The sequence below is a fragment of the Bacillus sp. FSL K6-1338 genome, assembly GCF_038006965.1.
Classification (GTDB): Bacteria; Bacillota; Bacilli; order Bacillales; family Bacillaceae_G; genus Bacillus_A; species Bacillus_A thuringiensis_S.
The window spans coordinates 115343-173013 of the sequence record NZ_JBBOWI010000003.1 but is presented as its reverse complement, the minus strand read 5'-3'; the positions used below and the strand labels follow the sequence as shown (position 1 = coordinate 173013).

The window sequence follows — 57671 nt, the reverse complement described above, 5'->3', positions numbered from 1 at the left end:
GAAAACTCTGTAACAGTAACATTTTACACATCAATTGGATAATTATTAAATTTTATTTTATAACTTCATTACCATATTACGAAACTTTTGATTAAATTCATCGTCCATGCTATTTTTAACATTTGAGAACAAGATAACAAATATACGTTTATCCCAATTGAAATTATTATAAGTATTCCATCCGGACAATACACCGTGATTATGATAATAGTCTGGATGAACATAAAAACTAAAACCGTATTTATGGGTTGGTGTTGCTGTAAACATTTCGGATAAACTATTTTTAGCAAACAACTTTTCTGTCATGATTGCTTCATCTAATTTTTTCATATCATCTACAGTAGTATACATGTCTCCACAACCATAAAGCCATTTCATTTGTGACCGCTGTGCCGGTAGAAGTGAACCCTTATCTTTTATATACCCCTCTGCCAAAAATATTTCCTCAGGCATTTTTTCTCCTATTCCTGATTCTTTCATATTTGCTGGATTAAAAATATGTTCTTTTATATATTGAGCTAGTGGTTGTTTTGAAATTTTTTCAACTATATATCCTAAAACCATGTAATTGTAATCTGAATATTTCCAATCTGTTCCAGGAGGGAATGCAAGTTTTTGTGATCCAATCCAATTTATTAACTTTAGACGTGAAGTTGCATTAACATGTCCTTGTCCTTGTTCAGGTAATCCAGATGTATGTGTTAATAAATGTCTTAATGTAATCTGCTTCTCTGCTGGAAATGTAGAAATATATTTATTAACATTTTCGTCTATATTTAATTTCCCTTGTTCTTGTAACTGCATAATAGACACAGCTACAACTGTTTTGGTGATGGAACCAATACGATATTTTGTTTTTGGTGTCGTTAGTACGTTATCTTGTATGTTGGCATAGCCATAAGCCTTTCTTAAAATTACATGATCTTTAATGGTTACAAGGACAGAACCATTAAACGCGTTATCGTTTAAATATTGATCTAACCTTTGAGTTAATACTTCATATTTACTTGGTTGATTTGCTTCTTTTTTTATTTGAATTGTATCTTTAAAATAAGGAGATACTTTTTTAGTGTCTAAAAATAAGTGGAATATATTTGTAAATATATACAAACTTATAAAAAACTGAAGTAAAATAATTAATCTATGATTAAAATATGTTTTTAACATATAAATCTCCTTCAAATACTTTAATAAATAGTTTACGCTTTAAAATGTACGGAGTACACTAAATCTTTTTTGAAGATAATATTATTTAATTTTATAGGTACTAGCACTAATAAATTCTTTGTTTATTAGTTTTTTGTTCTTATTTTTCACTTCGCGATATGTGTTTATCTTTAATGAAGCATTTGTTTGTTCCGTTGTTTTTGTATACACATGTACAATGTTATCACTTGTTTTTCCGAATAGTTTAACAATTAATTGATTATCTTTTATAATCGTTTTGATATATATAGGCGTATCAGTATTGTTTTTGAACTTAAAATCAGGACCGTTGTCAGCGACTGTTGCATCTAATCCTACCGGGACATACTTTACTTGGTGACTATGATTTACTCTATATACAATATCTAAATTTGCTAATAAAACAGCGTTGTATAAAGTGCTTGAAACTTGGCATACTCCTCCCCCTGCAGCTTGTATTATCTTATCATGTAGAATGACTGGTGCATCTTTATAGCCATGAGCTTGATCGGTTATTCCCACAGTTGCATTAAAGCTAAATTTTTTATTTGAAGGTATTACCACACCATTTAATTTCGCAGCAGCTTTTTCGATATTTGCTCGTACATTTTCATCCCGGCCCAACAAATCTGTTTTATATTCAGACACAGGGGTTTTCATATTTATTTTTTTTAAATCTTGCATGGTAATATCGGAATGAATATTTATATACTTTACAGACACTTTATTTGTTTCTTTGTTAATAACAGCGTCTAGTATATCTTTTTTTAGCATAGCAATGTTCACTTTTTTCCCTGGCGTTTCATCAACATAAGATATTTCAGAATTAGAGTCTTTTACCTTTAAAAATGCATTAGTAGGTTCTACTTGAAACTTAGTGAATTCGTTCTCGATGAAGTGTTTAAATTTATTATCATCAATTTCAGGCTCTAATCTATAATTGAGTTTTCGAAAACCTATTGCAGCTGTTAATTGTTTCAACCAGCCAGTCCATTTATTTCCACTTTGTTGGTCAAAAATCTTATTAATGACAAGAGTAGGTTCATACTTAATTCCCATTTCCTGATAAGTAAAAGTTCTTTTGGTTTTTCCTAATAAAAATGTTAAATCTTTTTGCATTAAATAATTGATTTGTTCTTGATTCGTACTTTCTAATTGCTTTCTATTTAATCCTCCTACATCTACTGATTCAATGTAAGTGTTTGGTAAAACAACTTCTTCTAAACGATGATTTACAGAAGAAATATAATAAATTATTTTAAAACTAATGAGCGTCACTAATAGTATTGTAAAAACAAAAATTAAACACTTTGTCCTTTTTATTTTTTTTTTGATAATTAAATTGAAATTTTTTTTCGACATATAAATCACTATCCTTAAAAATGTTTCTTAAATAAGTAGCTTTAAAATCGATTTCTATGCAATTCTATTTAAATTAAGATGCAATGTAAAATACAAACAAATGATGAAAACCATCATTTTTAATGATGGTTTTCATGACTAGAAAATATATTCAATAAAATATTTTGGCTATTTCTTTGTGTCACATGTATCAAAAAAATTCATGCAGTTTTCTTTGTTATTTATATACTTGAAGTTCTTTAATAAAATTTCTCATAGCAGGCCCTGGATTTATATTTTTATTTCTAATAAATATGGTTGTGATTTGCCGAAACTCCTCTGGAATTTCATGACAATAAATGTTAGGGAGACTAGAGAATAAACCCACAGCTGTGATTGGTAAAAGTGTAACTCCTAAGCCCAGTGATACACTATGCAAAATCATTTCTAGCATATTAAATTCCATAAATTTATTATTAATAAACCCTTCGTATTCGAGCCACTTTTCTAACATCGCTCTATAACCGCAACCTTTTCCAAACACCAAAAATGTTTCTTGATTCAAATCTTGTAATTTAAATGTAGGTTGATTTGTAACTAATGTAAGTGTCTTACTAGTAACTTCATATTGTTCAAATGATAGCTCTTTTATAGGGCCAGTGACAAAAGCACCATCTAATTTGTAATTAAGTACATCTAGCATTAGTCGATTACTTACATCGGTTTTTAGTGAAATATCTACATTTGGATACTTTGCATAATACCCAGCTAATAACATAGGTAATGGATGCACGGTATCTACTGTTCCAATATTTAAAAAGCCAACAGAAGACTCATCCTTAAACAGATTATTTAATTCCTCAAATTCTTTAAGGATTTTGTCAACTTTTTCAAGGAATTTTTGTCCATCTCCTGTTAACGATATACCCCTAGCATGTCTATGAAATAAGACTGTATTTAGCTCTTGTTCTAATTGTTTTATGTGTGCAGTTACATTGGATTGCACATAATTTAAACTTTTCGCAGCGGCAGTAATATTTTTAATTCTAGCTACACTTTGAAAAATTTTTAAATCCCTAAATTCCAAATTTATCTCCACCTTATATATGTTTTTACTGTATTTGAGGTTATCTATATATTTATCTTCAGTTCCTTAACATAAATGAATGCATTTTAAATGTAGAAATGTTAAACGTTTATTTTTAGTGGAATTACGAGAACGATAGGCCATTATGTTTTTATATAGGCTGTTTAATAAAACAATATGTCAATTGCTATATATGATAAGACTTATAAATGAACTTTAAAGCACTAAAGTATCTTTTATGGTGTTACATATCTCTGTCCTTTATGTACTTGTAATTATCTTCACCTCTGAAATATTTTGGTTTTATCGTTGATGATGTCTGTCCTATACGACTCACCTATTGTAATGATTAAGAGGTATTAATGTACAAGATTATTTTGTCCGAACAATAGACAATCTTGGCACATATTTAGTATGTAATTATTTAATAATAAGCGTACAAAATTATTTTTTACGAGGAATAAACTTATGGAAAAAAACTCATTCTCAAGTAAAGAATCTAATCGAAAAAATTGTAAGAATATAGAAATAATTACTTCTTTAGATGAAAATATTGAGTTTATAAAAAAGTCTTTGGGGAATGCTCCGGATCTTGTAATAAGAAGAATTCAGAAAGAAAATTATCAAACAGTAGCTTTGGTATATCTATCAGAGTTGACTGATAAAAAAGACATTACTGATAGTATTCTTAAACCATTGTTAAAAGAAGAATTCACACCTGAAATTGAGCTAATCATACCCATTGGGAATATTTCAAAAGTGCAATTTCTTGATCAAATTCAAGAAAGTTTATTAGAAGGAAATGCTATTCTTCTTGTAAACGAGTATATTGAAGCATATAAATTTGAAATTAAAGGTGGACCTAATCGAGAGCCATCTGATTCCAAAAATGAAATATCTATAAAAGGTACACATCAAGGATTTGTAGAAGCTGCTGGGAAAAACATTGCTATAGTACGAAATTATTTGCCAACTGCTAAATTAACTGTAACATCTACAGAAATTGGTGAAGAAGGAAAAACAAAAATTCATTTACTTTTTTTAATGGAAAAGGCTGATTTCCAAATAACAGAAGAGATTCGAGGTAGATTAGAAAATATTAAGGTTGATTCTATAGTTAATACTGGTGAATTAATTAAACATATTGAAGATAATCCGTATTCACCTTTCCCACAACTTTTACTGACTGAAAGACCTGATACGGCCGTATCTTACTTATTGGAAGGGAAATTTGTAATAGTAGTTGATCATTCACCTAATGTATTAATCGGGCCAACAAATTTCCTAAGTTTTTTTAGAAATATAGATGATTCTAGTACACGATGGATGATTAATTTTATTCTTCAAATATTACGTATAGTTGCATTTTTTCTAGCACTCATTTTACCAGCTACCTATATTGCATTAATCTCATTTAATTATAGTTTAATTCCTGTTCCATTATTTTTATCTATAGCAGAATCTAGGGAAAATGTTCCATTCTCAGCTATTGTGGAGGCCATGATTATGGAGATCACTTTAGAAATGATGAGAGAAGCAGCCTTACGCTTACCAGCCCCTATTGGACAAACAATGGGGATTGTTGGAGGTATTATTATAGGTCAGGCTGCTGTGCAAGCAGGAATTGTGAGTAATATCATGATTATTATCGTTTCTGTAACAGCCATCGCATCGTTTACTGTTCCGAATTATGATATGAGTTTAGCTGTACGATATTTACGGTTTCCAATGATGCTATTAGCTACATGGTTCGGATTTGTAGGTATTGTTATTGGCCTTATGATATTACTAGCACATATATTAAGCATTTGTTCTATGGGTACCCCATATGGAGTCTCATTTTTTCCATTGCAAATTTGTAAATTAAAAAATTTCATTCTTAAATATAAAAATGAAACCAAAGGTGACATATGATATCTAAAATTAATAATGCTAATATACTTTCTTTAAACCAATTTATATTTATTATTCATGGTGCTCAGGTTGGAACAGGAATTCTCTTCCTTCCTAGTACATTGGCAGAAAAAACAGGAACTGATGGATGGTTAGTCCTCCCTTTTTGCTTTGTGTTTTCTACAATCGCTAGTATAGCTTGGGTGCAAGTGGCTAAAAGATATCAAATATTTTTTACGAAAAAACCGAATAATAAAATGATTGAATATATAAAGAAAGCTCTCATCATAGTTTATATTTGTTATTTTTCTTTTTATGCATGGGTTATTTTATTAAATGGTATGCTTTATATTAAGGGGAATTTACTTCCCAAAACACCTGATTATCTCTTAATTATATTATTTTTAATTCCCACGTATCTTGTTGTAGCTGAAAATGTTTATGTATTAGGCCGTTACTGTGAAATTGTATTTTACCTTACGATTTGGATTGTATTATTATTTTTAATACCTCTAAAAGAAGGTAACTTATTGAATATGCTTCCTATTTTTAAAAATGAAATTAGTGTCATTTTGAATGCTTTTCCTCAGGCTATCTTTCCATTTACAGGTTTTGAAATGGTAGTCTGTATGTATCCTTATTTAAAAAGAAAACAGGCCGCAACTAAAGGGGTATTAATTGCTAATAGCATTACCTTGATATTTTATACTTTTATGACAATATCCTGCTATATATTTTTCAGTCCTGATGAAATAACCTCTTATAATCAACCGGTTCTAAGTATACTTAAAATCATTGAGGTTAGTTTTTTAGAAAGATTTGATTTAATTATTATTACTTTATATCTATTTGTAGTTTTTACAGCATGGACTCCATATATTTATGCCAGTTTATTATGTATAAGTAATTTAACTAAACAAGAAAAAAAGAATATACATATTTTTATTTTTTTTATGTGTTATATTTTGAGTGTTTTCCTAATACATCCATCATGGAGTCAGGTGCAAAGTTGGAAGAGCTTAATCTCACATGTAGGATTAGGAACAGCTTACATATTCCCTATATTAATATTACTGGTAGCAAAATTAAGGAGGTGATACATAATGATTAAAAAAATATTATACCTTCTTATTTGTATAGTAATGCTCTCCGGTTGTTATGACCAAGTATATGTTGAAGATGTCGCTGCGACATTAATAGTAGGAATTGATATAGATCAAAAAAATCATTTGAAAGTATATGTAGTAAATTCTTTAATTAATAAAGATCGGAAGCGAAGCGAGGAAAACCATCTTGCAACAGATATCACAGTTCGAAAGGCAAGAGATCAATTTGATACTGTAGATCCAGGTATTATTTCTGGAAGTAAAATTCAGATTGTTCTTTTAGGGAAAAAACTTCTCCAAAAAAAGAATTGGTTTGAATACTTAGAACCTTTTTATCGTGATCCTCAAAATACTATGACTGCCAAAATCATTGGTGTAGATGGGAAAGTTTCTGATATTATTTATTCTCATTCTCCTCAAAAAAACTTTCTTTCAGATTATTTAGTCAAATTAATCAAAACAGGGAATGACAGAAATGTTACTGTTAAAACTACATTTAAAGAACTGTATAGACAAGTTAAGGATAAAGGGATAACTCCTAGTATTTCTAGCATTAAAAGGTTAAATAACCAAAAAATAAAAATTACAGGAACAATGCTTTTAGACTATCAAAATTTGTTTAAAGAAAGCTTAAGTCCAAATGAAAATAAATTATTAACCTTATTACAAGGGAAAATAAAGGGGGATTATCCATTTACAATAAAAAATCCACTCAAGCAAGTAAACAAACAATGGATTAGTATTTCGGCACAGAGAATAAACGTTGATACAAAAGTAGTATATACGAACCGTTTTAAATTTAAAATACAAATTAATATGGGGACAGAAATTATAGAGAAATACCCTAGCTCCTACACATCTATAACTAGTAGGGAATTAGAAAAAGCTATTTCTCAGCAACTTACAAAAGAATTAACAAAGCTTATCCAAAAAGTTAAACAAGCAAACATAGATCCTATTGGATTCGGATTATATGCTCGTGCATTTCAATATAAAAATTGGGTACCTTATGAGCAAAAATGGGGAAAAGAATTATCTAAAGCAAACATAGATATAAAAGTAAATGTAAAAGTACGGGATGTAGGTAGTATTAAATAGTTTTTATAAATCCAAATAAGTTATAGGAGGTTTAGTGTGTTGAAATTCAACTGTAAGCTTATGGTCACCATAATAATCACATTAATATTTGTACAACAAGTACAAGCATCCATTTCAAATCCAAGATACCTTGTTATTAAACGTTTTGAAAATAAGTTATATTATGTAAAACATAAATTATTAATTAAAGAATTTTTAATTAGTACGGATCAGAGTCAGAAACTGATTCCCGTGGGTAGGTATACTGTAGTGAATACAGCTCAAGAACACTCTTCATATAAAAATGTTAAGGAAAAAACATTAAATCAACCATTAATTAAGTTGAAAAGTACCAAAACAAATGATGTTAATTATGGAATATGTGAAACAAATCTAGAAAAGAATATAACAAACCCCAAAAATATAGCCTGTATATATATGAAAAATATAGATATACAGTGGTTACATACTCAGGTGGGAGAAGGAACAATGGTTATCATTCAATAATTTTATAAAATTTATTAAGCATTAAGAGCATGTTTAATAAAATGAACAATCCGTTCATAAAAACGCTAATTACTTAATCTTGAAAGGTGTAAATTAATACCCTAATAAAAAATATCTTAAACAGTTACATGAATTACACCAGCATCAACGTGTCGTATTTAATTCATATAACTGTTTCATCATTTTTTGTGTGCTTTCGAAGTCACACATCTCCCATCTGACTAAGCTGGTGGGTATTAGTTGCACATTCTCCTACTGTCCCAATAAAGTCATTAGATATTTTAAATCAATTTGAATGTAACTAACTATTTCTGATTGTTTTCAAGTTTTATCTTCATCCCTTTCGGACTTCTTAACTACAAAAAAAGAGAGACTTATGTCTCTCTTTCTAAAACATTTTTATACTTTTTCCTAAACAATTTCATATTTATAGCTTGTTATAGTATACAAATACTCTTTTTAATGAAGATAATCAAAGAACTACATGAATAGAAAAGTTAATCAAGAGTGTTCTTATCTTGTAGTTTTTGATTTTTCCTTTCGACAAAGTAAGAAATCAATATCAGCTATTTCTTAGTTTAAAGTCAATTCATTGTATAAATATCCCATTTAAAATACCTAAAATAATTAAGATTAGATATTTGTGACTGGATTGCATATTAAGGAAAAGATATTGAATACTATCTATTCCACCTACAATTATAAAACCTGGTAATATTATATCTACTAAAAAATCAAAGTCTGAATTGTTAATCCAATTTGGCGTAAGTATACAAATACAGATAAAGACAATATCTGTGGCAATAGAATAAACAGAGCTTGTCATACTTTTTTTTTGCTCAATATCATTATTGTAGGTTACAATTGTATTTTTAAAATATTTCAAACCAGATATCAAAATACTTAGACTAAGTAAAACGTTAATTCCAGTAAGTATATATTTCATTTCTAACACCTATTTACATGCAGCCCAAACACCTGTAGCACCAGTTAATTCTCCAGCTAGACCTACTAGAGCTTGTCCGCCTACACGCATTCTTTCTTCCCAAGTAGATGCTTGTACAAGAAGTTTTGCAGCTTCTCCAAACCCACCTAAAGCATTAATATATTTTTTAATTTTAATTAATTTAGAAACAGCAATTAAATTTCCGCCTACAAAAGCAGCTAAAGCTCCAGAACATTTACCTATTTTCACCCAATCAGGGTCGGCAATCACTGGGAATACGGTGTTTTTATCAAATTCAACAACCTGAATCAACTTATTTCCATCAACTTTATAATGTGTAGCAACCGGTTTTCCATTTGCATCTTTTGCCCAAGCGGGCATAAATACACTTTGAATAATATTTTCTGAGTCGACTATAAAAACTTCACCTGTATCATATTCTTTACCCAAATATTCCGCAGATGTAATTAACTTTCCGTTATTTGGAATGTTAATTACGAACTCATATTCTTTTGGAGCAAATTGATTTTTAATCTTAATTAATGATCGAAAACCATCTTTGGTAGTTTGTAAAGCTAAATCAGTTGGTTGATTTTTATCTTGATAAATAAGAGTTCCATTATTTGTTTGGATAATTTCACTTGAATTTAATTCTGGGAGTGAAATATGTAAAGACTCTTTGTTATCTTTAATAGTAATAGGTTCTGAGTTTAATTTATTTGGAATTTTCACTATGCCTGATGCATTTTTAACAACTGTTGCTTCTTTAGAATCGACTTTAAAGTTATTCAAAACATCATTAATTCCTGTGCTTTTTTCAATCATTAAAGCTGTAGAGTTTGCCTCTTTTTGTGAATTATTAATTTCAGCATGTATTGAAGGAGTAATTAGAGATATACCCATAGCCCCTACAATTAATCATATCAACACCTTTTTAGATAAAAAATTCATTTAATATTCTCCTTCTAATTAATTATTTTCTATTATTATAAAAAATTACCAATCATACTATTAATCTATTTTTAATTTTGACAAAGTTAAAAAACGTATTCTAATTCCCTTTACATATGATAAATTTGTGTAGAGGGTGTTATTGTTCATAATATGTAATATGTATTGGTAAGAAACAATGTTCTTTATCAGTAACAAAGCAAAAGCACCCTTTCGGGTGCTTTTGCTTTGTTACTTCATTTAATAAAAATACAAAAAATCTCTATAACTAGAGTACGAAAATAAATTAAATGAATTAAAACAAACAACAGATTCTTACCATATAAATTAATAACACAGATGATATATTACACTTATTCATGCGCTATTATTCCATCAGAATTATTTAACAGGTATGTATAGTCTTACTGAATTGTTGATATGTAGAAGTATAGTAATTCATCTATAGTTTTTTAGTAAAGGAGTACACAGGGGCTAACGTAAAATACATTTGTACCTTAGTAATCTACATGTATACAAAAGTTGAATTTTCAATCGATTAAGTCCTTTCTTATAAATTGCTTGCCATTTCATATGATTTTACTGTCATGCTTAAGGATCCCTCCTTGGCAAAGTTAAAATTTACAATTAAATATTCTATTATAAATATTAATATGCATATTTTGTTTTGAAAATTCATTTTGCTAAATTCATCTTTTAAATAACAGTACCCGCAGGTACTGTTATTTGTATATACTCTTTATTTTATTGCGCAATTCTAGTGGACTTATTGTCTATACATTGAAGTTTTCATCGATATTTTTTAGATAACGAACAATCCCAATGGCACAAAAATCAATATCTGGTTTTAAATTCGCCAAAAAAGGATGTTCTAGTGGCAAACCTTTCTCTTTAAGCATTTCTTTAATTTCGTCAAATATTTTTTTTCCAACTATACCATTAGCTTTTTTGACATCTTGCTCTTCTCTCCAAACATCTTTACCTATAGTAGTAAATCTTTGCAACCAATAATCAAACTGACAGTATATATTATTTATATTTACTTTTTCTGAAGCCCCGTAATGACCAAAATAAATTCTACTAGGTTTTAATTCCTGAATTCTCCGTTTTGAATTCTCCATTTTTACCCAATCGAAGTGAGGGGGCGAAGTTATAGGTAAGCATAAATTAAAGTTAATTTCAGGTAAAGTGAAATATGCTCCAATAGCATCTCCAGAAAATACTCCTTCGGTAGCAGGGTCATGTATACTCATATGATGATCAGCATGTCCAGGAGTATAAACAAATTGTAACTCGCGCTTCTCAGATATTTTTAATTTTTCTTTATCTTCTACAGCATGAATACGTGTTCCAGGGATCGGTATTAGAGGATAAAACTGATCATTAAATATGTTAGTCCCATATATTTTTTTTAGACTATTTTCTAATCTATGTGGCTCACGTATAAACTTTTCTCCCATAGGATGTACAAATAGCTTTGCATTAGGGCAACATTTCATTAAAAGTCCTGCAGCACCCGCATGATCAACATGTATATGTGTAAGAATAATATTTTTAACATGAGTTAGTTCAATATTTAGTTCATTTAATCCTGCAATAATATATCGAAGTGAGGGGCTGGTGCAAGTATCAATTAATGTAATACCGTCATCTCCAGGTAAAACATACGTTCCTGTTTTTCGGGGACGACCTAATTCAAAATCGTCAATAATATATATTTCAAAATCACCTGAATTCACTTGCTTAACATATTCAAATTCCATTTTTTTCTTCTCCTTTAATTATATAAATTTTTAATTTTCTCGCTCCCAAATTAGTACAAAACTTTCATCCATTTTCGTTATATTTAGAGGTTCTGTAGTTAAAGTTAATTTATTTTTTTCAAAATGATAGTATCGTTTTAGTTGAGTATCTTTCCATTGGGGAAAGATACTTGTAAATACGGAATGTATGATTTGTTTCTCCTGTACTTCAAATAAACCACAATATGAAATATGCTGGATGGCTAATGCCTGCTCTATAGCTGAAGTATTTTTAAAATCAAGATTCACTTCATTTGGCTGTTTTTCACCCGAAATAATAACACTCATATACCCATATTTGTTATATATAAGCATTCCGTTTGGCTTTTTTCCAAAAGGGTACAAGTGCGCTCCATTTATTTTCTTAATAAAAAAATCGGTTAATCTCCAGGTACCTATAAATTGCTCCTTCTGTCCCATTTTATTTCTCACCTCCTTTCACTAAAAACTATTAAGATAGATTCTCAAGAGAGTATATAACTAACTAGCAGCTTATTATTTAGTTTTAAGTAATCAATCTACGGATTGCTCTTAAGTAAATATGTTTTAATATTTACTTAAATAAGCTATTACAAATATTATCTTTTGCTTGAGCGTTCTAACATCTTATATATAATCATTAAATTAAAACATTAACATATACAGATATAAAATTTAATTTGTTATTAACATCGTATTAGAAGCACTAGCTATTGCTTTCATCAAAAACAAATAAACTACCATTTCTTTGTTTTTTTTAAATATAGCAAAATAAAAAATACAAACACCGCTAAAATTGTTAAAATTCGAATTCCATAATGATGCAAACTATATTCCACAAAACCCCATTTGTCACCAAGCTTCCATCCGACCCCAATAAAGGTACTAGTCCAAATAAAAGCACCACTATATGCATATAAACAAAACCTCCAGCATGTTAAATTTGACATTCCGGCAAAATATGCAGTCAAATGACGAATGCCCGGTATAAAATAACCAATCATTAACAAGAAAGGACCGTACTTTTCAAACAAGACATGTGTTTTTTTAATTTGTTTCTCATTTATATGGATTTTAGGACCATATTTATTCAAGATTGGTAATCCTAATTTCAAGCCAAGGATGTAACTTAGTGTAATCCCAATAATTGCTCCAGCCATTCCACTAAGAAGAGCATACACCCCTGACATCGTTCCTTTTGAAACATTATAACCTACAAATGTAAGTAAAAACTCATCTGGTATTGGAAGTCCAACAATACCTCCAACAAGGGCTATAAGAATTCCCAAATATCCATATTGTACAATTAGTTCCCCGAGTTGTTGTTCCATTCCACAAACACATCCTATGCAAACGATTTATTCCTTAAATTCTTTTTATATGATTTTAGAAAATGTTTTATATTAATAGACGGGATCGATTCATCTTTATTAATTGGTATACAATTTCAGTAATTTGATTTCATTTGTAAATTGATTAATATAGCTGAGCAAAGATATTATAAAAAAATTGCTTCTTTTTGATGGGAAAATTATATAAAGCTCATTAATGTTAAATGAACTTTAAGGATAGATTTTTGGATTACAACGTATTGTCTTCCAAATTTTCATGGCCTCAAACACTTCTATGTTATTTATTTTCAATCACATTATCTGTTAACTACCACATATCAACAAATGAACAATTATTAACTTTGTATAATGTTTTTGTTGCATTGCTAGTATTATGAAGTAAAATACGCTATTATTTCTAACTTAATGGATGAATTGATTTTTCCCATGTATTATGTAAACGATATCCAGAACCACGTATTGTTTCAAGAGCATTTTTAATCCCTAATTCTTTTAATTTATAACGAATTCGTGTTATATATACTGACAATGTATTTTCATCAATATATTTCATTCCATCCCAAAGTTTATTGAATATTTCTTCTCGATGTACCATACTCGGATAATTTTTCAATAAAAGTTCTACGAGTTGTTCTTCTTTTTTAGTTAATGATATCGATTTCCCATCATATTTCAGCTCCATCTTATCAGTATAGAGAATCAATCCAGAACAGTTAATGATTCTCTCGTTTAATTTCGAAGCATATTCACCATAAACTCTTCTCAGATGACTACGTATTCTTGCTAATATGACTCCATAATGAAATGGCGCAGCTATATAATCATCCGCTCCATATTCTAATGCCATAATTTGCTCCATTTTTTTATTGAATTTTGAGAAAAAAACGATCGGACAAATAGAGATGTTACGAATTTGACGACACCAAGAAAATGCGTCGAATTTCTTTGATGGCACATCAATAATAACCAATTCAGGAGATATTTCGCAAAATTGATCTAAGACATTATCAAACTTTTTTACAACAACGGGCCTATAATCATATTTTTTCAGATTTGCTATCAGTAACTCTTGTGAGTCAATCCTGTTGGTTATAATCATAATGGTAGCTATAAAAAAAACCTCCTATCTAATAATAGTATTTCAAATATTTATATTATAGTTAGTTATTAAAAATAAATATCTTAAAATTTATAAGTTACTATATTTAAAATGTATTCATTTCTTCATTCTAGAACATGAATGGATCGAACTTCAGTACGTCTAAAATTTGTATTTTGCTTTGTTTTCCCTTCAAATTCTATCGTGACGTTTAAATTGCCTGTTTTATTGGATGATGGGATCATTTTAACTAACGTATTGTCTTTTATTTCCTCCTGCACCTTAATATCCATTTTTTGCGAAATTTCACTTTCCTCTTTTTTAATATTTATTTTCATGGAAGCCATATTTAAGTTTTCGGGATTTTCTATTTTAATTTTTAATGGAATAGAAGTATTTGCTTTAACTACTGAATCCATATTTATTGAGATTATTGGATTACTATTAAATTGAGCCATCATAAAATAGGCATCATCCTTTTTACTACTCATATACAATTTCCAGTCTCCTTTTTCAGGTAGATTAATAGAAATGTGATGTAAGTAACTTCCATCAAACACCCCGTTCTCTGGCATAGGCATTGTTTGAATATTTTTGGTATTATATTTTTTTTCAGAAGGGGATATAAACTCTATACGAGTGTTTTCATCTTTGGTTAATATATATAATTCTATTTTCTGAATAGAAGAATCTACAGAGACTTTCTCTTCTATTGTCTTATATGCTGGTAAAATCCCGCCATTCATAAATTGCTCCGTTTTTTTTGTGTTTGGTTTAAACTCTTTTGCTATAGAATTCATTATAAAAGGTGTTTGTAAACTATTATTATTTTTTTGTAGTATAGGATTAATCTTTTCAAACACTGCAGAACCTTGATGCATATTTTCATGAGTAAAAGGAGCTACAAAAAGTTGTTCTCCATATTGGAATTGTGTACTTATTAGATTTACCTGACCATCGTTTGAGCCCCCTACTCCAGACAGATAAACACCTCCAAACCATGAGGCACTAAATACGGTGCCCCAATCAGTTCCTGCAGCTGTATAATATGTGTTTTTTAATATATTTTGATTAGAATCAGTTATTTCACGAAAATGTTTCATATTACTTGTTTGAAGCGATTCGGTTCCAGCATCTAAATTTCCTAATAGCTTCATAAGCCATTTTGCTGGGGCGCTATATGCTAAATCAGCTAAAGCAGTTCCATGAAAAGGGGTAGCCAGTGTGATCACATTATTGACATAAGAATGAGCCCCAAAATGAACTAATGCCGTTTGTGTATCTATTCCTCCCTTACTATGTGCAACAATATTTACTTTACTACCGAAATATTCAGAAATTCTTTTTAGGAGATCAGCCAATTGTTTGCCATTATCCCAGTTATCTTTTTCACCATTTAGTGATACAAATGCTGTACGAAACCCTTCTTTAAATGCATATGTATACATTTTATTCCCCCCCCACCATTCATTTGCTTGTCCATGAAGGCCATGTACAAAGACAATAGGTAATTTATTAGGATCTATATTTTCAGGTTGTTCTCCTAAAAACCAACTTTCATCTTTCACCGGTTATGGTACTAAATTTGGCTCCTGGGTGAATACATTTTTATTTGATGAGCTTAGATGCTGAGAGACATTACTATTAGCATAAATAGATATTGGTTTTATACACAGCGATAGCAAAAAAGTTGTTAATATAATTCCGGCTATATATTTATTTTTGTTTAGGGTAATCATAATCATAACTCCTTATTCTATGTAAATATCTCGTCAATACTAGATTAGCACTTAAAAATTCTAGTCTTTATAATAATAAGTATTAAAATTATCGGACCATAAGAATGAATTTCCACATACTATCATGACCTGAAATAGTCAATCGCTTAATTTTATATAATTCATCTTTTTCATCCTGTAATTTAAATCTGTCATGCCCCATTGCAACAGCATATTTATAATATTTTTTTGCTTGATTTAATGATTCATCATTAAAGGCTCCGAAAGGATAGGATAATATATAAACATTTTTTTCAGTGATTTTAGAAATCTTTTTATTCGTTTCTTCGTATTCTTGTTGAAAATCCACTATGGAATCCGTTAAATTTATATGGCTTCCTGTATGTGATTGAATTGAAAAAATTTCTGATTGTGAAAGTTGTTTTAATTGATTCTGATTTAAATAGTTTGGTTGATCAATAAGACTAGCTATCATAAAAAGAGTAGCTTTTGGTTTAAACTTACCATCTTTTAATTCGTTCAATATTTTATAGGCAATCATGTTATTCTCATATCCATCATCAAAGGTTACGATTATAGGTTTTTTGTACCTTTTCGCATTTTTTAATTCATCAAATGTAATAAAATCATAATCATTGTTTTTTAAATATTCCATTTGCTCTTTAAATTGTTCTTCTGATACATACCATCCTGTCATATTTTTATCAGTTCCATTTGGTGGATTTCCTATAGCATGATACATAAGAATTGGTATACCATCAGCAAATATCCAGTTCTTATTTTCCTTCGCCCACCATAATCCAGTAATCCCCAAAATAAACAGTAAGCAAAGTATTATTACTAACTTTTTATTCTTTTTTATAAACATTCTTCCTCACTTCTTTCAAACACGATTTTATTAATACAAACTAAAAATCGGATAAATCACAATAACATCTGATACTTATTAATTAATTAATGAGCCTTATAAATTTTAATTCGAATAATTATCAAATATACAGATATATTATTTAATCCACCCCAATCTTCTTATATCTCAAGAACTTTTTCACCGCCAAATCTGTCTCAAAATTAGACAAATTTAGCAATTGTACGTAGTATTTATATAATTCAAAATAAGATTTCTGGGAACTAATATCATTTTTTAGATATCATCATTTAATTTATGAAAATTATTTTAAGGGAAGGGTAGTATTATTAAAGGGGGTCTTTATGTTTATGAGTAGTTTTATTAGGTTATGGATTAAATCCCTTTTTCGAATGGTTAGGTATTTCGAAGATTAACAAATACAAAAAAACAGTAAAAAGAGCTTGTAAGCAATATTACAAGTTCTTTTTACTTTCAATAATTTAGAATCTTAAAGCTAATGAGTAAATACTTAAAAGGCTGAAGGTTCATTGTGTTACAACCTTACTATACTCCTTAATTTGATTTTAAGATTCCAAAATTTAAATTATACAAATGCTTTATTTGTTGTTTTTTAATATTTCCTTGGTATCAAAAAAACAACAACTAAAAACCACAATTTCTGTGTTAAGGAGACTATATTGAACTTTAAATTCTTAATTTTGCATTTCCTCTCTTTAGTTGCAAAAAAGAGTACTACAAAAATTCCATTGCATAGAATAAAAAAATCATTTAGGAATTTTATCAGTGTTTTTTTAATCTACATACTGTAATTAACACTAACCCTGAAATAAAACCTTCACCTATTTCCCCTCCCATTAAGTATTTGTAAGATACTTAGCAGCTTCATGTATTAAAGTTTTGTTAGATTTTAATAACTTTTCATATATAAAATTTCTTATGCATCTTTTATCCCTTTTATATGTGTTTTTTCAGGGATTTTCTTTCTAAAACAACTTACCATAAATAAATTTTGCAATTCCTAATTTAAATAGCTAATAATAAAGAATTTATAATTAAACAAGGTTATTATGTTATACATTTACTAATGTAGTACCTTTTGAACGTTAATAAATATAGGGAATCATTAACTTATAATTTAATATTACTCTTTAGTAAAAAATACGACGTATCCCTTTTTTTCTGAATATAGACTTCTAATTTCTCTTATTTAATTTCAGTATAATTCCTTGATTTTTAGCTCTACAATTTTTCACCCTTACTACATTTAGTATCTTAGAATTATATACACTATTTAATTGGCTAATTTGTCTACGCAATAGAAAAATTATAACTTTTTATCACCCGATATTTTGTAATAAAGTAATTAATATATAGTCTTTTTATTAATGCCAATTTATTTTAAGAAGCATTTATCGTTTTTAAAATTTTTAATCACAAAAAATGTATACGTTTTATAACATCTAAGGGGAAAAGTAATATGAATTCCATTACAATTGAACAAATTTATCAAGAAATATTAGATGGTAAAAGAAAGCGTTTTCCACCTAATACGTGGAATAAAGATATAGATTTTGAGCTTTCAAAACGTGTTACGAAATATTTAATTAAACACGTTTTACAATGGGATCGGAATGATATTAGAAAAGGTTGGAACCAGAGATTAATTCAAAAAATGAAGTTAGCAACTGTTCTTTCTAAGTATAATTCAAGTCCGTACGCGATGCTAAATGATGCTTTTCCTAATTGTATAAAAGAGTGGGAATTAGGAATGGCGCCTATAAATTTTTGGACAAAACTTAAAGCCTTAGAAGCTTTAAAATGGACAATTGAAGAAAAAGAGAACCTAAAAAACGACCAAATATTATGCGTTTTTGGAGAAAAATGGTTAAAGAAGAATAAATTAAACACACCTTGTGGTATGTATTGGAACGGTAGCCCTTATGCCTATCTGAATGAATTATATCCAAATCAATTTAAAGAATGGCAATTAAAAAAAGTTCCTATGAATTTTTGGACACAAAAAAATGCTCTAGACATATTACAGTGGACAATTGAAAATAAAGAATACTTATCGGAAGAACAATTATTAAATGTGTTTGATAAGTCGTGGTTAAGCAAACATCGTTTATCATCACCATGCAAAATCTTTTGGGCAAATAGCCCCTATGCTATGCTAAATGCACTATATCCAAATCGATTCAAAGAATGGCAATTAAAAAAAGTCCCCATGAATTTTTGGACAAGAAAAAATAGTTTAGAAGCCCTTAAATGGACGATTGAAGTTAAAGAAAAATTATCTGATGTAGATATAAAAAAAATATATAGTATAGTTTGGCTAAATCAGCAAAATTTACGGACACCCATAATTAAATTTTGGAAAGACAGTCCCTATGCATATCTAAATGCTTTATATCCAGAAAAATTTAAAGAGTGGGAATTAATTTCCACTCCGAATCGGTTTTGGACGAAGCAGAAAGCTTTAGAAGCTTTACGATGGACGATTGAAGTCAAAGAAAAACTAACACATGAAGAGTTAAAAGAAGCTTATAATAGAAAATGGATTAAAAAAAATAAATTGAATGTTCCGTTAAACAAATTTTTTGGGAATAGTCCTTATCGTATGCTAAATACCTTGTATCCCGGACGTTTTAAAGAATGGGAATTATCTGTAACTCCGTATAATTACTGGACAAAGAAGAGGGCTCTAGAAGCTTTACGATGGACAATTGAAATTAAAGAAAAACTAACAGATGAAGAATTATTAAAATTATATACATGCAAATGGATAATTAAAAATGGGTTAAAAACGCCCTTAGAAAAATTTTGGAATTCCAGTTCTTACGCTATGCTAGATGACTTATATCCAAATCGATTTTCTAAAAAAATGTTAAAAGGATATAGAAAAGATTAATTAGAAGGGGATTTATGACTATACTTAAAAATTAAGCAACCCTATTTTTATTAAGTAATTTTTATATAATAAAGGAGAAAAACATTAAAAATTATTATATATCTTCCTTACCCCAACCTACCCAAACCAAATATAATTATATTTGGTTTGGGTAGGTTGCTATTTGTTTTAATTGACCTGAAAAGGAAAATTCTTCAATGTGAAATTTCCTTCTTTTTTTATAAAGGTTACATTAGCATCAGATGTTTTGAATTGAATTTTAAGTTTTTAATTTTCTTTCTATTTATAGTATAATAATACAAAGAGATAAGTCTTCTTTAGGCTATTTAAGTGGAAGCATGCTCACCTTGTTTATTGACCAAAAAATAAAAATATGGTATGTTTACTGTAGATTAGATATATATTGAATGCATATTCAATATATATTAAGTATAGTATTTAAATGAATTGCATACACTAAAAAAACGAGATGCTGTCAACATCTCGTCTCATAACTGCTACTGTCAAGGTGGTTGTTATTATGCATTATCTTTTTTTAGACCCACGCTTGTGCTTTGGTCGGCGAAGAGTGGGTTTTTTGCTGTCCTTTTTTTGCAGTTGCTTTCTTAACACGTATGCCGAGATCTCACGCACAACTGCTCTTGCAATTTCTTTTAAAAGTTCAAACAAAAATTCCATGTTATATCACCCCCTTTCCTTCCGAATGGAAAGAAGGGATAATAACAAGCCCACCTTCACGCGATATACAGTTATACTTTTATTTTACCATACTTCTAGACTCTAAAATAGAAAATCCGTCCAATTTCAGTCTGCTCATAATCTTTTATTTTAGGAGTTTTATAAGATTTTAGTTTACTATAATATTAATATGTATACTTAATTTCTTGATTTTTTCATAATTTATCCTAGTTTGATATGCTATTTTTTGATAATGTAAATTTCAAATAACGCTTGTATGCTTTTTAATATATTCGGTGACGTATGTTTATTCAAACTCTCTAGTATACTCATAGACCTACCAAGTTCCATATGAAGTCTTTGTATTTATAATGCTGGTATAATCACCTTTAAATTATTGGTGTTTTAATTTTTAATTGCATTTCTCATTTCTTTTTTTGCACTCTTTTCATCTTAAATAAAACACCCTTAAAACCAACCACCATAATTATCCACATATGGTATATAAAACCTTTTTTTACAATTGTAATAATTTTTTTGAGAATGGGCCCAAAAAACAACCTCTCAGATCTGTTTTTAAACGTAATCTCGAGTTTAGGTAATATGATTAGACTTCACCTTCTAAAAACTCATTAACAACAAAAATAGACCCCTTAGAACGATTTTGCTTTTAAGGGCGTCTATTCTCTCTGAAATTCCTATTCTTCTATTTCTTCTTTTACTTCCGCGGATAATATGTCTTCAGCAAACTTCTTATAGCCATTATACCCTTTCTTTTCGGCCTTTTTCTTTATTGCTTCCAATACCTTTTCATCAAGGTATAGACTTAAATGCTGCTTTTTTTCTTTCAACTCCTCTTTTGATCTATTTTCAATTCTTTCTTTGAAAATTTCCAAATCGGATTTTAAGTACAATCGTTCAGTAGATTTCCCTTTAGCAATCTCTTTAAAGGGCAATATCCCATCTTTAGCAGCATTATGTACGTAAGTCTTAGACTTATTTAGAAATTCAGCTGCCTCTTTTAATGTTAAAGAATCTTTATATATTTCCTCTAACTTTTTTACGTCTTCTTGCTCAAAACGATATCCCCCATCTGCTTTCCAGGTAACCAGATTGATAGGTTCGATCTGTTTATACTTAATTAAATAGCCTAATTGATTTTTTGTTAAACCTACCCTATCGCATACCTCTTCTAAAGATAAATAGTCCATTTCTCACCTCATCCGAAACTCTTATTCTAGCTGTTGTTTAAATTTTCTTAGTTGATACTTTGTTAAACCTGTTTCTTTTACTACATCTGTTATTGAGTACTCCTTATACTGAAGATACTTAAATGGATTTTCCATATAACGTTCTCGTACCTTATTAAATGTACTCTTTTTCGACAAAGAATTCAATTGCTCTCCTTTCTCTCGGATGGAATCAAAAATGGGACAACCTTTACAATGTTTGTAGTTTCTCTGTTTTGCCTGTTCTTGCTCATCTGTATAATTCACTGCTAGGTTGTTCAGAGGGCAAGTTGAACAATGGGTATCTTCTAAATTATGAATTTCATGTAGAATTTTCAGACGAAGACTAGTCAAAAAAATCTCCTCCTACCGCATTTGGATTGAAATGTACAAAAAAATCAATTAAACATTTCCATTATACATCATCTAAACAGAAATATTAAATATTAAGGTGAAAATATATATTTAATCATTTCATTCTATACCACAATAAATAATCTGTTTATTGTGGTATAATTACTATTATAAAAATTTATATAAAATATTTGTTTTACATTTCATTTTGCTAAAGGTTGTGTTTATATTTGAATATTATAAATTACGAACGTAATAACCAAATTGTAAAATCAAAATCAGATTTTTTTGATAGCAGTCATTTCGAAAAAATTATGGGTATGGGCATCCGAAATATTGACTATTCTCAATTAAGTGAAGAATCATTGGTTTATTTATTTTTACACGATGAGCCTTCTCTAACGAAAAAAAGAAGTGAGCGAACAAAAAAACTGTATCTGCACGATCTTTCTCATTTTCTTCGTTATATAAAAGAGACAATCGGAACCATTCAGGAGTTATCCCATAACGAGATGGAAATCTACTTCTATCAACTAAGTAAGAAATATGCTGCCACTACATTACGCCGAAAGAAAACAGTGGTTCAGCAGTTTTTAAAATACATTTATGATAATAAGGGACTCTCAGATAACTTTAGTAGTCGCCTTAAAAAAGTATCTGTAAAAAAAGAAGAGCTGGTCAACCGCGACTTATTTCCAGAAGAAGTGAATGAAATTTTAGATACATTGAAAAAAACAACTTTCTTTATGTATTCCTTGTTTTTCCTCCTTACCACTACCGGTCTCCGGATCGAGGAAGTTGCAAACGCAAAATGGGCTGACCTTGCATTCCATCCTTCTTTAAATGTCTATCTCCTACGTGTAGTTGGAAAAGGAAATAAAACTAGAGAAGTCCGTATCTTTGAGGATGTACTCGATGATATTTGTCGTCTTCGTCAATTGCGTAAACAAACAAGTGAATTGGACGCCTCTAGCATATCTGCTTTTCTACCTAAAGCGGATGGCTCACATTATAGAGCTGACTATTTATCAAAATATGTAGCAGAAAAAATTGAAGAAACAAACTTACCATTTCTACGTTACCGAAAAGATAGAATTACACCCCATACCTGTAGGCACTTCTTTGCAAATCATTTGATGGGAAAAGGTGTCGAGCTTAAGAAAATACGTGACTATTTAGGACATGAATCTATTATAACGACGGAACGTTATTTAAGGGAACGTACAAGACGTCAAAACTTGGCCACAATAGATATAGGAAATTCATTGTTTTAGTAAATATATATCAGGAAGATTTTTGATTAGATTGGATAAATTTTTCTATTTGTTTGGTTTCTTTGATTTCAAAAAAACTAAGAAAATCATGCCCTTTAACCAGTACTCAGATTAAAAATTGGGAACAAAATAGACATCAGCCGGATATTAATACTCTAATTTTATTAGCATCTTATTTTTACGTTTCTGTGAGTGTACTTGTCAATTATCAAAATGAGTTTGAAGAGGAGCATATACAAGCTTTATATCAAAAGTCCAAGCAACAACATATGCAACATTAGATAAAGCTCAGAGGGGGGAGATTCTGTAAGCAAGTAGAACTATTTATTAGTATCATTGCTGAAAATAAAGATATCTTTTGATAAGTCGGTATATAAATTTCCAATCAAAATCGATGGAACAAAAAAAGGTATAGAATGTACAAGTCCATTCTATACCTTTTTTGCTATGATTTTAATCTATAAGATTGCAAACTCTCATCTTTATTATATTTTTAGTAAGTTCGATTTTGAATAAGTTGAAACGTTATTTTTTATGTAAAGTAAGCTATTTATTTTCAAAGTAAAATCTCATAGAAAGATTTTATAATTCAATATCCTTCAAAGACTCCTAATCTAATAAGTAATATGTATTGTTTATTTGAAATTTCCCTAGTAAATTATTAAAGTTATATATAATTATATCATTATATTAAAATTATAATAATATAATAATTTTAGAGTATATATTCAACTTATATACCATAGTATATATCATTTTTCAATATGACTATACCATTTCATATGAATCAATCTTTTCAGTAGCAGCAGAAATATGTTTTATAAGAAATACTAAAATCTCATCTAGACATTCAACAGTTGTATATGGTGAGATAGAAAAAAATTTTAATGTAGCAATTGGCATTCTATCACAACTGTTTATTACATTTACTATACAAGAGCGAGTTGTATCACCAAAGAACATTTGATCACGATTTTTCCCTAGTTGATTGAATATGCTTATATTTAACCGATTTGTCTCCTCAATTTCTTTTTGTGTTGCAAGACCTGTCCGTTCCTTTTCCCAATTTTTTTGTCCATCTCCATTCATATAAAAACGAAACGTTGTAATTGGCCCATATGTAAAATTGTTTGTTATTGCCACTTGGGGAAGAGACTTACGTATTTTATCTCTAAATAATAAATTTACGCGAACATAATTCGCTAATAATTTTTGATAGCCTTCAATTCCAAATGCTAATAAAGTAACATACATCGGAATGGCGCTACCAGAACGTGAACATTCTAAGGTATAGCTTGTATGATAGCTACCATATGACCTATTACCAAGATAAGGTGTGTCATCTTGTTCAATGTCCATCAGTTGTAAATCAGTATGATTTTTTACGATTAAAATACTTGAAGCATAAGGTGTTTGTCCTAATTTATGAAAATCAAAACATACACTATCAGCAAGTGCCATGTATTGCATTTTATCTTGTACATATAGTAAAGCATTTTTTAAATTAGGTTCAAATGAAAGTGGATTTTCTTCGAAATTATAATTATTAAAGAAACTATAGAATCCACCCATTGCAGAATCCGCATGGATATAAATAGGGTTTAATTTATATTTTTCTTGTATTGCTTCAGCAGTCTCTTTAATTTTTTTTATATCATCAATGGTAAATGTATCTGTTGACCCCATAGTAGCTAGAATATAAAGAGGGATACCGCCATTATTAATAACTTGTATCATTTTGGCCTCTAAATCATCTATGTCCATAGAATTTGAATAAGGATCAGTTTTCACTTTAATTAAGTGATCTGATCCAATGCCGGTTGCTTCAGCTGACTTTAATAAACTATAGTGTGCATTTTCAGAAGCAAAGCAATATGCATTTTGTGGAGCACCATATTCTTTTGCTAATGGAAATTGTTTAGAAATTGCTAAACGTAAGCTCGAAAATACACAACCTTGTCCACCCCATGTTGTATAACCACCGCTATTATGTGGATTATAACCAATCAACTTTGAAAGCATGGATATTACTTTTACTTCTGCTTTTGCTGCCCCAGGACCATATACATCCCAAACGCTATTACTATTTAAGAGCGCCATGGTTAGTGTACCTAATAATGATGGAATACTTGGGATTGGTATAGCGTTAGTCAAGTAATATTTAGTTTGATAAGGATGATTATTCATAAATTGTTTTAACTCTTCTATAACCTCAGATATAGTAATTCCAGACCGTGGTATATGACTTTGATCAATTAAGTTATTATAGTAGCCATCTGATTTTTCTTCATAGTTACCTAAAATTGCTCGGTTTTCATCTTTTAATCTATCAAAACTCTCGACTATTTTCTGTATAGAATCTAAAAAAAGTTTTTGTTTTTCTTCATTGCCATCAGCGCTCGGAAATAAATTTAAAATTTCTTTCATATTTTAAATTCTCCTTTTTAAATTTTTTAATGTTATTATTGCAAAAATCTTAAAAAGTATGAAAATACTCTCTCCAACTTGGGCATAACGATATTGCTAAACTAAAGAGAGTGTGTATTAGTATGGATGTATCTAATGAAAAGTGCTCGCTTTTACTAGAATGATTGTTATATAAATAAAAAGGTTGGATAAACTCGCTGTTTAGTAACCGTTAGGCGTTGTACATACACCATTGGAATCAAAATCATATTTTAGGTTACCAATTTGTACCGCTTTTTTATCATGTGTCATACTACCGTCTTCAGGATTAAAATAATACCAGTGTGGTTCACCAGTCTTTGTATCCTTAATTTCAACCCATTTTGTCATCATCTGTCCTTGATTAAATAGTTCTCCGGCAGAGTTTTTAAGATTTTTTTCCGGGCTGAGGTAATACCAGTATTCATAAGTAGTCTTCGTATTCACACCGATCATCTGCTTATCTTTACGCGTATCGTGGAACCAACCAATCAGCATTGTTCCTTTTCCAATATATTTATTACCCCTTACATTGTCGAGACGTGGTGTTTCAGTGCTAAGGTAATACCATCTATCCTTACCATCAGGTGTCTTATCATTGAACCAATCAGTTTTCTTTTGCCCTTTTGCGTCAATATAATACCAAAAACCAGCCTCGCAAACCCACGTTCCTTCCGTTTTAACCCAACTTGGATTTGCTACCGTTTTTCCTGTTGATGCTATTTGGAATGCTGCGCTACCCTTTGTCTTGCTATAAAAATCACTCTTTTGATACATTAATTCATTATATTTAGACAACCTTTCCTTAAGAGATCTTGCTCGTTCGTAAAGTTCCTCCTCCTTCTTTATATATCTATTTTCTTCTATGTGAGTGTGATTCTTAGGTTTGGGGCCAAGTGCTGATAACTGTTCGTGTACTTTATCTAATTCTTTTTCTATTTGTTGTTTGTCTTCTAGTTTGCTATCGATTCTAGCTTCTCCTTCTTTATATGTTTTTTCTATATAATCTGCATACTCTTTGTGATTCTTCTCCATATTTTGTAGAAGATCTTTTAAGGCTGCTTCAGTGTAGTTTATTTTAGGTGACGTTCCCTGTTTTTTCACAGTATGTAAAAAATTCAAGTGAGCAGTTGCAATAATTGTATATATAGGAAGTTCTGCTATTTTGAACTTCGGTTTACTAGCAGCACTAATAAGGTCATTAAAACCCTTTTGGATGGCTGTTATACGACCTCGATTAAGTGAGTCTACATCAGCTGGAGCAGAATAATATTCTCCACCTATATTACCGTTTAGTGAGTTTTCAAATTCTTTTAGAGTTACCATCAATCCTTTTACCGCGGCCTCAAGATCATCTAAATCTTTTGCTTCAATTTTTTCATCCATTATACCAACAAGTTTGTTTTCCATTTCCTGCAGCATTTCTTTTATATTTGGCCCGTTCTCTGGCCAAAGTATCCCAATTATCGGGGAAATGAATGCTGCTCCATATGGGATCAACGCTGTAGATAGCATTGTAATGGACCTTGCAGTATTGTTGAAATTTCCACTATTTATATCTTTATAGATTGTTGGTAATAGCTTTTCTGCCATACCAAGTGTGGTCTTATAATTCCCTGCACCTGTTGTTTTTCCAAGATCTTGTGCCCATGTATCAAATCGTGCTAGGGAGCCCAGATTTTTTTGTGCATCTTCATAATAAGTGCCAGGACTTTTTTGCTGAATAGTATTTTTGCTTTTTTCATCAGCGAATGCTGAGGCAGTACTTCCCAATGTACTTACTCCTAAAGTCATGGTTACTACTGTTACAAGAAGCGCTTGTTTGTATTTGCGCTTTGCATAAATCCGATTTTTGTATTTCATACGTGTATTTCCTTTCTGTTTAGACGATTTTATGAGAATTTTTATCACATCAAATAAAGGAGTGACTTGATACAGTATAGGTCCAATAACGTATGTTATATAATAAAAGATGATTTTGGCTAACGTAATATTTTTTAAAATGCTATGTTCTTTTTACAAATCTAAAAAAGGGTACATTACGGATATTTAAAGTTGTGTTCTGGTCAAAAAATAAAAACTGTTTGAAACTCCTTTCTTTAACTACCCATATTAATATTAAAAAGGTGTGCAATTAGTATAAAGATAGAAAAAATGTTTAAGTGGAAACATTATCAACCAAATATTATTCTATTAACTTTACGTTGTTACCTAAGGTACAATCTTATTTTTGTAATTTGGTAGAAATACTAGAGGAAAGAAGGCCATCCTTCGCGCATACAACAAATATGCGCTGGTTCCATCTATATAACCTAAATTCCATCTCAAAACAAGCGAATGGATCTTGAAACGCAAATGAATCAAATATAATTTTCACCCAAGTTCTTTTTTGATAATTATATTATTCCCGCAAATTCTTCATATATCTTCTATGTATCTTAAATAGTTTTCGCTGTATCCTACTAAATAACTCATTTACTTCACCCTGTTTCATATTTTCTGGTATCTATTCAAACGTTATCTTCCAAGCTATTTTTAAAACTTTAATCTGCTGCATAAAGAGCAGAATTTAAAATTTTACATCTTTCTGCTGTTCCTTCAGTTGTTCAAATTACAACAATATCGTTCATATCTTGAAGAAGCATACGGACAATTCCTCGGAGATCAGTGAGAACTCCCAATTGTAATGTGCGTTCTAAATCTATAAATCCCATTTTATAAGTAATTCTTTCTTAAACTCATAAAGTCTAGTTAGCATAAAACATCAATACATATTTATTTAAAGAGTTCTATCAGAAAGTTTCTGAACATTAAATTAGGAGAGAGGTTTGTCTCTATCTATTATGCAGCTATAAATAGTTTTTATAGTTCACTACAAGCTGAAAAACAGGAGTCTAATAGAACTCCTGTTGTGTTTATATAGAACTTGAACAATTTCAATTCCTTTGATTGTACGTGAAGCATACCCAAGAATTTGAAACTCTGCAGATTTGGCAAATCACCTTTTTACATGTCGATGATACTGTTCAGTAAGGTTATTTAATTGGCTTGGTTATACAATGAATTATATGTTTATAGAAGTAGTGTTCTCTTAATTTTTTAAACTCGTAAAGTAACGATTGTACTTTGTCAGTTGTGAGAACCGCTGATTCTCACAACTCTTTTCATAAAAGCATAAGTAGCCTGGTGATTTTTCTTTTTGCGAAGTCGAATTTCCATGTGTAACCTTTTTTATCAATCGTATGATATAGGTAATGCCACCTTTCACTAATTATCAACTATTGCAAGTAGAGCTTTGCTCATAATTATTGGTATTTTTACAACTCTATTTTTGTTTATCTATAATAAATTGTGAAATTAACATTTCTAGTTCTTCAACCTTCTCTTTCATTTGAATCGATTGATTAGCTATTTCTGTAATGGACAATGTTTGTGTCTGAATCACCTGAACAGTTTGAAATGTATCTTCAGCTACATGTTTAGAAGTTTCTGAGGCTACTGATAGAGAGGCACTAATTTCCTCTGCTTCAGTAGACATTTCTTCTGTTGTAGCCGATACTTCTTGAATTTGATATGTTATTGTATTAATATCTTGCATAATTGTAGAAAATGCCTGTTCCGCCTCATAAGCAGTTATTTTTCCTTGTTCTGCTTCATTTTTCCCTTTTTTCATTACCAGAACTGTATCTTGTGTATCTTGTTGAATAGACTTAATTAAATTGTTAATTTCACTAACCAATTGCTTAGATTGCTCAGCTAATTCTCTTACTTCAGCTGCAACTACTGCAAATCCCTTTCCGTTTTCACCTGCATGTGCAGCTTCAATTGCTGCATTTAAAGCGAGTAAATTTGTTTGTTCGGCAATATTAGAAATAGCACCCAGTGCTTTATCTATATGCTGTGTACGCGTAACAAGACGTTCTATCACTTTGGAAGTCTCATCAACAGTTTTATGCATATTATTCATTTGAGCAATTGCTTGTTTTACTACGATACTCCCAGTATTCGCACGCTTTGTTGTAATGACAGCTACTTCAGCGACAGTTGATGCTAAAGTAGCTACCTTCTGAACCCCATTTGCTATTTCATCCATTGCCAGTGAACTTTCATGAATACTATTGACTTGTCCTTCTACTTGTTTATTCACTTTACTAATTGTCTGAACTGCTGCATTAGATATCTTTGATGTGTGGTTTGTATCTTGTAACACACTATTAGCTGAAAAAATAACGCCTTGTGTCGTTATCTTTACCTTCTTAATGAGTTGCTGTAAACTATCCAACATACTATTAAAGGATGCAACAATACTTCCTAATTCATCCTTTTCCCGATAAGAAGTACGAAATGTTAAATTTCCAGCTGCTACTAGATCCATATCACGTTGCAACAAAGCAATTGGACGTTTAATAGCTCGTTTAATGATACACCCTATAAATATGACAATTACAACCACGATGATTGAAACAATGACAAAAAGCAACACTGTATCTTTTACACTATTAACATTATCTTTCTGGTATTGTTCCGCCTCGTTTTTATTATAAATAATTAATTCTTGAATATACTGTATCGCCCTTTTCATATCAGGCTCAACTTCTTTTAAATAATAAACATATGCTTCCTCATTTTTATTATTGCGACCTAAAGCTTGTACTTCTTCCATTTTTATTTTTAATTTATTAAATGTATTTCTGAATTCCCCATACAATTCTTTTTCCTTTTGTGAACTTTTTATGGATTCAAATTTCTTCAATAACTGGTCATTTTCTTTACATACCTCATCTATTTCCCTCTCAAGTACTTTATTCCTTTGTTCATCTGTTGATACCATGAGTTCCATTAGATTCTTATTGACAGAGTAAAGATTAGTTTCCAGGGCCCCTATCCATTCAATCGGAAGCAAACTATCTTTATATATTTGGAACGAAACTTCTGTCCCTTTATTTAATCCGTTTAATCCTATTAGGGATAAAATAATACATGCAACACTCGATATGACTACTAATATATTTAACTTTGTACCAATTTTACTATTTTTAAAAAGTGACATTTTTATACACCTCTTATATTTTTTGTTTATACATTCATACATTCGTACACTACGGTATAACTATATCTAAATTGACAGTATTCTCAGTTCTATTCCAAAATTCTTTAACAGGGGCGTACTATCCATATTTTAATGTAAATATAGCCTATGTAACATTCGATATAAGAAATTGTAAGTATTTAAGACAATTACAATTTAAAAAGGAATGTGAACAATTAAAGAATGTCTCAAATACCATTTTTAAATCAAACCCTCAATTGAAATCTTTTTATTGTGTTTTACGTATAAGGACGTAAAATATGCGTGCTACCCGATACTTTTCTCCTTCTATGTCTTATAACTTGAGGCACAAATATAAGATTATATAGAATGGGAGAGTCCCTGATATAGACTATTTAAAATTAGCAACTATTTCATCAAATTTTATTCAGTTAAAAAAGTTGAAAGGACCAAATACATAACACATTAGGATTGAAATCTTTTTAATTAATCAAACGAATATTAGCTAGACTAAAAGCGATGGAATAAAAAAAGGACAGACTTTGTAAAAAAGTCTGCCAAAAAACAAATTAAGTTAATCACTCAAATCTTCATTCTTACCTCATAGTAAAAAATCTCCTTAGAAATCTATACTTCCATAAATGACATATCTTTCGCACCAGAATCATAATCAATAATCTTTAAGATTATTAATTACCTATAACTTTAATTTTTTAGAATCTGAGAAAGACTAACTAAAACAGAAATATCATTTATACTAATATTATAAAGTTAGAAATAAATTAATCACAAATGGCTAAATTTAATCTCTTTTATCATAAGTTTCAATCTAATGATGTAAAAGTTAATTTAATAATTTGTAACAAAGATCGCAAGTGAGACTAATATGCCTAGGTATACTTTTAAAAACCGGATCGTTAGCATAGCTATATACAATAGGGTCACCATTATTATCCAAAGGGAATGACCAATTTAACATAGTAAATAATTTTTGAGAACGAAAATTTGTAAGTTCTGCAAAAATAGATATATGGCCCTTTTCAATCCCTACTCTTTCCAACAAACTCAACATTTCCATACCTACATACTTTTTATTGTATTCTAGCTTTACTCCAATCATAAAGGCATGAATATGTTCATCCTTTTTTAATTTATGCTTAGTTTTTAATTGCATAAACTCTGAATATCTTTTACCTAAATAATCACATAATTCAATAACTTTATTTAATTTCTTAAATTTACCTTTATACGTTGGAATAATTTTTGTAGGATCATATAATTCTGATGCAAGTACACCTACTATTCTATTTGACCTTTTGTCTTTAGCAATTATTGTTAATCCTTCTTTTGCATGTATTTCAAAAAAGTTAATTAGAAATTCTGTCAATGTTGTTTTTGATACATGTATTGAAGTTAATACTGGCTCTGAAATAAAAGTCTCACCTATTTCAACTCCTAAAAAAGTATCTGCAAGACACTCCGCTGCTTCTTGCATTAAAGATTTGTCAGACTCTAATAATACTTCATATGTATAATTATCTTGAGCATCTTTTGTTCCTTCTACATATGTTTGTTCAAAACTTTTCATCGTAAAACTACCTCCCATAAATGCGTTCCTTAATTTTAAAATAAATATAAAATGAAATTACGATTTAAAAACCAGAAATCGATAAAAGATAAGTCCATTTTTAAATCGTGCTTGAAGCGTTTATCTAATAAGTAATACACGTATCTTAGATGAAGAGCGGAATTGTTGGATAAAGGATATCATGTTTTACATTTTTCAACTCTTTTTTGAATGTAAATATATAGGGACTAATTTACTTTTATTTTAATATTATTCTTTAGTAAAATATGCGACAAATATCGTGCTTTCCAATCTAGGGTTAAAGGGTTTTAGATTTATTATTTTATTCCAACACAATTTCTTATATTATCTCCACAATTTTTTCCGCTCTTACTACAAATAGTATCCTAGAATTATATGCATGATTTAAATGTCTAATTTGACAAAGAATAAGACAAAAAAGTTCTCTCCATTTCCAGTTGTAAAAAATGAATAAGATTGAATTAACAAAAGTTGTAGCAGAAAAGCAGAACTTCCCCAAAAAGATGCAGCAACACAAGCAGTATTAGATGCGATAACAAGCGCACTAGCTAATGAAGAGAAAGTACAAATCCTTGAATTTGGTACATTTGAAGTACGCGAAAGATCTGCACGTACAGAATGTAACCCACAAACAGGTGAAGAAATGCAAATTGCAGCTTCAAAAGCACCTGCTTTTAAAGCTGGAAAAGAATTAAAAGCGGCAGTGAAATAATTATACATAGTCAATAGGGTTTGATATTCTTATCGGCCCTTTTTCAATATTCTTGTTGTGCATAAAACAAAGAAGTATCAATCTAAAAACACATCTTAATAAACGTAAATCTTTATATATAAACATTCATATTATTGTTATAATAAAATTAACCAAGAAGCATCCAACGATTTTTGATTAATCACTACATTTTCTTTAGAGCTATATCAACATAAAAGAAGAGACACTATACAGTGTCTCTTCTTTTATGTTTCGTACCTTTAATCAATAGTAAGAGGATATATATCTATTCCCTCTTATTGCTTATTTGTGTTAGAATTGCTGCTCCCACAAGCAGAATATCTGAAAGACACTCATATGAGAGTGTCTTTTCTTTATGTAAAAAATTATTTTTAAACAAAAACTCTTTATAAAAGAACGCAAGTTCGTATATAATAAGAACAAACGTTCTCATTTGATTTAAGGAGGAATAACAGTGTATGACTATTCTATCTTACCGAATAGAATCATCTTATGTGTGGATTTACGAAGCTTTTACGCTTCAGTAAGTTGCATCAAAATGGGGTTAGATCCTATGTATACAAAATTGGCAGTAGTCGGTGATGTAAATAGAAACGGTTCAATTGTTCTAGCTGCCACTTCACCATTAAAAGCATTAGGTGTAAAAAAGATGGCCAGATTATACGAGATTCCTCGCAGAAAAGACATTCTTGTTGTAAATCCGATTATGGGAACATACATTAAATGCTCTAATTACATAACAAAGTTAGCTTTGCAGTACGTTCCTATTGAGGATTTTCACCAATATTCCATCGACGAGTTCTTCATGGATATTACGGATAGTATTCTTTTGTTTGCTAACGATCCCTATGAATTCGCATTGAAATTTAAAAGTGAAATATATGCGAAAACACGAATCGAATGCACAATAGGGATTGGCCCTAATCCTTTAATGAGCAAAGTAGCTTTAGAAGAATCAAAACGGCATTGCTTATTGGAAATATGAAGATGTCCCAACAAAATTATGGAGCATACGACCGCTTAATACATTTTGGGGCATTTCGTATAAAACGGAAGAAAAGTTGAATCGAAAAGGAATACATTCTATAGGAGATTTAGCCAATTACCCTCTTAAATACTTAAAACAGAGCTTCGGTAAGATTGGCGAAGAATTACACTTACATAGCTACGGAATTGACTTTAGTCGCATTTCAGAAAAATATGTTCCTGCCACAACTTCTGTTGGGAAAAGCCAAATACTCATGCGCGATTACACAATAGAAGAATTTCCGATTATTTTGCTGGAACATATTGAAGAAGTTTGTTATCGGCTTAGAAGACAAAATAAGCTTGCTCAAACCGTTCATTTTTCAGTCGGTTATAGCAAGACTTATAACGGTGGTATTAGAAAAACACATACTTTAAGTCGTCCAACTAACCTAACAATGGATATTTATAAGATCTGTACATACTTTATACATCAACAATATACTGGCGAACCCATTCGCAGCATAAGTATTTCTCTAACGAACCTAATCCAAGAAGGAGAGGAACAAATTTCTCTTTTTGATAACATAACGCAGCGAGAACAAGAAGTAAAATTAACAAAAGTAATGGATGAAATACGCGCAAGGTTTGGAAAGAACAGCATATTGCGGGGAATTTCCTACACGTATAGCGCCACAGCTAGATATAGAAACACACTGATAGGAGGACACAAAAAATGAGCAACGCTAATATGCCAAAGGGGCGCGGAATGGTGAAATGGGCTCCGTTCGCAGCATTAACACTCCAATTTGATGGGATACGTGAAATCATTAGGGAACAACACAAAGTTACCCGTCCGATTTTAACAACTGAAGAAAAAGAACGAATTGAAAATATGCTAGTATGTTCCTTAGTATCTGAAGAAGAAATAATGATTACATATTATGAGGATGGTTATTTACTCACTAGTTATATGACCGTTGTTGATATTGACCCTTCAAATAGCGCTGTTATATGTACGGATGCTTTTTATAATAAGATGAAACTGCAATTTTCTAATATAATAGATGCTAAATAGAATAAATTAATGTAATCACGTTTGGATTATTAAGAAGGAGTGTAAAAATGCAAGGAAATCAGTTAAGAAAGAACGCCGCAGGAGCAATTATTCATAATAATATTAATAGCTATCCCATTCTAAATATACCTATGATTGATTATTAATAAGGAAGATGGGATGATTTATAAGGTGTTAAACGCTGGTTTTCAAGCTAATGATGCAGTAGCAATGATAACAACGGATGGTTTTGCTACAACCAGGGTAAATGCACCGATCGTAACAGCAAAAAACAATGATGGTAGCCTTCAAATATACCGCTTACCGTTAGAATTGGAATATTGGGTGATTTCTTGTATGCATGCTGCTTCAGAAGGTAAAAACCCATTTCCCTGTAAAGTCGCTTTTGGAATTATAGACGCAAAATTTTTTGCGGAATTCAAATGAAAAGGTCTGTTTATTCAGCAGACCTCTCATCAATTATAGCTATATACCTTTTTGTTTGTATTCGATGTTAATGGGGTAGAACAAAAAAGTATTGAAAGATCTTCCACATTCATATCGGAAAGAAACATCTAAAGACGAATTATAGGATCCGGCTTTTTTTATTAAACAAAATTACCCTCTATTTTTACATAAACCAATCAACATTTCCTTTTCTTCTTCTTTAATAATTGCTGGATTTAACGTTTTATCCTTGATTGCTTCTAATTCCTCTTTCCCTTTTTTCTTTTTATCTGAGAAATATTTTGCATCAGCCCCCAAGGATTTAATTTTTCCAATCATTTTTCGGTCCAATACAAGCGGAATCGTTAAAACTTTAGAAAAGGTCCTACTGCCAACAATAATTACTTTATCTTCCGAAGCACTGCATCCCAGTGCATCAATTTCATGATCGTGTTTGCCTTTATATAGCATTTTCTCCACATAAAAATAAGAAGTTATATATCTCTTATTATCAATTCGAGCATTGAAAAAGATATAAGAGCCTGGCGTTATGTTTTTTCTAATTGTTTCCCCGTTTTTTTTGCTATTTCCGTATACTAGCTTCGTGAAATTCGGATCCACGTGTCCAGATTCGGCTTTTTCGGAACTATACGTAATTAACATGTGTTTTGGTTCATTCATTGTTGTCTCCCCTTTTCTAATTCGTATTATAACCGGTAATATGTATAATTCTAGCACAATACTTGGTAAATTATTCCCGATAAAATTTGAATTTGTTAATATAAAAAATAAAAGTGCTTCCCTCTGATGAAAGGGGAGCACTATGGAAAAAAGAAGAGATCTATAGACTATATGTCCTTTCCTTAATGTTTAGAAACACATCTATTATCAATAGAATGGTGCATTTCGAGTTGTTTCTGCTAGTTTAGATTCATAAACTGATAAAAAATGAGATAACAAATCAGGTTTATTCGTTAATTCATCCGAAACCCACGGTTGTAATAAATAAGGGAACTCCGCATTGTTTAAATCATCTACCATATACTGATTGGTCGCTTTTCCAATCATAAATTTACTCTCAAGTTCTAGAACCGAACCGTCATGCAGAGGGAGAGGTAAAGTTCGGTTATACTCATTATATAGTGAATATATTATGAATTTCTGATAATTATTTAGTTTTCTTAGTCTCGACTCTGCTTCAGCATAAAACTTCCTTTTCGAATTTCTAGACTGAATCGCTTTTGTTGTTTTGTAAATCAAATTAATAATCAGTATTGATAAAGAAACTATGAATACTATACCAATAATAAATCCGTTCTTTTCTCTAAAACTAAACATAAAAAGTTTTTTTAAGAAAGAATCTGGTGAAAATAGTAAAATTCCTGTTGCTAGGGTTAAACCAGCCATAATATTATTTGGCAAGGTTAGTATTTCTTTAATGTCAATTTTCATGAGTACCTCCGCTGTTATTTGTTACTTTGATTATACCATTTTTTTCTTATTATATAATTTTAGGAACCGTCTTTTTATTTTTCTTAGCTGAACAAAAATTTGAGACTCAAAGTCCTTAGTTTTTATTTCTACGTATTCCCCAAAATATACCTCATTAATAATAGATAAAATTACCTGTGGAAAACGAAAATTTATATTTAGGAAGTACTTTAAGGTCTTAGCTTGATAGTAATGTGGCAGGACACCAAGATGTAAAAAAATCTACATAAAAATGTAGATTTTTTCTATATACCTCATTAACTTTGTTACTCAATTTTTAATTGCTTTTTTATTTCTTTCCATTCTTGCTTAAGAGAGGGATTTAATTTATGAAAAATATTACTCGAGAGCATTATGCCGCATTGAAATTTAACACACTCATACTTACTAAATGCATCTAAAACATAAGCATTAAATTTCACAGTACTTATTTCATCACTATCTAAAAATACTTTATATATTTCTTGATAAATACTTTCACATTTTCTATTAAAAAGTATTAATTTAATAACATTTGAAATTAATACTGTAGAAAATAATGTTTGGGAAATCCAAAGAATAAAATCTAAATTTGAATCCCTATTTAAACAAACAATAACCCCAATAATTATACAAATTCCAACTAAAGTAATTTCCTTAATAATCATCTTCCGTGACACATTTTTAGAAAATAAGGTATCTTCTAAAACGTTGGCTCCTAAACGTTCTATTGGCTCTTTTAGGCTATTATTATAATATAGATGAGTTTCTTCTCCATCCATTCTAATTTGAAATGCATTCGAAATTAAATGAGTCTTTCTTTTTTCATCAGCCCGAGGTAAATAGTAAAATGAAGTTAAGCTACTAAATAAAGCATATAGAAGAATCAATACTATCAGAACTATTGTTAATGATTCCTTAACCCCTGTTGGTACTTTAAGTAAAATTATGAATGAAATTCCTAAATTTAGATAAAATAAAAAATTACTTATCTTATTAAAATTATTTGCTGGTGCATAGTAAATATCCATAGAATCTCTTCTATTTTCCTCATATAACATCTCAGTTTTTTCCTTTCTTACAAAGGTGGCAATAATTTTTTTAAATATGTTTCAGCATCAAAATGTTGATTGCGTTCATCGTAATATTTGATATTTTCAATTGTAATTTTCATATTTTTTATTTTATTAATTTTGTATTGAGAGTCCATCCAAGTATAATTAATTGCTTCAAATGCTTTAAAGAAATAATCTTTCAAATTAGAACACCACCAATAATTCTGTTCAGCAATTTTAGTTTCTAGTTCGTAAGAGGAAAATACCCCTCCTGCACTTTTATTCCAATACTTTAAAAGCCTAATAACAGGTTTTATCTTATAATTTTCAGAACTATGCTTCTCATCAATTTGCTTATTAAAACTTATTGGATCAGTTTTAATCCAATCTGTATATTCTGAAGAACGTGATGGTATATTATATTGATTTAACACTTGATCAAAATAATTCTGATAAGCTGGTACTAGCTCAAACTTAATATGCGAAAGCTCTAAAACAATTGTAGGATGTGATTGCTTAATTTCAGAGCTACTATAATAAAAGTTCACAAATCTTCGAAGTCTATCTAAAAAAGTCTGAGGTTTGTATTCATTTGCATTATTAAATAAAATCATGTAATCAATATCAGATTTAGAATCAGCCTTTCTTGGTAGGTTGGTTTTTCTTATATAAGAACCAAATAAAAAATTTTTCTTAACTTCTTCACCAAAATACCTTTCTAAATTCTTTCTTAAATAATCAATTGAACGGTCAATTTTAATATCTTCATCTTCTCCAATAATTAAATTAGAAGCCATGTTTTCTAGATATGATGATACAGACATATTATTTCTTATCCCCCTCAATATATTCTATATGTATTAACTACTTCACCATTTAGTTTATTATATATTTTATATAACGAACACTACATATTCTAAAAATATCTTCAATATACAGAGATACACATAAAATATAAGCAAAAAAACAACCCAAGTAGGGCTCTTTTTTAACTTAATAAGAAATATTTGATTAGAGTACGTACCACTAGCATCGTAATATCTACCCTATCACTAAATAAGGCTTCAGACTAAATCTTGTGCATTTTTCCCGCTCAAATAAGGTATTGTTTCCACTCTGGATTGAAGCCCTAGATTTATTTACATCATCCCTCTTGTTCTTTACTTTCCCCTCTCTCATTCTGCTAAAATTCTTACTTGGCTTGCTAGTTTTTTCTTTCTCACTGTAATTATCCCCATATTTTGTACTTTATTTAAATGTCTATATATGATAAGCAGTTCATACCTATAAAATTCACACTTCTCATGTTTATATTTCTCTATAGGCGTATTAACAACATTTTAACGCGAATATACTCTAAGCAATTTTCGACATAAAATGTAGGTGGTACCCCTTTTTGCTTTTAACAGGTCCAGTATACTCATCACTTTCTACCCAGCTATTAAAGTACGTTTTTTATAATCTAAAAAGATACAAAATACATAAAAAATCTATGAATATGACTACTATCTAATGCAAAGTCATTTCACATTACTTCAAAAAGTGTGTTTTGAAAGATTTTATGCTTATTGGAGGGGAATAGTGTCCCTATCAGTTGGATATAGCACAGAGTATTCCCTTGCTACTTTGTTTATTGTTTTCTATATAGAGTTTGGTACATGAAATTTTATAATTGAGTTATTCCTTTGTTTGTCTTTTGAAATTCTTATAGCATTCTATATAAATTTTATGGTATTATATAGATAGAAAATTTGTTTCCATTGTTTATACTCTATTGTACGTAGCGTGAAGGACAAACCTTACGCCCAGTTAACTCGGGCGAGGTTTGTCCTTTTTTTTACTTTAAGGAGGAATTTACTATGAAAAAAGTCTACAAAATTGGAGCAGTTATCACAACTTTATGCGTTGCATGTATCGCGATCTTTACTTTAACTAAGAATGAATCAGTCAAAACAGAAACTATAGCACCAGAAAAAACAATTGTATCTGCTGCAGATGTAAAAGAAGCACCAGAAAATATAAAAGATATTTCAAAAGAAGAATTAAAGGAAAAAATACAATCCCATGAAGAGTTCATTGCGTATTACTATCAACCTACCTGTCATTTTTGTAAAAAAGCTGCACCAGATATCAATCGTATGTCAAAAAAGCATGATAGAACCATTTTTCGTATTGATATCTCTACACCAGAAAATCAAAGTGCCTTTCAGGAGTTCGACATTCCAGGTACTCCAGTTGTTGTAGCTTATAACAGAGGTGAAGAAGTTGAACGTTTAGAAGGAGCTGTTTCAGCTGCTACCTATGATGGATTCTTTGCAAGACGTAATTCGAGCGCTAGCTAGTATAGTGCTCGCTTTTCTTTGTAAGAAAGGAGAATTAACATGCAACAAAACGCCCGTATTCATTCTTTAGACATAATAAGAGGTATAGCCATACTATGTATCCTGTTTGCGAATCTACCCACTATGACGGGACTAGATCCCTTTAATCAGGCAGGTTACACCTGTACAGATAAAACGATTCGTTTTTTAGTAGATTTGTTTATACAAGCAAAGTTCTACACTATTTTCGCATTCTTATTTGGAGTAGGATTTTATATCTTTATGAAAAATACAGAAGCAAAAGGATATCCTATGTATAAGCTATTTACCCGGAGACTATGTATTTTACTAGTCTTCGGTTTACTCCACTTCACCTTTCTATGGTATGGAGATATTCTACATGCGTATGCTATAGCTGGATTTATTCTATTGTTCTTTTATAAGCGATCTACTAAGCTTATTTTTATAGCTGGTTGTAGTTTCCTAACGGTTAGTTATGTATTACATATTATTGTATTTTTACGAGCAAGTTCTTCTATTACTGAAGTACCAAATTACTATCAATATATGTTTACAGGTAACACTACCAATCACACTGTAAATCTATTTATACATTATTCTCATCAAGTAAAAGCACGTCTTTTCTTTCTAATGACTCAGGAATTCCAGCAACTACTAATAGGAATTCCGGAATATATAGGCTTATTTTTAATAGGGTTATGGGCTGGTAAGAAAAAGATTTTTAAAAGGGTACCGGAATTAATAAAAAAAATTAGATTTTTACAGTGGAGTTCGTTATGTATCTCATGCCTTCTCTCTTGTCCTATTCTCTACTACTTTATAAAAACAGATGTCTATTACTCTCAGGATGTACAACTATGGATTCTATTTGGAGGGAAAATGCTAGCTATATTCTATATTTGTACTCTACTGAGAGTTTGTGAGAATAAAAAATATATAGAATGCCTGCACCCCTTTATGAACGTTGGCCAGTATGCTTTAACGAATTACATCACTCAAAGCATAATTACGCTTGTCATTCTTTCGTGGTGCTTTAAAGATGTCTCACACGTATATTACTGGCAACTATGTATCTTTGGGCTTGTAATTATTTTTGTACAAATCATATTCAGCAAGATTTGGAGTAAATATTTCCGTTATGGTCCTATTGAGTGGGTATGGAGAAAAGGAGTTTACAAGAAATAGACTATTTTTTACCAGTTACATGCAATTAACTGAAAAAAATGTTAAAATATTATATGAAAGATTAAAGATATATTTGTAGTTGTAAAATGGTGTTATTAAAATTAAAGTGGTTCAAGTCAGAGAAAGGCACCTTTTGGTGCTTTTTCTCTGACTTGAACCTATATTCCATATAAATCCAATTAACATAATATAAGGTAATATTAATTTAATTATAAAGATAGGTGATAATATGTTTAGTATTAACAATAACCCTCGAAAAAGTAAAATACGAAAAGTTAAATTACAAGTACCTGGTGATGTGAAATATGAACTTCACACTACTTATAACTTGTTATTAAATGAGGGATATCAGGTTTTATCTGTAATCAATATTAAAAATGGTGGTATCATTGTGTACCGTCATTTATATGAAGATACCAATTTATACGAAGAAAATTCTATTGTATTAAAAATTCGATTAATTACAAATAAAGGAACGGTTTTCCCTGAGCCATATCTGTACGCACATTATATATCGGCAAGAACCACTATAGACCTTGCTGATATATTTATTGAAGAACCAATACGTAACTTGGGGTTAGGAAGCATATTAATGAAACATTTACTACAAATAGCAGTAGAATCTCAGGTAGACAAAGTAACTGGTCTTATGGTTAGTGATGATAGTCAACATAAAGCCAAACAAATTAATTTTTATATGAAACATGGATTCGAGATATCTGGTAATAGTCTTTTATGGAAGCAAAGCACATAAAAATCAAAAATATTAAATTTACAAAAAGAGGATGCTATACCTTTTATTGAGTATATTTTCCTCTTTTAAAACATCCTATTGCAATGTCATGTGTGCAAGCACCACATTTTTATCAAGAAATCTGAAGTATGACAACAATTAAGTTCATACTAGCATGAACAACAAATGATATTAGTAACCTATTGGTACGCACATATACTACAGCAAGTACAAGTCCAATTAAAAAATATCCAAATATAAACGGAAAATCAAAATGCATGATAGAAAAGAACAATGCGCTTATTAGTATGCTCCAAGTTTGCTTAAACTTAGACATTAAAATGTTTATGGCCGCATAACGAAAAACCAACTCTTCTACTAACGGTGCAAGAAGAACAATTGAAATAAGTGCCACAGGAGATATTGCTGCAGCAGCGACTGTACTAGACGTATTTGCTGATTGCGTAGTTAGCTGAAATACACTCTTATCTAACACACTACCAACCATCTGCGCAAGAAATACGAATATGATCCCAACTAAAATCCATATGAATGAAATTCTTGATAATTTAATCGATAACTTTGGATCATTTATTAATTCTTTACTATATATAAGAAAAGTGATTATCAGCATAAGTGAAAATCCAATTAGTTCCCAATGCACAAGAAGTTTTTGAATTGCTTGCTGTTGGTTTCCCTGAATATCATACCAACCTGTCTTTGCTAGCAATAGTACACCTATTATCCCTACAAATTGTGTCATAACAAAATAAATCAAAATGACGAAACCCGATTTATATTTAATACCACTACTCATATTCTTAATTCCATCCTCCACTTTCTTTATCTTTTCGATACCACTCATTACAGCAACAATAAGCACAAAATGCTAGATAACTAGCATTTCAGCTACTAATCGCTCCCACATAATTATTCTGCTTAGTTTTCTAACAAACTAATTCGTTGTAAAAACTTAACTGCAAAGTACCCTCTAAACTCTTCTAGAAAAACCACTTGCGTGCCACTCTCTGCTGTAAACTGATCTGTCCTACAAGTCCATACCTTTCCGTCATAACGCTTTGACTCTAAGCAAGTGTGCATTACTACCTTGTCGCCTACCTTTAATCCGTCCATCACACCAAATACCGTTTGATATGCTTCTTTATATCTACGTTTTATGAAATCAACTTGCTTCTTTGTTCTAACATTTGCAAAACGTCCCTTCATATAATCCGAGCAAACGTGATCTATATCTTCTGGAGGACCGGTAAAGTAAGTAGAGCATTGCTTACCTCCACTTGTTGTATAAGTCATTTCCACTCCACCACGTTCATCTTTTATCATTTCAAGTGTTGGCTTCATGCTTGCACCTCTTTTAATTCCACCTTCAATTTCTCTTGAAATCTCACAAATGTTTCATTTGAAAATCGAACAGCTGCACTTGGATATTTGTACTGAAAAAAACCGTCGTCAAATTGTATCTTTGTTTTGTCGTACCAATATTGAAATGCTACTTCATTTGAGTACTCTTCCAAATCTACCTGTAATTCCTCAATAAGCTTCCATTCTGTCCTTGCATCATCTTCTGTAAAGCGCCCTTCCCTGCGATCATATAGCAAATTCTTTTTGATATATGTAATGGTTCCTTCAATATCAACTACATCTTCTTTTGCGATTTTGCAGAGTATCTGATCCAGTCTACGGCTCATTAAACATTTTTCTATACTTTCGTTTCTTCCTAATGAAAACCAATGAGCAAAGTTACCGAAGTCTGTAACAGCTGTAAATACTCCGGATTGATCGAATAGAAATACCCCCCAGCCTTCTCCATCTACTGACGGAACTGTATAACGATATACTGCTGTTTGTGTCATACCCATTTCTCCTTTTTTGTATATAAATAAAAACTTTGTTTAGTTATTTTGTTCGCCAATTTTTGTAGGATAAAGCTCCTGTATAATATGTAAAATCAACTCTGGGCAAAAGAATCCCCAGTTCCCTTCCGTCTTGATAAATACCAAACCAAACGCCTTCATTGTTCCATGTATCCCGTCCTAATCGAATTTCTTTAAAGCTACTTACATACGGATACAAAAATCCCTCTAAATAGGATTCATACGTATTTTGAAACATTGGAAAATATACAGATATATCGGACATAGGGTCTTTATATTTTTCCCTATAAAATTCGTAAAACTTCTCTCCCTCTATATCTAAAAAGAATTGAAATTCGATGCTTTCTTTACCTTCTGGTGGAAATAATACATATATATCTTTAAACACTATCTTTCTCCACTTTCTTTAATATTATATATGTTAATTTAACAATTATAATTCCATAGATATGTATTAAACCTCATGCAACCTTCAAATGCTTTAATCCCATTTCAAGCGCACCCGTTCCACCAAATCCTGGATTAAATAATAGTGGGACATCATACTTCTTTGCGTACTCTTTTGCTACATCAATAGATACCTGGCCACATGCACCTTTTTGAATGACAATAACATCGCATTTTTTTATAACACTTCGAAAGGTTTTCTTTACGCCTCCGTGATTTTTCCCATCATGGAAAATAACCTGGCAGTCTCTTTTTTTGGCCAACTTCTCTAACGTTCTTCCATTTGATCCACCTAAAACTAGAATTGTACTCATTCCCATTCACTCTCCTTATCTTTTTTCTTTATGTACGTACTTGGTGATGTTAATAACACAAGTGTACAAGCTACAATATTCATTAATACGAAACAAATTACTAATAATATAACGAAAATTGGTGACAACAAGATGAGAATAAAGCCACTTACTACTAAGCAGATAAAAATAAAGCCATTGCTCATGTCTTCGTAACCATCTAGTCCTTGTACAATATTCAAACTATGCATCCATACTGTGATACTATCCCAATTTTCTATTAACAGATAGCCACCACCCAACAGAAAAGCCCAGCCAAGCAACGTTCCTAATAATCCAGAATTTCGTCCTATATAATACCCCGAAACAAAATTCGCAGCAGTACCAATTAACATTCTCATTTGTATTCCTCCATATCCATTTCATTTAGCGTTATATACAAATTTCTTTTAACCATGGTTTTATTATATCAGAAAATTATGAATATTCAATAAATAATTTTAGGTACTCTTTATTTTTTATAAAAGGGTTGTGTTTTCCTCCACAACCCTCACTTTCTTCTTAATCCACAGGTACTTCTTCTTGTCCATGTGGAATTTGTTCAATTGGTGTTACAATTTGAGCATATTTGTTTACCTGCACTTTAAATTGTCGTGGTTCTAAGAAGTTTACCTGTTGAATTAAAACTTCAATATGAAACGTATCTACTTTTTTCCCACGATCAATTTTGGTAATACGCGCATTGTAAAACTTATCTCCATTTAGAAAATACCTTTGAACAGCTTCTGTAGCCAGCATACGCTCATTACTTGTCATCTTCATTGGTTCAATACCAAATCCAGCCTTTGTAAACAAATACGGAACATCATAACTACTATTAGAAATTTTTCGTAGTAAATCCTCTACAGTTTTTGTCTTTGCGATATATTCCTCTTCCTTTGTATCAAATCCCTTTGGCTTATCTCCAAGCATCTCGATTTCATCTTGATTGACTTGCTCTTCCTCTTGTACTTGAGATTTCATCATGTAACGATGAATAGTATTATAAGTAGCAACGCCTACTACCAACACAATAATCCCCAATATAACTAAGTACTTACGAGGCAGATTCGCTAACACATTCATGACTTTCTTCATTTCTTCACATCCCAAATCAGTCTATAACATTACGAATTTGCGTCATATGTTGACCTCTTGCCGTATAGTTTAGACCTGTAATTTGTACACCTTTATTATCACCAATATGAATCATTCTTTGATTCCCCATATAAATTGCAACGTGCCCTGGGTTTTCATAGAAAATAAGATCCCCTGGTTGTGCATGATTGATATCTGGTACTTGTTTACCTTGTCCGACTTGAGCACCTGTCCAATCTCCAAGTTGTACACCTATGCTTGTTCTAAAGACATACTGCGTAAATCCTGAGCAATCTGAAGAGCCACCTGGTGGATTACGGTCTCCTAATACATATCTGACTTTTCCTTGCCCTAGCCATTTTTTCGCTTCTTCCAGTACCTTTTGTCGTTTAGCATTTGTCATGGTAGGAGAACCACCAGATGATAATCCTGGATCATCATTTTTCTTAAAGAACTTCATTGGATCCATCGGTTGATCGTTTATACGAATTTGGAAATCTAAATGGACAGCGTATCCAAGCATGTTCAGAACACCACCAACATAGTTAGAACCACCCATTTCCCCGATAATTTGTCCTTTTGTTACCATAGTTCCTGGAGTAACTGAAATCTTACTCAAGTGTAAATAACGGGATAAAATGCCATTTCCATGGTCAATATAGACACCTAGACCACCGTAGTTTACATATCCTGTTTGAGCTGTAACTATTCCTGCTTCCATCGACCATACAGGGTCTCCCGGTTTTCCAGCGGTCATGGCTCCAATATCTACAGCATTATGCGGTTTGTTATTATGAATTTCATCAAATGTACCTGTAATACGCCCTGATTTCGTTGGCCATTTCCAACCTTTATCAGAAATCCATTCTCCATCTCCATTTGCTACACAACCTAAATCCTTGTAATATTTTAAAACTTTGGAAACATATGTGTAGAGTAAACATCCAGCGCCTTATTACATTCCTGTGATAGGTTTCCAAATGTTCCTCCCCGAACCGGACTTACATCTCTCAATGTATCCGGCTCTCCATCTGTCTTCTGCATTTTTATATCTCGCCCTTGTGTCTTTTCATATGACACTCTTTACAGAGTGCGATAGTCTTTCGATTTCTCGCTATCATTTGTTGTTCAAGATATGATTTATTTGACTTTGCTCGTAGATTCTTTAATCTCCTAATGTGATGCATATGTATCACAACATTGCTAGCTCTGCATAGTTCACATGTTTCCGCCTTGATTCTATCTGACAATTTAGTCGTACTCATTACATGCCGAGTATTTGGTAAAATGTCTGTTCCTTCTAGTGATAAATTTCTTGTCATTGGAAACTTTCTTTCAATGAAATGAACTTTATTCATTCCTTTCTTTGTCTCATACTGTACAGTAAATTGTCCGTACTTTTCGTATTTCTTTCGAATTTGTTTCGTACGTGTTCTGTATTTTGACGCAAAAGTTTTCAACATTGAATAATACATGAAATATGCAAAGCGGTGCATGTGATTGCTCACATTTTCAGCTAGTCGATAGTAATTGTATAAACCTCGAATTTCGCTATTATATTGCGTGATAATCTCTAAATCTTCATTGTGTTGAAAATATCCTCTTGGCTGGGGTTTCCAAGTGCCATCGGCACACATTTTAATGGCCTGATACTTTTGAAGTTTCTTTATCCATGCCTCATGTGGCATTTTTAATTGAATTTTACCGTTAAGAACCCTAGAAGCTCTCCCAAGACTGTTAATACGTGTTGCTTCACTTTTAAACACTTTAATTTCAAATCCTAGAAATTTAGCGTGTTTCTTGAAGGCATTTGTTATCAGAGTCTTTTCCATAGATAATTCTAGTTTTAGCTCTTCTTTCAAAAATGAAGCTATCTCATTTTTAATAAGAATTGCATCCTCTTTAGAACCTATTACTCCAATAAGAAAGTCATCCGCATATCTTACATATTTGAGCCTTCTATAATTTTCATCCATTGGATTATTATAAGGTGTTTGTAACAACTTCCCTTTCAAAACTTTGTGTTGTTCTTTTAGTTCCGTAATTCGTGTTACTTCTCCATTTAGATAGGCAGTATCGATTTTCTCTTGAATCTTCCGCACTTTATACTGTAAATTACTATACTCTTTATTTATTTGTCGCTTTTTCCCTGATTCAAATCTATCCTGATACTTTTTCATATAAGCATCTAATTCATTTAGATAAATATTAGAAAGTATTGGACTAATGATTCCACCTTGAGGTGCTCCACTATAGGTATTATGAAATTTCCATTCTTCTAAATATCCAGCTCGTAAGAATTTCCAGATCAACTCTATAAACGCCTCATCCTTTATTCTTCTTTTAAGAATTGTAACTAGAGTATGATGTTCAATATTGTCGAAAAATCCTTTAATATCTCCTTCGATAAACCATTTACTACCTGTAAATGTGCGCTTTATCTCTAATAACGCACTATGGCATCCCTTTCCTTTTCGGTATCCATGTGATGAACTAGAAAAGCTTGAATCATATATTGCTTCTAGTATCATACGTATAACTTCTTGGACTAATTTATCATAAAAGCTAGGAATTCCTAATGGCCCTTTCTTGCCATTTTTCTTTTCAATATAGGTTCTTCTAGATGGATATGGTTGATAGCTTTTACTTTTTAAAACACTTATCAAGTCTTCCACTTCCTTCATAGAAAAACCATCAATAGACCTTTGGTCTACTCCTATCGTTAATGCGCCATCATTTTTACTTAGATTATCGTATGCTAATAAAAAGAAATCTGGGTTATATAAATTACGATAAAGTCTTGTATATTGATATTCCTTATTAAGACTCTTCGTTCGCAGATTGCTTAGTACTATTTTTGGACATTGCATAGTGCCTTTCGCACCTCCCCAATTTGGTAATAAGCTAACAGACTGCCTTCCTTCGCCCTGTACTAGGCTTTCCCTAGCTCTGACTACTACGAAGGCTCCGTTGTCATATTAGATATTCATGAGCCATACTTCTTGACTGTTACATCTTGAAGTTATCCTCAATAGCCTCGCAGGCATTCTAACTTAGACAATCCCCATTTAGTAAACAAGGAATTTGCACGTATAGTGTCGGATGTGACGTTCACACTTTTCTTCCATATAGAAGTGGGCAACAGATAACCCTATTCATATAAGATGACTCATACTATCTTTATGATATCTGTTGAATCTCGTTTATAAACATCTTTCGAGACTAGTTACGGTGGCCTCCCTTGTGCTATCATTCAAGCAGTTTAGCCTTCATCCTTATCTATACTTTATATCTTGCCGCTCAGTCTTGACTTGATGTTTAGCCAACTTACGGCTTTCTTGGCATGCTGTTGTCCCCTTTCAGTTTCCCTCCAAGGTTAGCCAAGTGATACTAGGTCTTTTAGGGTTGACCTAACAGCTTGCAATCACCGTTTTTCCTTGCCCCCTTATGGGCGCACAAAATCTCCATAACACGCATTTACCTTGGTTCGAAAGTTATTCGGATCGGAGCAACCACCTGGATTTAAATGATTCTTACTTCTTGAGAACTCAATAGCTGTTTCTTCTGAATAGCCACCCTTTGCTAAAGCGTAACTAATAAAACCTTCGCCAAAGTTGTATGACTGCAAAGCGAGTGCAATGTCACCATTGGCCTTTCCTAGTACATCTTTAAATTCCCGTACACCTGCTTCTATAGAAATATTGGGATCGTTAATACACCCTACACGAGCATTTCCCTTTACACCAATACAAGATGAGCTCATATCTCCATATTGCCCCTCTGAAGCCTGCATCGGGTCATTTCCTGCTCCACCTGATTCCTGCATCATTTGGGCAGCCAAAATACCAACATATTGAGCAACACCATGTTTTTCTGCCATTTCTTTAATCTTAGGAAGATATCCTGTAACTTTTGCATTAAGGTTAACAGGCTCTCCGCCAGGACTCACATTACCTACACACATACCACCAATAAATCCACCAGTAGTAGGAGCAAGATGTCCATACATACCTTCTAACATCCCGGCTTCTAATATCTCACGCGCACGCTCTTTTTGACTTTTACTAAACTTTGCGAGTTCCATCGCTTTCTCTAGCCCATGAGAAGATGTTGTCACTTTTTTACTTCCACTCGCATTAATCTCATCTATTTTTTTCTTAAAATCTGTATCTCCTAATATCTTTTTTACATCTGGTCCGGAGTAATTTTCAGATTTTGTTTTTTGCATCTCCTTTTTCTTTTTTTCGCAAGGACCATTCGGTCCTGCCTCACATACCTCTTTTTCCGTATATTCTTCATATTGGATATCCAAGAAATATGATATAGCATCGTGCGGATCTTTACCAGTCAAATCATTATCGTATCGCGCCATATCAAATGCGACAACCTCTTTCCAATCCACATTCAATGCCATTGAAACTTCCATATATTTTTTTACTTGTTCCTCTGTCTTACCTTCATCATCGGTAAAAGGTACAAAAGAGACTAAAATCACACACACAGCAATAATTACTCCCATAATTAAAGCGGCAGGTACTCCAACCGCTGCCACAACAGCACCCACAATTTTTAATATACCTGCTTTTAGCATTTTGGCAGCAGCTTTCGCTGCCGCCCTTCCTGCTTTTCCTGCCAATTTTGCCATCTTCCCGCGCGCTTGCATCCCTTTTTTCTTAATAAAGTGGGAAGCTACATCTTTTAAAGGATTACTTTTTTTCTGTTCATTTGGATCGTTAGGATTTTGACTCATAGACTTATCACACCATATTTTCCATTTTGAGAATTTCTTCCTCTTCGCTGCGCTAAGCGAGGATTTGGCGCAAATGGAATCAGATTTTGCGGGTCATGTTCTGATAAATTCAGATGCGTCTCTGTACGAACAACTTCGTCCTGTGTATGTGTGACTAAAATTTCTTCTTTTGGCTTAATACTACTGTCTTTCACTTCACAAGCTCTTTCAATCCTTTGGTTTGCTTGTAAACGCGTATCTCCTTTTCCGAATGGCGAAATACGTGACACTGTACCGTCTGTTGTTGTCGCAACCATGTAACTACGATCTCTTTCTACCACCATTTGTACATTCTTATAACCACCTTGGTCTAAATCAGACATATAGAAGTGACCATTGTCTACCTTGTGATTGACCGTAAGTGGTGGTTCATTAAATACCGGTTTCTGTTGTAACGGTCTTTGATTTTGGTTTCCTACTAATTGATTTGGATTTACATTGATTGAGCGATTGATATTGATTTTTCCACCACTTGAATCTTGTATATAAGCCGGAGATGCTTTCGCACCATTACGATACTGCGTTAATTGTCCATCTGAAATATTTAAGTCCTGATATACGACTTGTCCAGATCGTATACTGCTATCTCCACTACCATAACCAGATACAACTTGCGTCATACCACTAGCGTCTTTTGCTTCAATCCAAGATTTATTATTTGTCGTCACAAGACGTACGGCACCTTTTACAATCGATTGCGCGCCTGTATGATCTGTTGTTGTCGGTACCATCTGTTGAATTTCCTGAATCTCTTTTGCTTCTGTACGGACTGCACTGTTATACGGATTATGTTTACTTACCATACGTGCAGTTGCTTGATAAGCGCCCGCACCACCAATCACACCTACAGCGTAACTTAAGCCTTTTGTCACATTATAGTGACGCTCTGCTGCATTCCCACCTAATGATGTATTAACAGCAGCAGTAGTCCCACTTATCACTCTTTGTACTGCATTCCCTCCGGATTGTTGTACAGCACTCGCGGCACTTAAGTATGCATTTGATACTGTATCAATGCGATCCGCAAGCATAAGGTGTTTCGCACCTTCCATTACACTCATGCCGAGTTTTGTACTTTGCTGTGTCATACGTCCCACTGCGGAAGTTGGGATAGACATTTTACCAGCACTTTGTGCAATGTTCGCTACACTTGTTGATGCATCTGCATAAGAGCGTTCAATTTCCGCAACGGAAAAACCTCCTGCACATGCTATACTCGCTTGCGTTTGTGTCGCTGCATATACAGCTTTATTGATTGCGCCACCTGTCTCAACACCATGTGAACGAACACCTTGAATCGCACTAGTAATTCCAGAACCTACTTGTTGGCTTACCTTTCCAAGACTTGCATGGCTTTGTAAACCTTTTGTTAATTGCGAAGTAAAGGCATCTTTATTAATATAGGATTGATTATGTAGACTCTTACCACTCGTATCTTTTGCCTGTACGGGCATCGCTCCCGCTTGTACTGCCGCTTGTTGTGCAACTGCTTTAAATTCATTTCCTTTTTCATTTAGGTGCGACTGCCAAGCTTGCTCTTTTTGTGGTTGAGACATAGTTGGAGACAACTTTTTCATAAAGCTTGCCTGTTGTTCTGCTGCATAGCCCTGTTTAAAGGATTCTGTAGAGGCTTGTACTAGGTTCCCAACATTACTTACTTGTTTTGCTTGCTGACTTCCATTTCCACTTGTCAAACCGTGTGTTTTCACACCATTAACTGCCTTCTGAATACCTGCCGAACTGGATATACCCATAGCATTTAAACCAGGATCTTTTTGTAACTGTTGTGATAAATGAGAAGCGAAAGCTTCTTTATTCGCATAGTTTGTACCGTCTTTTTGCTGTACAATACCAGCTGATTCCGCCGCTTGTTGTGCATAATTTTTGAAGCCTTGTACTTTTTGATCTAAATGCTTATTCCATGCTGCTTCTTTTTCTTGTTGCGGCATATCTGCAGGGAATTGTTTCATAAATCCAGCCTTATGGTCTGCACTATACGCTTTCTTAAATGCAGCAGTAGAAGCACCGACAAGAGCACCGACTTGTCCCATATTTTGATGGCCACTTTCCAACGTTTCTCCTTTTACATCCTCGACTGCTTTTCCGACTTTTCCTAATGCAAGTCGGGAAGCAAACGCATCTTTATTCACATAGGACTTATCAAACAGATTATTTCCTTGTTTGTCCTTCGCATCAACTGGCATGGCTCCTGCTTTTGTTGCAGCTTGTTCTGCGTGGTTTCTAAATCCTTTTACTTTTGTGTTCAGATGGTCGTTCCAATGGTTCTCTTTCTCTTCTGCTGACATATTTTCTGGTAACTGACTCATAAACGTATCTTTATGGTCTGCCTCATACCCCTTTTGGAATGCATTCGTTGCAGCCTTTACTAAATCTCTAGCATTTCCATATGGTGTAGCGGCTTTCTTCATATTTTGTAAATCCTGTTTCCGCTGATTTGAGAAACGAGACATTTGATCACTATTTGTTTTCGCTACTTTTTTAGCAATCTCCGCATCGGACGCACCAGGGAATGCTTGTTTCAAGCGACTTGCCACTGCAGAATCCGGATTATCTGCTTTCCAATTTTCAAAGTCTTTTGTAGCTAAATCCTGTGCGATATCTTCATCGGTTAGTTCCGGATAAGATTTGCCATTTAGATTTGAATACGTGTCCGCACCCTTCTTTACACTGGAACCAATATGTTTTCCTAAGGCTACAGCCCCTTCGCCAACTGCAGCAGCAGATCTTCCAGTAACTGCACCAGTAAATCCGCCCGCTTTACTGCCAGCGAATGTCCCTATTGCCATTCCTTCTGGTCCAAGACCAGCTCCTGCTGTCATACCTGCAAGTCCACCAGCCGCTTTACCAATTGAACTTCCAATTTGACCAGCTTTTAACATACGAGCTGCACGAGATGTTGTACCAACATCTGTCCCTAAATTCGCTCCTAATGCATCTTTCGGGTTATCAGCATCTTCTTTTGTCTTTTCTTTATCCCCTTTATCATCAGGTTTTGCTTTTGAATTACGATAGTCATCACGAACACCTTTAACCAGTCCAGCCACACTTGCTAAAGCACCCATACCCATCATCGTACCTGCTCTATGAATGCCACCTGATGCATTGGTACTAAGGCCAATAAAACTTTTTACAATCTCACCTATTGGGATAAACATAGCAAGTAAAATTAATTTGATTAACGGACTATTTGCTGCTCCAATTAAAGAAATAATGAGCCATAAGGTAATCGCATGAATTGCTTGTATGAACACCGCTCCTATAAATTCACGTATCCAATATAATGTCTGTTGTTTCTTTTGTGGAAATAGCCACATGCCTACCATTAACGGACCAATTAACATTAAAACGTATAGTGACACCGCTCGCATTAAGTAGTAAAAGTTTGCCCAGACGATGAGACCAGCTTCTATAAACAAACCAAATATAATAAACATATAGTCATTTTCATGACCTTTCAAACCCAGCTCAGTAATGGTAAGTCCAGCCCCACCAAATCCAGGTTGTAGAAATTTAGTACCCTTATCTGGATCAAAATTCCCCCCACTTGCTACATTAACAGCGTCTCTAAACTCTATTATTATCCAAGAATTGATTTCAAATATGAGTGTATAGAAGTAATCGAGGTGCCAAAGAAAAATTGAAATGATCATCAAATCCTTCGCATACTCTATTAATGCTGTTCTATTATTTGGATTAATAGCTGTTGCCGAATATTTTGCCGCCGTAATAACTACACTGACAAGGACACAAAAAGCAACAAGCTTGAACATGACAGGCATGCCTGTGTCTAATACTTTGGTTAGAGAATTACCTGAAAATAAGAAATCTAAGTTTGTCCCCTTTCCTTCTGTTCCCTCTCCTCCAAACACTAAAACTGGCAGCGGATCCAAAGTTGCATACACCGGACTAAGAAAAGCCTTTACTATAGCAATAATTAAGCCTCCGACCCACTCTACTATTTTCTCAAGCATAATTTCACCTTCCTTTTTAAGAGTACGCCATTATCCTGCGTAACCTTGTACTTTCTTCATATTGTTTAAAAGCTCTTGTAGTACCGCTTCATTTGATTCAATGAACATCATTTCTTTGTCAGATGGATCAGTTTGAATCCAAACCGAACTATCTCCGACACGGAAAATCCCTTCTCCTTTTCCAGGGTTGTTGAGAATAATATCAAGCTCCCCAGCAGTTAAGTTAAAGTTCTCCTGGATCTTTTTCTTATCAATTTTATTTTGTTCTAAGAAGAAATAAGAGAAAGTAGATTGCAAGATACCACGAGCTTTTACATTTTCTAAAATACGAACAAAGTCCTGACTTGCCCAACACATACCGGCATTTCTTTTACGTGAACGACGTGCTACTTTTTCCAAGAAGTTAACCGTTTGTTCATAGTCGATAAACTGCCACATCTCATCAACATATAATACTTTTCGCTTGATAGCGTGTTCTGGACTCTTAATCCAATGCTCCCAAATATAGTTCAAGATAACGTGGAAAGCGATTGGTTTTAAAAACCCTTCCTCTAAATGACTAATGTTAAAATTAACAACGCGTGATTCATTTAACTGTGTTTCCACACCACGACCAAAATGACTTTGTCCATCAAATAATGGTTTTGAACCATCGCGTAAGAATGGTCGAATCGCAGCAATTAACTCTTCTGCTTTTACATCGTCTCCATGATGTTCTACTATGACATCATAGATTTCTTTTAACTCTGGCTCTGGCTTTCTCACTTGAGACTGAATTAACTGTCCATCCACTTTCTTCACTTCATCTGTATATAAAGAGGAAGGATGTGAAGTAATACCATGTTTATCAAACACTTCACGGATTGCATCTTCTAGCATAGTACGTTGGAATACATTTAATCCTGGTTGATCAAAGTCTTGCCCGCGAATAATAATGTCAAAGAAACCTAGTATTTCATTGATTTTCTCTAAAATTGGTACAAATCTCACATACTTCATGCCATCACGCTCTACAAGTTCTTTCTTATCATATTGTTCAAGTGCTTCTAGCTCTTCATCTTTATCCGTAATCTGAAGTTCTGTTACAGCGATTGCACAAGGATTGATAATGATATTACTTTCAGGTGAAATATTTAAATTAATACCACCTAGACGTTTTGTAATTTTTACGAATTATGATGATAGGTAAGGCTTTGATGTAATCTCCACCTTTTCCCCCACCTCACACCGTACGTGCTAGTTTCCTAGCATACGGCGTTCCATCGTTTCCAACTGACTTTAAAATCAAATTATGTTACTATCGGTTCATTTCCAGCTTTAGTTCTTAGCACATTCAGTTTATCCATTTGTTTCTTGTTAAGTTTAAAAGACCGAAGGTAATGTGTAATCTTATTAAGATTCGTCATGTGAATCAGTTTGTGTATAAACCAATCTACAATTACCAAGTTGTTGTACTTGTCATCCCCACCTTGTTTAATGGGAACAATGTGATGACAATGAACACGTTCAATACCAATTTCCTCACCAGTTACATAACACTTACCATATTGAGCAACGTATTTTGATATCCTATTATCGTTGTACTCAATACTTTTATTCTTCGAATAAGTCCTCATAACTTGGTTGAGAACATCCTTAGGTATTGCCTTAAGATTACTATGTACTTTATTACGCCCCGTTTCCGTATAGTTACAGATAACCTGCGAAAAATTCCACGGGTTTTTATGATGTATTCCTGTAACTGGTAAGAGTGGAGTGTTCTGTACAGCGTAAATCTTAGTGTTGGGTTGTATTCCTTTGGTCTTCCTTTTAAAATTCACAGATGTTTCACAGAACTTCATGTGCTTCATATTGTTTCTAAGTCTGGTTCTTATGACTCTTCGCAGAGAGTAATTTACCTCCGTTAAATCCATGTAAATTGTAACCGCATATTTAAAGTAATTTTGTATACCAAGAAGGGTTGAATTAAATTGAGTAACTTTCTCTGAAGTCGGCTCCTTTTGAATTCCTTTGATTCGTTCTTTTAGTTGTCTTTTAGCTTTTGTAATAGCTTTGTCGGACATACTGGTTTTTGCAATATATCCAAATTTAGCTTTACCTTGTTTAACCACTTTGATTTTGAATCCAAGGAAAACTGACGAGTTTTTCTTGAGATTAACCACTTTGGACTTTTTGGGGTTAATTTCTAATCCCAAGCGGGATTTGAGAAAATCAACTGTCGCATGATAAAAGCGTTGTGCTTCATCATAAGTCCGACACATTATTTTGAAGTCATCCGCGTATCTCACTACATAACCACATTTTAGATTCGTGTACTTCCTAGCATATTGTCGAAACCCTAAATGCCGAGTAGAGATTCTGTGAGGTTTGTAGGTTTCCCATTGGCTACTTATCCACCAATCAAGTTCATTTAGAACAATGTTGGAAAGTAAAGGAGAAATAATTCCTCCTTGCGGAGTACCCTTATTGGGAATACCCTCTCCTTCTATCTCAGATTTAAGGATTTTTGAAATAACACATAGAAGTGATTTGTCTCTTATTCCCAGAGTCCACATTTGCCTTAATAGCTTTTTGTGGCATACATTATCAAAGAACCCCTTAATGTCAATATCAACACAGTAGTTTTGGTGACCTATGTTAATAAG

General features: G+C 32.0%; 42 protein-coding genes and 8 pseudogenes (1 of these 50 cut by a window edge). 14 read left to right on the top strand and 36 right to left on the bottom strand.

What is annotated here, in order from left to right; translation table 11 throughout:
• Nucleotides 1-57: 57 nt before the first annotated feature.
• The 3 genes from NZ044_RS30150 to NZ044_RS30140 all read right to left on the bottom strand — a co-directional run bounded on the left by NZ044_RS30150 (nt 58) and on the right by NZ044_RS30140 (nt 3613).
• Nucleotides 58-1167 carry a serine hydrolase domain-containing protein gene (locus tag NZ044_RS30150; protein ID WP_098349436.1) on the bottom strand — a complete coding sequence of 370 codons (1110 nt, stop codon included), beginning with the start codon at nt 1165-1167 and terminating at the stop codon, nt 58-60.
• An 81-nt stretch (nt 1168-1248) separates the two neighbouring features.
• Nucleotides 1249-2547: a VanW family protein gene (locus NZ044_RS30145; RefSeq protein ID WP_098349435.1), complete on the bottom strand. Its 1299-nt coding sequence runs from the start codon at nt 2545-2547 to the stop codon at nt 1249-1251.
• 217 nt (nt 2548-2764) lie between these two features.
• On the bottom strand, nt 2765-3613 hold the full coding sequence (locus NZ044_RS30140; RefSeq protein WP_017762613.1) for a LysR family transcriptional regulator: 849 nt from the start codon (nt 3611-3613) through the stop codon (nt 2765-2767).
• A 468-nt stretch (nt 3614-4081) separates the two neighbouring features.
• On the opposite strand from NZ044_RS30140, the gene NZ044_RS30135 reads away from it, so the two are divergent.
• From NZ044_RS30135 to NZ044_RS30120, 4 genes are read left to right on the top strand one after another with little or no spacing between them, the layout of a single operon-like run.
• Nucleotides 4082-5527, top strand: coding sequence for a spore germination protein (locus NZ044_RS30135; RefSeq protein WP_273634997.1), 1446 nt, complete (start codon nt 4082-4084; stop codon nt 5525-5527).
• Nucleotides 5524-6603: a GerAB/ArcD/ProY family transporter gene (locus NZ044_RS30130; protein ID WP_273634998.1), complete on the top strand. Its 1080-nt coding sequence runs from the start codon at nt 5524-5526 to the stop codon at nt 6601-6603. Before NZ044_RS30135 ends, NZ044_RS30130 begins: the two co-directional genes overlap by 4 nt.
• A 6-nt stretch (nt 6604-6609) precedes the next feature.
• The gene (locus NZ044_RS30125; RefSeq protein ID WP_098349432.1) at nt 6610-7710 is read left to right on the top strand and encodes a Ger(x)C family spore germination protein; all 1101 of its coding nucleotides are present in this window, start codon (nt 6610-6612) and stop codon (nt 7708-7710) included.
• 36 nt (nt 7711-7746) lie between these two features.
• Nucleotides 7747-8196 (top strand): L,D-transpeptidase, encoded by a 450-nt coding sequence (locus NZ044_RS30120; RefSeq protein ID WP_098349431.1) that lies wholly within the window; start codon nt 7747-7749, stop codon nt 8194-8196.
• A 589-nt stretch (nt 8197-8785) separates the two neighbouring features.
• Here the strand turns inward: NZ044_RS30120 and NZ044_RS30115 are convergent.
• From NZ044_RS30115 to NZ044_RS30080, 8 genes are all read right to left on the bottom strand, one after another.
• Nucleotides 8786-9142, bottom strand: coding sequence for a hypothetical protein (locus NZ044_RS30115; RefSeq protein ID WP_098349430.1), 357 nt, complete (start codon nt 9140-9142; stop codon nt 8786-8788).
• 9 nt (nt 9143-9151) lie between these two features.
• Complete coding sequence (locus NZ044_RS30110) at nt 9152-10045, bottom strand: hypothetical protein (RefSeq protein WP_340950281.1); 894 nt, start codon at nt 10043-10045, stop codon at nt 9152-9154.
• An 821-nt stretch (nt 10046-10866) separates the two neighbouring features.
• Nucleotides 10867-11856, bottom strand: coding sequence for an MBL fold metallo-hydrolase (locus NZ044_RS30105; protein WP_098349428.1), 990 nt, complete (start codon nt 11854-11856; stop codon nt 10867-10869).
• A 30-nt stretch (nt 11857-11886) separates the two neighbouring features.
• Nucleotides 11887-12315 carry a lipocalin-like domain-containing protein gene (locus tag NZ044_RS30100; protein WP_273635000.1) on the bottom strand — a complete coding sequence of 143 codons (429 nt, stop codon included), beginning with the start codon at nt 12313-12315 and terminating at the stop codon, nt 11887-11889.
• Nucleotides 12316-12611: 296 nt separating this feature from the next.
• The gene (locus NZ044_RS30095; protein ID WP_098349426.1) at nt 12612-13205 is read right to left on the bottom strand and encodes a DedA family protein; all 594 of its coding nucleotides are present in this window, start codon (nt 13203-13205) and stop codon (nt 12612-12614) included.
• Nucleotides 13206-13623: 418 nt separating this feature from the next.
• Nucleotides 13624-14337 carry a response regulator transcription factor gene (locus NZ044_RS30090; RefSeq protein WP_410994092.1) on the bottom strand — a complete coding sequence of 238 codons (714 nt, stop codon included), beginning with the start codon at nt 14335-14337 and terminating at the stop codon, nt 13624-13626.
• A gap of 113 nt (nt 14338-14450) precedes the next feature.
• Nucleotides 14451-15893 carry an esterase/lipase family protein gene (locus tag NZ044_RS30085; RefSeq protein ID WP_340950279.1) on the bottom strand — a complete coding sequence of 481 codons (1443 nt, stop codon included), beginning with the start codon at nt 15891-15893 and terminating at the stop codon, nt 14451-14453.
• A 259-nt stretch (nt 15894-16152) separates the two neighbouring features.
• Complete coding sequence (locus NZ044_RS30080; protein ID WP_098349421.1) at nt 16153-16932, bottom strand: polysaccharide deacetylase family protein; 780 nt, start codon at nt 16930-16932, stop codon at nt 16153-16155.
• A 1480-nt stretch (nt 16933-18412) separates the two neighbouring features.
• Here NZ044_RS30080 and NZ044_RS30075 point away from each other — a divergent pair.
• A complete protein-coding gene (locus NZ044_RS30075; RefSeq protein WP_340950277.1) occupies nt 18413-19846 on the top strand; it encodes a hypothetical protein in 1434 nt (477 codons plus the stop codon).
• A 525-nt stretch (nt 19847-20371) separates the two neighbouring features.
• On the opposite strand, the gene NZ044_RS30070 is transcribed toward NZ044_RS30075, so the two are convergent.
• From NZ044_RS30070 to NZ044_RS30060, 3 genes are all read right to left on the bottom strand, one after another.
• Nucleotides 20372-20524, bottom strand: coding sequence for a hypothetical protein (locus tag NZ044_RS30070; RefSeq protein WP_170954508.1), 153 nt, complete (start codon nt 20522-20524; stop codon nt 20372-20374).
• A gap of 698 nt (nt 20525-21222) precedes the next feature.
• Complete coding sequence (locus NZ044_RS30065) at nt 21223-21735, bottom strand: helix-turn-helix domain-containing protein (protein WP_340950276.1); 513 nt, start codon at nt 21733-21735, stop codon at nt 21223-21225.
• 21 nt (nt 21736-21756) lie between these two features.
• Nucleotides 21757-22107, bottom strand: a complete 351-nt coding sequence (locus NZ044_RS30060; protein ID WP_098349418.1) for a zinc-finger domain-containing protein — start codon at nt 22105-22107, stop codon at nt 21757-21759.
• 230 nt (nt 22108-22337) lie between these two features.
• Here NZ044_RS30060 and NZ044_RS30055 point away from each other — a divergent pair, with 230 nt between their 5' ends.
• On the top strand, nt 22338-23381 hold the full coding sequence (locus NZ044_RS30055; protein WP_098349417.1) for a tyrosine-type recombinase/integrase: 1044 nt from the start codon (nt 22338-22340) through the stop codon (nt 23379-23381).
• Between the two features lie 768 nt (nt 23382-24149).
• On the opposite strand, the gene NZ044_RS30050 is transcribed toward NZ044_RS30055, so the two are convergent.
• Together NZ044_RS30050 and NZ044_RS30045 are read right to left on the bottom strand one after the other, a co-directional pair.
• Complete coding sequence (locus NZ044_RS30050; RefSeq protein ID WP_273635003.1) at nt 24150-25808, bottom strand: pyridoxal phosphate-dependent decarboxylase family protein; 1659 nt, start codon at nt 25806-25808, stop codon at nt 24150-24152.
• 201 nt (nt 25809-26009) lie between these two features.
• Nucleotides 26010-27689, bottom strand: coding sequence for an insecticidal delta-endotoxin Cry8Ea1 family protein (locus NZ044_RS30045; RefSeq protein ID WP_098349415.1), 1680 nt, complete (start codon nt 27687-27689; stop codon nt 26010-26012).
• A 291-nt stretch (nt 27690-27980) separates the two neighbouring features.
• Here NZ044_RS30045 and NZ044_RS30040 point away from each other — a divergent pair.
• Nucleotides 27981-28135, top strand: a pseudogene (locus NZ044_RS30040) (IS6 family transposase); the annotation flags it as partial.
• A gap of 563 nt (nt 28136-28698) precedes the next feature.
• Here NZ044_RS30040 and NZ044_RS30035 read toward each other — a convergent pair.
• From NZ044_RS30035 to NZ044_RS30025, 3 genes and pseudogenes are all read right to left on the bottom strand, one after another.
• Nucleotides 28699-29086 (bottom strand): annotated as a pseudogene (locus NZ044_RS30035) (DDE-type integrase/transposase/recombinase); the annotation flags it as partial.
• A 65-nt stretch (nt 29087-29151) separates the two neighbouring features.
• Entirely contained in the window at nt 29152-30876 is a 1725-nt protein-coding gene (locus NZ044_RS30030) for a methyl-accepting chemotaxis protein (RefSeq protein ID WP_098349414.1), read from the bottom strand.
• An 844-nt stretch (nt 30877-31720) separates the two neighbouring features.
• Nucleotides 31721-32464 (bottom strand): hypothetical protein, encoded by a 744-nt coding sequence (locus NZ044_RS30025; RefSeq protein ID WP_273635005.1) that lies wholly within the window; start codon nt 32462-32464, stop codon nt 31721-31723.
• A gap of 467 nt (nt 32465-32931) precedes the next feature.
• Here NZ044_RS30025 and NZ044_RS30020 point away from each other — a divergent pair.
• The 4 genes and pseudogenes from NZ044_RS30020 (at nt 32932) to NZ044_RS30005 (ending at nt 35688) form a co-directional block, all read left to right on the top strand.
• Nucleotides 32932-33197: pseudogene (locus NZ044_RS30020) on the top strand (HU family DNA-binding protein).
• A 475-nt stretch (nt 33198-33672) separates the two neighbouring features.
• Nucleotides 33673-34924, top strand: a pseudogene (locus NZ044_RS30015) (Y-family DNA polymerase).
• Complete coding sequence (locus NZ044_RS30010) at nt 34921-35262, top strand: YolD-like family protein (RefSeq protein WP_098349554.1); 342 nt, start codon at nt 34921-34923, stop codon at nt 35260-35262. The pseudogene NZ044_RS30015 and the gene NZ044_RS30010 overlap by 4 nt, the downstream one beginning before the upstream one ends.
• A 47-nt stretch (nt 35263-35309) precedes the next feature.
• Nucleotides 35310-35688 (top strand): annotated as a pseudogene (locus tag NZ044_RS30005) (hypothetical protein).
• A gap of 171 nt (nt 35689-35859) precedes the next feature.
• Here NZ044_RS30005 and NZ044_RS30000 read toward each other — a convergent pair.
• The 4 genes from NZ044_RS30000 to NZ044_RS29985 form a co-directional block, all read right to left on the bottom strand.
• Nucleotides 35860-36369, bottom strand: coding sequence for a hypothetical protein (locus NZ044_RS30000; protein ID WP_273635006.1), 510 nt, complete (start codon nt 36367-36369; stop codon nt 35860-35862).
• A gap of 207 nt (nt 36370-36576) precedes the next feature.
• Entirely contained in the window at nt 36577-37140 is a 564-nt protein-coding gene (locus NZ044_RS29995; protein ID WP_098349556.1) for a superinfection exclusion B family protein, read from the bottom strand.
• A gap of 305 nt (nt 37141-37445) precedes the next feature.
• Complete coding sequence (locus NZ044_RS29990) at nt 37446-38219, bottom strand: hypothetical protein (RefSeq protein WP_240525173.1); 774 nt, start codon at nt 38217-38219, stop codon at nt 37446-37448.
• 17 nt (nt 38220-38236) lie between these two features.
• On the bottom strand, nt 38237-39037 hold the full coding sequence (locus NZ044_RS29985; RefSeq protein ID WP_273635007.1) for an SMODS domain-containing nucleotidyltransferase: 801 nt from the start codon (nt 39035-39037) through the stop codon (nt 38237-38239).
• Nucleotides 39038-40072: 1035 nt separating this feature from the next.
• Between NZ044_RS29985 and NZ044_RS29980 the strand changes: the two genes are divergently transcribed.
• From NZ044_RS29980 to NZ044_RS29970, 3 genes are all read left to right on the top strand, one after another.
• Nucleotides 40073-40555 carry a thioredoxin family protein gene (locus NZ044_RS29980; RefSeq protein WP_273634934.1) on the top strand — a complete coding sequence of 161 codons (483 nt, stop codon included), beginning with the start codon at nt 40073-40075 and terminating at the stop codon, nt 40553-40555.
• Between the two features lie 39 nt (nt 40556-40594).
• Nucleotides 40595-41740: a DUF418 domain-containing protein gene (locus tag NZ044_RS29975; protein WP_001186846.1), complete on the top strand. Its 1146-nt coding sequence runs from the start codon at nt 40595-40597 to the stop codon at nt 41738-41740.
• A gap of 229 nt (nt 41741-41969) precedes the next feature.
• Nucleotides 41970-42494: a GNAT family N-acetyltransferase gene (locus NZ044_RS29970; protein WP_273634935.1), complete on the top strand. Its 525-nt coding sequence runs from the start codon at nt 41970-41972 to the stop codon at nt 42492-42494.
• Nucleotides 42495-42606: 112 nt separating this feature from the next.
• Here the strand turns inward: NZ044_RS29970 and NZ044_RS29965 are convergent, their stop codons facing one another.
• From NZ044_RS29965 to ltrA, 13 genes and pseudogenes are all read right to left on the bottom strand, one after another.
• Nucleotides 42607-43290 (bottom strand): CPBP family intramembrane glutamic endopeptidase, encoded by a 684-nt coding sequence (locus tag NZ044_RS29965; protein ID WP_273634936.1) that lies wholly within the window; start codon nt 43288-43290, stop codon nt 42607-42609.
• Nucleotides 43291-43412: 122 nt separating this feature from the next.
• Nucleotides 43413-43835, bottom strand: coding sequence for a hypothetical protein (locus NZ044_RS29960; RefSeq protein ID WP_340950262.1), 423 nt, complete (start codon nt 43833-43835; stop codon nt 43413-43415).
• A complete protein-coding gene (locus tag NZ044_RS29955) occupies nt 43832-44347 on the bottom strand; it encodes a hypothetical protein (protein WP_340950261.1) in 516 nt (171 codons plus the stop codon). Before NZ044_RS29955 ends, NZ044_RS29960 begins: the two co-directional genes overlap by 4 nt.
• Nucleotides 44348-44390: 43 nt before the next feature.
• Nucleotides 44391-44756 carry a hypothetical protein gene (locus NZ044_RS29950; RefSeq protein ID WP_098834246.1) on the bottom strand — a complete coding sequence of 122 codons (366 nt, stop codon included), beginning with the start codon at nt 44754-44756 and terminating at the stop codon, nt 44391-44393.
• Between the two features lie 73 nt (nt 44757-44829).
• A complete protein-coding gene (locus NZ044_RS29945) occupies nt 44830-45135 on the bottom strand; it encodes a DUF2325 domain-containing protein (protein WP_002204917.1) in 306 nt (101 codons plus the stop codon).
• Entirely contained in the window at nt 45126-45509 is a 384-nt protein-coding gene (locus NZ044_RS29940) for a hypothetical protein (protein WP_001242521.1), read from the bottom strand. Before NZ044_RS29940 ends, NZ044_RS29945 begins: the two co-directional genes overlap by 10 nt.
• 160 nt (nt 45510-45669) lie before the next feature.
• Nucleotides 45670-46245 carry a hypothetical protein gene (locus NZ044_RS29935; protein ID WP_000757469.1) on the bottom strand — a complete coding sequence of 192 codons (576 nt, stop codon included), beginning with the start codon at nt 46243-46245 and terminating at the stop codon, nt 45670-45672.
• Between the two features lie 16 nt (nt 46246-46261).
• A pseudogene (locus tag NZ044_RS29930) lies at nt 46262-47179 on the bottom strand (peptidoglycan DD-metalloendopeptidase family protein); the annotation flags it as partial.
• Nucleotides 47180-47291: 112 nt separating this feature from the next.
• Nucleotides 47292-49115 (bottom strand): reverse transcriptase/maturase family protein, encoded by a 1824-nt coding sequence (locus NZ044_RS29925; protein ID WP_340950209.1) that lies wholly within the window; start codon nt 49113-49115, stop codon nt 47292-47294.
• A gap of 587 nt (nt 49116-49702) precedes the next feature.
• A pseudogene (locus NZ044_RS29920) lies at nt 49703-50995 on the bottom strand (lysozyme family protein); the annotation flags it as partial.
• Entirely contained in the window at nt 50992-55026 is a 4035-nt protein-coding gene (locus tag NZ044_RS29915; RefSeq protein ID WP_340950210.1) for a hypothetical protein, read from the bottom strand. The gene NZ044_RS29915 and the pseudogene NZ044_RS29920, both read right to left, overlap by 4 nt.
• Nucleotides 55027-55056: 30 nt before the next feature.
• A pseudogene (locus NZ044_RS29910) lies at nt 55057-56199 on the bottom strand (VirB4 family type IV secretion system protein); the annotation flags it as partial.
• Nucleotides 56200-56315: 116 nt separating this feature from the next.
• Nucleotides 56316-57671, bottom strand: the 3' portion of a protein-coding gene (gene ltrA, locus NZ044_RS29905; RefSeq protein ID WP_252598036.1) for a group II intron reverse transcriptase/maturase. It continues 477 nt past the right edge of the window; only the last 1356 of its 1833 coding nucleotides appear in the window; its start codon lies beyond the right edge, outside the window; the stop codon is at nt 56316-56318.

Bases quoted from the DNA above. Each gene is read 5' to 3' on its own strand.
- NZ044_RS30150 (WP_098349436.1), bottom strand. From the start codon at position 1,167: ATGTTAAAAACATATTTTAATCATAGATTAATTATTTTACTTCAGTTT.
- NZ044_RS30145 (WP_098349435.1), bottom strand. From the start codon at position 2,547: ATGTCGAAAAAAAATTTCAATTTAATTATCAAAAAAAAAATAAAAAGG.
- NZ044_RS30135 (WP_273634997.1), top strand. From the start codon at position 4,082: ATGGAAAAAAACTCATTCTCAAGTAAAGAATCTAATCGAAAAAATTGT.
- NZ044_RS30130 (WP_273634998.1), top strand. From the start codon at position 5,524: ATGATATCTAAAATTAATAATGCTAATATACTTTCTTTAAACCAATTT.
- NZ044_RS30125 (WP_098349432.1), top strand. From the start codon at position 6,610: ATGATTAAAAAAATATTATACCTTCTTATTTGTATAGTAATGCTCTCC.
- NZ044_RS30115 (WP_098349430.1), bottom strand. From the start codon at position 9,142: ATGAAATATATACTTACTGGAATTAACGTTTTACTTAGTCTAAGTATT.
- NZ044_RS30110 (WP_340950281.1), bottom strand. From the start codon at position 10,045: ATGGGTATATCTCTAATTACTCCTTCAATACATGCTGAAATTAATAAT.
- NZ044_RS30105 (WP_098349428.1), bottom strand. From the start codon at position 11,856: ATGGAATTTGAATATGTTAAGCAAGTGAATTCAGGTGATTTTGAAATA.
- NZ044_RS30100 (WP_273635000.1), bottom strand. From the start codon at position 12,315: ATGGGACAGAAGGAGCAATTTATAGGTACCTGGAGATTAACCGATTTT.
- NZ044_RS30095 (WP_098349426.1), bottom strand. From the start codon at position 13,205: ATGGAACAACAACTCGGGGAACTAATTGTACAATATGGATATTTGGGA.
- NZ044_RS30080 (WP_098349421.1), bottom strand. From the start codon at position 16,932: ATGTTTATAAAAAAGAATAAAAAGTTAGTAATAATACTTTGCTTACTG.
- NZ044_RS30075 (WP_340950277.1), top strand. From the start codon at position 18,413: ATGAATTCCATTACAATTGAACAAATTTATCAAGAAATATTAGATGGT.
- NZ044_RS30070 (WP_170954508.1), bottom strand. From the start codon at position 20,524: ATGGAATTTTTGTTTGAACTTTTAAAAGAAATTGCAAGAGCAGTTGTG.
- NZ044_RS30065 (WP_340950276.1), bottom strand. From the start codon at position 21,735: ATGGACTATTTATCTTTAGAAGAGGTATGCGATAGGGTAGGTTTAACA.
- NZ044_RS30050 (WP_273635003.1), bottom strand. From the start codon at position 25,808: ATGAAAGAAATTTTAAATTTATTTCCGAGCGCTGATGGCAATGAAGAA.
- NZ044_RS30045 (WP_098349415.1), bottom strand. From the start codon at position 27,689: ATGAAATACAAAAATCGGATTTATGCAAAGCGCAAATACAAACAAGCG.
- NZ044_RS30030 (WP_098349414.1), bottom strand. From the start codon at position 30,876: ATGTCACTTTTTAAAAATAGTAAAATTGGTACAAAGTTAAATATATTA.
- NZ044_RS30025 (WP_273635005.1), bottom strand. From the start codon at position 32,464: ATGAAAAGTTTTGAACAAACATATGTAGAAGGAACAAAAGATGCTCAA.
- NZ044_RS30010 (WP_098349554.1), top strand. From the start codon at position 34,921: ATGAGCAACGCTAATATGCCAAAGGGGCGCGGAATGGTGAAATGGGCT.
- NZ044_RS30000 (WP_273635006.1), bottom strand. From the start codon at position 36,369: ATGAATGAACCAAAACACATGTTAATTACGTATAGTTCCGAAAAAGCC.
- NZ044_RS29995 (WP_098349556.1), bottom strand. From the start codon at position 37,140: ATGAAAATTGACATTAAAGAAATACTAACCTTGCCAAATAATATTATG.
- NZ044_RS29990 (WP_240525173.1), bottom strand. From the start codon at position 38,219: ATGTTATATGAGGAAAATAGAAGAGATTCTATGGATATTTACTATGCA.
- NZ044_RS29985 (WP_273635007.1), bottom strand. From the start codon at position 39,037: ATGTCTGTATCATCATATCTAGAAAACATGGCTTCTAATTTAATTATT.
- NZ044_RS29980 (WP_273634934.1), top strand. From the start codon at position 40,073: ATGAAAAAAGTCTACAAAATTGGAGCAGTTATCACAACTTTATGCGTT.
- NZ044_RS29975 (WP_001186846.1), top strand. From the start codon at position 40,595: ATGCAACAAAACGCCCGTATTCATTCTTTAGACATAATAAGAGGTATA.
- NZ044_RS29970 (WP_273634935.1), top strand. From the start codon at position 41,970: ATGTTTAGTATTAACAATAACCCTCGAAAAAGTAAAATACGAAAAGTT.
- NZ044_RS29965 (WP_273634936.1), bottom strand. From the start codon at position 43,290: ATGAGTAGTGGTATTAAATATAAATCGGGTTTCGTCATTTTGATTTAT.
- NZ044_RS29960 (WP_340950262.1), bottom strand. From the start codon at position 43,835: ATGAAGCCAACACTTGAAATGATAAAAGATGAACGTGGTGGAGTGGAA.
- NZ044_RS29955 (WP_340950261.1), bottom strand. From the start codon at position 44,347: ATGACACAAACAGCAGTATATCGTTATACAGTTCCGTCAGTAGATGGA.
- NZ044_RS29945 (WP_002204917.1), bottom strand. From the start codon at position 45,135: ATGGGAATGAGTACAATTCTAGTTTTAGGTGGATCAAATGGAAGAACG.
- NZ044_RS29940 (WP_001242521.1), bottom strand. From the start codon at position 45,509: ATGAGAATGTTAATTGGTACTGCTGCGAATTTTGTTTCGGGGTATTAT.
- NZ044_RS29935 (WP_000757469.1), bottom strand. From the start codon at position 46,245: ATGAAGAAAGTCATGAATGTGTTAGCGAATCTGCCTCGTAAGTACTTA.
- NZ044_RS29925 (WP_340950209.1), bottom strand. From the start codon at position 49,115: ATGCAATGTCCAAAAATAGTACTAAGCAATCTGCGAACGAAGAGTCTT.
- NZ044_RS29915 (WP_340950210.1), bottom strand. From the start codon at position 55,026: ATGCTTGAGAAAATAGTAGAGTGGGTCGGAGGCTTAATTATTGCTATA.